General features: G+C 70.7%; 44 protein-coding genes and 1 pseudogene (2 of these 45 cut by a window edge). 22 read left to right on the top strand and 23 right to left on the bottom strand.

Annotation, left to right across the window (positions count from 1 at the left end; genetic code table 11):
* Both ABGB10_RS17790 and ABGB10_RS17785 read left to right on the top strand, forming a co-directional pair.
* On the top strand, positions 1-660 hold the 3' portion of the coding sequence (locus ABGB10_RS17790; RefSeq protein WP_347661944.1) for a sugar ABC transporter permease. 282 nt of this gene lie to the left of the window's left edge; 660 of the gene's 942 nt are visible here — the last part of the coding sequence; its start codon lies off the left edge, out of view; the stop codon is at positions 658-660.
* A gap of 12 nt (positions 661-672) precedes the next feature.
* Complete coding sequence (locus ABGB10_RS17785; protein WP_347661943.1) at positions 673-1629, top strand: carbohydrate ABC transporter permease; 957 nt, start codon at positions 673-675, stop codon at positions 1627-1629.
* Positions 1630-1674: 45 nt separating this feature from the next.
* Here ABGB10_RS17785 and ABGB10_RS17780 read toward each other — a convergent pair whose 3' ends face one another.
* Both ABGB10_RS17780 and ABGB10_RS17775 read right to left on the bottom strand, forming a co-directional pair.
* The gene (locus ABGB10_RS17780) at positions 1675-3372 is read right to left on the bottom strand and encodes an ABC transporter ATP-binding protein (protein ID WP_347661961.1); all 1698 of its coding nucleotides are present in this window, start codon (positions 3370-3372) and stop codon (positions 1675-1677) included.
* Positions 3373-3422: 50 nt separating this feature from the next.
* Positions 3423-5159 carry an ABC transporter ATP-binding protein gene (locus ABGB10_RS17775; RefSeq protein WP_347661960.1) on the bottom strand — a complete coding sequence of 579 codons (1737 nt, stop codon included), beginning with the start codon at positions 5157-5159 and terminating at the stop codon, positions 3423-3425.
* A 120-nt stretch (positions 5160-5279) separates the two neighbouring features.
* Between ABGB10_RS17775 and ABGB10_RS17770 the strand changes: the two genes are divergently transcribed.
* The 3 genes from ABGB10_RS17770 to ABGB10_RS17760 all read left to right on the top strand — a co-directional run bounded on the left by ABGB10_RS17770 (position 5280) and on the right by ABGB10_RS17760 (position 9383).
* Positions 5280-6989 (top strand): bifunctional 3'-5' exonuclease/DNA polymerase, encoded by a 1710-nt coding sequence (locus ABGB10_RS17770; protein WP_347661959.1) that lies wholly within the window; start codon positions 5280-5282, stop codon positions 6987-6989.
* Between the two features lie 170 nt (positions 6990-7159).
* A complete protein-coding gene (locus ABGB10_RS17765) occupies positions 7160-7753 on the top strand; it encodes an NTP transferase domain-containing protein (protein ID WP_347661958.1) in 594 nt (197 codons plus the stop codon).
* Positions 7754-7856: 103 nt separating this feature from the next.
* Positions 7857-9383, top strand: coding sequence for a S1 family peptidase (locus ABGB10_RS17760; RefSeq protein ID WP_347661957.1), 1527 nt, complete (start codon positions 7857-7859; stop codon positions 9381-9383).
* A gap of 84 nt (positions 9384-9467) precedes the next feature.
* On the opposite strand, the gene ABGB10_RS17755 is transcribed toward ABGB10_RS17760, so the two are convergent.
* The 11 genes from ABGB10_RS17755 to ABGB10_RS17705 form a co-directional block, all read right to left on the bottom strand.
* Positions 9468-10871, bottom strand: a complete 1404-nt coding sequence (locus tag ABGB10_RS17755; RefSeq protein WP_347661942.1) for a GH1 family beta-glucosidase — start codon at positions 10869-10871, stop codon at positions 9468-9470.
* Positions 10868-13099, bottom strand: a complete 2232-nt coding sequence (gene yicI / locus ABGB10_RS17750) for an alpha-xylosidase (RefSeq protein WP_347661941.1) — start codon at positions 13097-13099, stop codon at positions 10868-10870. Before yicI ends, ABGB10_RS17755 begins: the two co-directional genes overlap by 4 nt.
* Entirely contained in the window at positions 13096-13908 is an 813-nt protein-coding gene (locus tag ABGB10_RS17745; protein WP_347661940.1) for a carbohydrate ABC transporter permease, read from the bottom strand. The genes yicI and ABGB10_RS17745 overlap by 4 nt, the downstream gene beginning before the upstream one ends.
* Before the next feature lie 76 nt (positions 13909-13984).
* Positions 13985-14953 carry a sugar ABC transporter permease gene (locus ABGB10_RS17740; protein WP_347661939.1) on the bottom strand — a complete coding sequence of 323 codons (969 nt, stop codon included), beginning with the start codon at positions 14951-14953 and terminating at the stop codon, positions 13985-13987.
* 66 nt (positions 14954-15019) lie between these two features.
* The gene (locus ABGB10_RS17735) at positions 15020-16324 is read right to left on the bottom strand and encodes an extracellular solute-binding protein (RefSeq protein ID WP_347661938.1); all 1305 of its coding nucleotides are present in this window, start codon (positions 16322-16324) and stop codon (positions 15020-15022) included.
* A gap of 76 nt (positions 16325-16400) precedes the next feature.
* On the bottom strand, positions 16401-17459 hold the full coding sequence (locus tag ABGB10_RS17730) for a LacI family DNA-binding transcriptional regulator (protein ID WP_347661956.1): 1059 nt from the start codon (positions 17457-17459) through the stop codon (positions 16401-16403).
* Between the two features lie 635 nt (positions 17460-18094).
* Positions 18095-18904: a metal-dependent hydrolase gene (locus ABGB10_RS17725; RefSeq protein ID WP_347661937.1), complete on the bottom strand. Its 810-nt coding sequence runs from the start codon at positions 18902-18904 to the stop codon at positions 18095-18097.
* Between the two features lie 102 nt (positions 18905-19006).
* The gene (locus tag ABGB10_RS17720) at positions 19007-20644 is read right to left on the bottom strand and encodes a serine/threonine-protein kinase (protein WP_347661936.1); all 1638 of its coding nucleotides are present in this window, start codon (positions 20642-20644) and stop codon (positions 19007-19009) included.
* Between the two features lie 119 nt (positions 20645-20763).
* A complete protein-coding gene (locus tag ABGB10_RS17715; RefSeq protein WP_347661935.1) occupies positions 20764-22506 on the bottom strand; it encodes a serine/threonine-protein kinase in 1743 nt (580 codons plus the stop codon).
* Positions 22507-22590: 84 nt separating this feature from the next.
* Positions 22591-23925, bottom strand: coding sequence for a glycosyltransferase family 4 protein (locus ABGB10_RS17710; protein ID WP_347661934.1), 1335 nt, complete (start codon positions 23923-23925; stop codon positions 22591-22593).
* A 137-nt stretch (positions 23926-24062) separates the two neighbouring features.
* On the bottom strand, positions 24063-26006 hold the full coding sequence (locus ABGB10_RS17705; protein WP_347661933.1) for an amylo-alpha-1,6-glucosidase: 1944 nt from the start codon (positions 26004-26006) through the stop codon (positions 24063-24065).
* A 42-nt stretch (positions 26007-26048) separates the two neighbouring features.
* Here ABGB10_RS17705 and ABGB10_RS17700 point away from each other — a divergent pair, with 42 nt between their 5' ends.
* The gene (locus ABGB10_RS17700) at positions 26049-28757 is read left to right on the top strand and encodes a glucosidase (RefSeq protein ID WP_347661932.1); all 2709 of its coding nucleotides are present in this window, start codon (positions 26049-26051) and stop codon (positions 28755-28757) included.
* A 201-nt stretch (positions 28758-28958) separates the two neighbouring features.
* On the opposite strand, the gene ABGB10_RS17695 is transcribed toward ABGB10_RS17700, so the two are convergent.
* Positions 28959-30023 (bottom strand): NAD-dependent epimerase/dehydratase family protein, encoded by a 1065-nt coding sequence (locus ABGB10_RS17695; RefSeq protein WP_347661931.1) that lies wholly within the window; start codon positions 30021-30023, stop codon positions 28959-28961.
* 5 nt (positions 30024-30028) lie between these two features.
* Positions 30029-30490 (bottom strand): MerR family transcriptional regulator, encoded by a 462-nt coding sequence (locus tag ABGB10_RS17690; protein ID WP_347661930.1) that lies wholly within the window; start codon positions 30488-30490, stop codon positions 30029-30031.
* 183 nt (positions 30491-30673) lie between these two features.
* On the opposite strand from ABGB10_RS17690, the gene ABGB10_RS17685 reads away from it, so the two are divergent.
* Positions 30674-33061: an IPT/TIG domain-containing protein gene (locus tag ABGB10_RS17685; protein ID WP_347661929.1), complete on the top strand. Its 2388-nt coding sequence runs from the start codon at positions 30674-30676 to the stop codon at positions 33059-33061.
* A gap of 174 nt (positions 33062-33235) precedes the next feature.
* On the opposite strand, the gene ABGB10_RS17680 is transcribed toward ABGB10_RS17685, so the two are convergent.
* Positions 33236-34438: a low temperature requirement protein A gene (locus ABGB10_RS17680; RefSeq protein WP_347661928.1), complete on the bottom strand. Its 1203-nt coding sequence runs from the start codon at positions 34436-34438 to the stop codon at positions 33236-33238.
* 143 nt (positions 34439-34581) lie between these two features.
* Here ABGB10_RS17680 and ABGB10_RS17675 point away from each other — a divergent pair, with 143 nt between their 5' ends.
* Positions 34582-35160, top strand: a complete 579-nt coding sequence (locus ABGB10_RS17675) for a TetR/AcrR family transcriptional regulator (protein ID WP_347661927.1) — start codon at positions 34582-34584, stop codon at positions 35158-35160.
* 110 nt (positions 35161-35270) lie between these two features.
* Positions 35271-35981, top strand: coding sequence for an HAD family hydrolase (locus ABGB10_RS17670; RefSeq protein WP_347661926.1), 711 nt, complete (start codon positions 35271-35273; stop codon positions 35979-35981).
* A 291-nt stretch (positions 35982-36272) separates the two neighbouring features.
* Here the strand turns inward: ABGB10_RS17670 and ABGB10_RS17665 are convergent, their stop codons facing one another.
* From ABGB10_RS17665 to ABGB10_RS17645, 5 genes and pseudogenes are all read right to left on the bottom strand, one after another.
* Entirely contained in the window at positions 36273-36548 is a 276-nt protein-coding gene (locus ABGB10_RS17665) for a hypothetical protein (protein WP_347661925.1), read from the bottom strand.
* Between the two features lie 47 nt (positions 36549-36595).
* The gene (locus ABGB10_RS17660; protein ID WP_347661924.1) at positions 36596-37027 is read right to left on the bottom strand and encodes a hypothetical protein; all 432 of its coding nucleotides are present in this window, start codon (positions 37025-37027) and stop codon (positions 36596-36598) included.
* Positions 37028-37211: 184 nt separating this feature from the next.
* A complete protein-coding gene (locus ABGB10_RS17655) occupies positions 37212-37916 on the bottom strand; it encodes a VOC family protein (protein WP_347661923.1) in 705 nt (234 codons plus the stop codon).
* A 208-nt stretch (positions 37917-38124) separates the two neighbouring features.
* Positions 38125-38307 carry a DUF397 domain-containing protein gene (locus ABGB10_RS17650; RefSeq protein WP_203121782.1) on the bottom strand — a complete coding sequence of 61 codons (183 nt, stop codon included), beginning with the start codon at positions 38305-38307 and terminating at the stop codon, positions 38125-38127.
* Positions 38301-38408, bottom strand: a pseudogene (locus ABGB10_RS17645) (DNA-binding protein); the annotation flags it as partial. The gene ABGB10_RS17650 and the pseudogene ABGB10_RS17645, both read right to left, overlap by 7 nt.
* A 311-nt stretch (positions 38409-38719) precedes the next feature.
* Here ABGB10_RS17645 and ABGB10_RS17640 point away from each other — a divergent pair.
* The 5 genes from ABGB10_RS17640 to malQ all read left to right on the top strand — a co-directional run bounded on the left by ABGB10_RS17640 (position 38720) and on the right by malQ (position 45150).
* The gene (locus ABGB10_RS17640; protein ID WP_347661922.1) at positions 38720-40009 is read left to right on the top strand and encodes an ABC transporter substrate-binding protein; all 1290 of its coding nucleotides are present in this window, start codon (positions 38720-38722) and stop codon (positions 40007-40009) included.
* Entirely contained in the window at positions 40006-40968 is a 963-nt protein-coding gene (locus ABGB10_RS17635) for a sugar ABC transporter permease (RefSeq protein WP_347661921.1), read from the top strand. The genes ABGB10_RS17640 and ABGB10_RS17635 overlap by 4 nt, the downstream gene beginning before the upstream one ends.
* 1 nt (position 40969) lies before the next feature.
* A complete protein-coding gene (locus tag ABGB10_RS17630) occupies positions 40970-41812 on the top strand; it encodes a carbohydrate ABC transporter permease (RefSeq protein ID WP_347661920.1) in 843 nt (280 codons plus the stop codon).
* A 10-nt stretch (positions 41813-41822) separates the two neighbouring features.
* Complete coding sequence (gene ugpC, locus ABGB10_RS17625; protein ID WP_347661919.1) at positions 41823-43031, top strand: sn-glycerol-3-phosphate ABC transporter ATP-binding protein UgpC; 1209 nt, start codon at positions 41823-41825, stop codon at positions 43029-43031.
* Between the two features lie 115 nt (positions 43032-43146).
* Entirely contained in the window at positions 43147-45150 is a 2004-nt protein-coding gene (gene malQ / locus ABGB10_RS17620; RefSeq protein WP_347661918.1) for a 4-alpha-glucanotransferase, read from the top strand.
* A 9-nt stretch (positions 45151-45159) separates the two neighbouring features.
* On the opposite strand, the gene ABGB10_RS17615 is transcribed toward malQ, so the two are convergent.
* Complete coding sequence (locus ABGB10_RS17615; RefSeq protein ID WP_347661917.1) at positions 45160-46269, bottom strand: winged helix DNA-binding domain-containing protein; 1110 nt, start codon at positions 46267-46269, stop codon at positions 45160-45162.
* Between the two features lie 189 nt (positions 46270-46458).
* Between ABGB10_RS17615 and ABGB10_RS17610 the strand changes: the two genes are divergently transcribed.
* The 7 genes from ABGB10_RS17610 to wrbA all read left to right on the top strand — a co-directional run bounded on the left by ABGB10_RS17610 (position 46459) and on the right by wrbA (position 54441).
* Positions 46459-46983, top strand: coding sequence for a hypothetical protein (locus tag ABGB10_RS17610; protein ID WP_347661916.1), 525 nt, complete (start codon positions 46459-46461; stop codon positions 46981-46983).
* 48 nt (positions 46984-47031) lie between these two features.
* Positions 47032-51234: a polymorphic toxin-type HINT domain-containing protein gene (locus ABGB10_RS17605; RefSeq protein ID WP_347661915.1), complete on the top strand. Its 4203-nt coding sequence runs from the start codon at positions 47032-47034 to the stop codon at positions 51232-51234.
* A gap of 9 nt (positions 51235-51243) precedes the next feature.
* Complete coding sequence (locus ABGB10_RS17600; protein ID WP_347661914.1) at positions 51244-51849, top strand: hypothetical protein; 606 nt, start codon at positions 51244-51246, stop codon at positions 51847-51849.
* Between the two features lie 65 nt (positions 51850-51914).
* Positions 51915-52286 (top strand): DUF4190 domain-containing protein, encoded by a 372-nt coding sequence (locus ABGB10_RS17595; protein ID WP_278140527.1) that lies wholly within the window; start codon positions 51915-51917, stop codon positions 52284-52286.
* A gap of 109 nt (positions 52287-52395) precedes the next feature.
* Positions 52396-53157 (top strand): HipA family kinase, encoded by a 762-nt coding sequence (locus ABGB10_RS17590; RefSeq protein WP_347661913.1) that lies wholly within the window; start codon positions 52396-52398, stop codon positions 53155-53157.
* On the top strand, positions 53154-53522 hold the full coding sequence (locus ABGB10_RS17585) for a DUF3037 domain-containing protein (protein WP_347661912.1): 369 nt from the start codon (positions 53154-53156) through the stop codon (positions 53520-53522). Before ABGB10_RS17590 ends, ABGB10_RS17585 begins: the two co-directional genes overlap by 4 nt.
* 301 nt (positions 53523-53823) lie before the next feature.
* Positions 53824-54441 (top strand): NAD(P)H:quinone oxidoreductase, encoded by a 618-nt coding sequence (wrbA, locus tag ABGB10_RS17580; protein ID WP_347661911.1) that lies wholly within the window; start codon positions 53824-53826, stop codon positions 54439-54441.
* An 85-nt stretch (positions 54442-54526) separates the two neighbouring features.
* On the opposite strand, the gene ABGB10_RS17575 is transcribed toward wrbA, so the two are convergent.
* Complete coding sequence (locus tag ABGB10_RS17575) at positions 54527-56449, bottom strand: chorismate-binding protein (protein WP_347661910.1); 1923 nt, start codon at positions 56447-56449, stop codon at positions 54527-54529.
* 205 nt (positions 56450-56654) lie between these two features.
* Here ABGB10_RS17575 and ABGB10_RS17570 point away from each other — a divergent pair, with 205 nt between their 5' ends.
* Positions 56655-57671, top strand: partial view of an FGGY family carbohydrate kinase gene (locus ABGB10_RS17570; protein WP_347661909.1) — the 5' portion only. The gene runs 396 nt beyond the window's last position; the window shows 1017 of its 1413 coding nt (coding positions 1-1017); it begins with the start codon at positions 56655-56657; its stop codon lies beyond the right edge, outside the window.

Genomic DNA, 57671 nt, shown 5'->3' with positions numbered 1-57671 from the left:
GGCGGACGCGAGGACAGGGCCGGCATCCGAGGGGTGTTCGGCTCCGGGATCTACAAGATCATTTTCTTCTTCCCGCAGGTGCTGTCGCTGGTGGTCATCGCCGTCATGTGGCAGCAGATCTACCGAAGCGACGGCCAGGGCCTGATCAACGGCCTGATGATCAAGATCGGTCTGGTCGACGCGGACAACCCGATCGCCTTCACCGCCGACCCGGAGCCCTTCCTCGGCGTGCCGGCGGTGCTCTGGTGGCTGCTGCTGATCGCGGTCTGGAGCGGCGCCGGCTTCTACATGGTGCTCTTCTCGGCGGCGATGCAGTCCATCCCGAAGGACATCTACGAGGCGGCGCTCCTGGACGGGGCCAGCCGGTTCCACACCTTCTTCCGGATCACGCTGCCCCTGCTGCGTGACACCGTCTCGGTCGCCTGGGTCTACCTGGGCTTCATCGCACTGGACATGTACGCCCTGGTCTTCGTCATGACCCCCAGCCAGGGTGGCCCGAACCACGCCAGTGAGATCTTCGCGTCGGTGCTCAACTTCACCGCGTTCCAGAAGGGCCAGTTCGGTTACGCCTGCGCGATGGGTGTCGCCCTGGCGATCTTCACGATCCTGCTCGCGGCGGCGCAGCTCAGGATCACCCGTCGCGAGCGTATCGAGTACTGAGGAGGCTGGACGATGAGCACGGCGACTCACGATGGTCTGACCCGGCCCGACCAGGGCCCGGACACCCCACCCGAGGGTGGAAAGGGCGGCAGGTCCACCTCGGACGGTATCGGCGGCAAGTTCTTCAACGGCTTCTCCCACATCTTCCTGCTGGTCTGGGCCGTGATGGTGATCTACCCGCTGCTGTGGGTGGTGATGTCGGCCCTGAAGACCGACTCGGAGGTCATCCGCCAGCCACTGTCCCTGATTCCCGCCAAGCTCAACTGGGACAACTTCAGCCGAGCCTGGGGTGCGGGGCACCTCGGATCGTTCTTCCTGAACACCGTGTTGGTGTTGGCCGGCAGCGTCACCCTCACCATGCTGCTGGGCTCGATGGCCGCGTACGCGCTGGCCCGCTACGAGTTCCGGGGCAACCGGCTGATCTACTACGTCTTCCTCTCCGGTCTGACCCTGCCGGTCTACCTGGCCGCGGTGCCGCTGTTCAAGGGCGTCTACAACACGAGCGTCCACCTGCCGTTGCTGGGCCCGAACAAGCACCTCATGCTGATCCTGGTCTACGTGGCCTGGTCGCTGTCGTTCACGGTCTTCTTCATGCACTCGTTCTTCCGGACGCTGCCCAACACCATCGCCGAGGCGGCGATGGTCGACGGCGCGTCGCACAGCCGGCTCTTCTTCAGCGTCATGCTGCCGATGTCCAAGCCCGGCCTGATCAGCATCGGCATCTTCAACGTGCTGGGTCAGTGGAACCAGTGGTACCTGCCGACCCTGCTCATGCAGTCGGTCGCCGGGGAGCCGAAGAACCAGGTGATCGCCCAGGGACTGATCGAACTCTCGGTCAACCAGGGCTACAAGTCCGACTGGTCCGGCCTCTTCGCCGGGGTCACCATGGCGATGCTCCCGGTGCTCGTGGTCTACATCATCTTCCAGCGGCAGGTGCAGTCCGGCCTCACCGCGGGCGTCGGCAAGTAACCACCGGACGGAAGGGGCGCCTCGCTTGCGGGGCGCCCCTTTTCGTCATCTCCGGTGCTCGTCGGCCGGGGTGTGCCAGGAGCGCCACAGGTCGGCGTACGCCCTGCCGGCCGCGACCAGGTCGTCGTGGCTGCCGATCTCGGTGATCCGGCCGTCCGCCAGCACGGCCACCCGGTCGGCGTCGTGCGCGGTGTTGAGCCGGTGCGCGATCGCGATGACCGTCCGCCCGACCAGCACGGCGGCCAGTGCCCGCTCGGTACGACGGGCCGTGGTCGGATCGAGCGCCGCCGTCGCCTCGTCGAGGATCAGCGTGTGCGGGTCGGCGAGCACCAGTCGAGCCAGTGCGAGCTGCTGGGCCTCCGCCGCGCCGAGCTGCCGGGCACCGTCGCCGAGCGTCGCGTCCAGACCCTCCGGCAACTCCGCGAACCAGTCGGCGCCCACGGTGTCGAGCGCGGCCCGCATCTGCTCGTCGGAGGCGTCCGGTGCGGCGAACGAGAGATTGTCGCGTACCGAGCCGATGAAGACGTGGTGCTCCTGGGTGACCAGAGCGATCCGGCGGCGACGCTCGGCCGGGTCGAGGTCGGTGACCGGGCACCCGCCGATGCTGACGACGCCCTGACGAGGCGCGTCGATCCCGGCCAGCAGCCGGGCCAGGGTGGACTTGCCGGCCCCCGACGGACCCACGACGGCCAGCCGCTCACCGGGCTGCACCTCCAGGTCGATGCCGTGCAGCACGTCCGGCCCGCCGGAGTAGGAGAACCGCGCACCACGAACGACGAGCAGCTCACCTCGCGACGTGGCCGTCCGGCCCGGTGGCTCCGCCGGGACCAGGCCGACGCCGAGCACCCGGGCGTACGACGCGAAGCCTCGCTGCGCCTGCTCCGTCCACTGCAGGAGCCGGTCCAACGGATCGATCGCCTGTTGCAGGTAGAGCGCGGCGGCGACCACCGCGCCGAGCGAGACCATGTCCCGGGAGAGCAGGTAGCCGCCGACGAGCAGCACCAGGGCGACCGGCAGCGGGTAGCTGGCCTCGACGACCGAGAAGAACACCGTACGCAGCGCGAGGGTCGCCCGTCGGGCCCGCCACACCCGGACGATCCGCTCGGTGCCGTGCCGGACCCGGTCGTCGGTCAGCCGCAGCGCCTCCACCGTGCGGGCGCCCTCGGCGGTGGTGGTGAGCGTCTCGGTCAGCTCGGCCGCCGCCGCGCCCTCGGTGAGGTACGCGGAGCTGGCCCGCCGCAGGTACCAGCGGGTGACCGCCACGATCGACGGGAGCCCGGCCAGCGCCGTCAGCCCGAGCAGCGGATGCAGCAGGAAGACAGCCCCGAACAGCAACGTCAACTGCACCGAGGCGATGACGATGGTGGGCACCACGTCCCGGACGGTGGTCCCGACCGTCGCCACGTCGACCGAGCTGCGGGTGGCCAGGTCTCCGGAGCCGGCGCGCTCGACGACCGAGACCGGCAGCCCGAGAGTCCGGGAGACGAAATCCTCGCGCAGCTCGGCGACGGCTCGTTCGCCGAAACGGTGACCGGCGTACTGCGCGTAGCGGGAGAGCAGCGCGCTGACCAGGACGCAGCCGGCGATGCCCAGCGCCAGCCGGTCCACAGTGGCCACCCCCGCGCCCGCGGCGACCCGGTCGACGATGGTGCCCAGCAGCCACGGCGGGGCGAGCCCGGCGACCGCGGCGGCGCTGTGCAGCGCCAGCACGACCCCGACCGCGCGACGGTGCCGGCTGATCATGTCGCGCAACGCCCGCCGTACGGTGCCGCGGTCGGCCACCGGCAGTCGGCTCACCGGTACGCCTCCTCGATGTCGGCGGGTTCGGTGTCCGGATCGTCGCTGCCCCGGGCCACCAGGTGCCGGTAGTCGGCGTCCTGGTCGAGCAGGTCGGCGTGGCTGCCGGTGGCGGTGATCCGGCCGCCGCTGAGGTGCGCCACCAGGTCGGCCCGGCCGAGCAGCAGCGGTGACGTGGCGATCAGCACGGTCGTCCGCCCGGCCCGCGCGCCCCGCAACCGTTCGGCGACCCGCGCCTCGGTGTGCGCGTCCACCGCCGACGTCGGGTCGACGAGGATCAGCACCTCCGGCTCGGCGAGGACCGCGCGCGCCAGGCGGACCCGTTGGCGTTGACCGCCGGAGAGGGTCCGGGCCCGGGAGTCGATCGGGGTGTCCAGCCCGGCCGGCAGGGCATCGACCACGTCCTCGGCCGAGGCGGTCCGCAGGGCTTCGTCGACCCGGTCGTCATCGTCGTCGGCCCCGGCGCGCAGGATGTCGCGCAGTGTCCCCGCGAAGAGGTACGAGTCGTGGTCGGCGACCAGGACCCGGGTGCGGACCTCGTCCAGGGCGACCCCGGCCAGTGGTACACCACCCCAGGTGGTGTCGCTGACGACATACCGGCCGAGCCGGTCGGCCAGCGCCACGGCCGCCGCCGGGTCGTCGGCCGCCACCCCGGTCAGCCGGCCGGCGCGTACGGTCAGCCCGGTCACCGGGTCGTGCAGGTCGGCGGGGCCGGCGGGCGCGGCCTGGACACCCGGTTGGCGTGTCTCCGGCACCGAGCCCGACCACCGACGACCCGGGCCGCCGACGTCGTCCGAGGTCACCTTGAGCAGGTCGGTGATCCGCCGGGCGGCGACCCGCCCCCGGATCAGCTGGTGACTGCCCTCCAGCAGGAACCAGACCGGCACGATCAGGGTCGCCACGTAGCCGTAGACGGCGACCAGCTCTCCGATCGTGACGTCACCCGTCACCGCCATCCGGGCCGTCAGCCACACCACCGCCGCCAGGAACAGCCCGGGGATGGCGACCGTCGCCGCGTCGATCCAGCTGATGACGGCGCCCACCCGGTAGCCCTCGACGCGCAGCTCCTGGGACCTGGCCGCGTACCTCTGGGCGAACAGGCCCCGACCGCCCACCCCGGCGAGCACCCGTAGCCCGGCGACGATGTCGCCGGACCGGGCGGTGAGCGCGCCCTGTTGCCGGCGGTAGACCGACTCCGCCCGTTCGAGGCGGCGCAGCAGCGGCCCGACGACCAGCCCGACCGCCGGCACCCCCAGCAACACGCAGAGCGCGAGCATCGGGGAGATCGACCAGAGCACCACGGCGATGACCCCGTACGCGACGACCGCTCCGACGCCCGGCCCGGTCAGCGTCAGCACCTGCGCCGTCCAGTCGATGTCGGAGCCGCCGATGGTGGACACCTCGCCCGAGGCGACCCGGCGGGGGAGCACCGCGCCGATCCGGGACAGGTGGCGCAGCAGGACCTCGGCGGAACGGGCCTTGGCATCCTCCCGGATGAAGGTCATCGTGCGGTGCCGCATCGTGCCCAGGAATGACAGAGCCACTCCCGCGACGACGATCGCCGCGACCCAGAACGCCAGGGCCCCGGTGTCGCGGGCGCGTAGACCGTCGTCGACGGCGCGGGCGATCAGGTAGGGCCGGGCCGCGAGACCGACCATCCAGGCCGTGCCGAGCAGGCTGCCGCGCAGCACCCGCCAGGGTTGACGGCGGGTGAGCCACCACAGGTATCGCATCGGACCGCGGGTGTCCGGAGTGCCTGGATCGGGATGCGGGATCTGTGGAGGCACCAGGTCACGCTACCGAGCGCCCCCGACACCCCACCGTCCCGAAACGGGTGAGGTGCGCCTCCGTTTCTGTCGGAGGGGAGAGGCAGAATCACGTTCGTGCTGGTGGCGGTGGTCTCGGACGAGCGGGGTGGGGGAGTGCTGTGCCCGCTGGACTCCGCCGGCCGGCCGGTCGGCCCGACCGAGGTCGTCACCGATCTGGCCGCCGCCGTCACCGCACGCGAAGTCGCCGAGCACCCGCGCTGGGTCTGGTCCAGCTCCGCGTCGGTCTACCCGGCCCTGCTGCGCGCCGGCATCCGGGTCGACAGGTGTCACGACGTGGAGTTGACCGAGGCGTTGCTGCTGGGGCACGCGGGCCGCTGGGGTGAGCCCCGCTCCCTGGCCGCCGCCTGGGCCCGGCTCACCGGCGCGGCGGTGCCACCCGACCCGCCGCCGCGCGCCGCGGCGCCACCCGGGCACGGGCAGGGCGCGCTCTTCGACACCCTGCCCGGTCCGCCGGGCCCGGGCATCGAGGCACTGACCCGGGTGTACGCCGACCAGCTCGTCCGCGTCGCCGCGACCGAGCACCCCGGCCGGTTCCGGTTGCTGGTGGCTGCCGAGTCGGCCGGCGCGCTGATCGCTGTGGAGATGGGCGTCGCCGGGCTGCCCTGGCGTGCCGACGTGCACGACGAGATCCTGCACAAGCTGCTCGGTGAGGCGTCCCCGGTCGGTGGGCCGCCACGCCGACTCGCCGAGCTGGCCGCCCGGATCGCCGAGGTGCTCGGCGTACGCGGCCTGCACGCCGACTCCCCGGCGGAGCTGCTGAAGGCGTTCGCCCGGGTCGGGGTGGAGCTGCCCAACACCCGGGCCTGGGTGCTGCGCGGGGTGGACCATCCGGCGGTGCCGCTGGTGCTGGAATACAAGGAGCTCTACCGGATCTGGACGGCGCACGGCTGGGCCTGGCTCGATCAGTGGGTGCGGGGCGGCCGGTTCCAACCGGAGTACGTGCCGGGTGGTGTCGTCTCCGGCCGGTGGGCCACCCGGGGTGGTGGCGCGTTGCAGATCCCGAAGGTGATCCGGCGGGCGGTGGTGGCCGATCCGGGCTGGCGGCTGGTGGTCGCCGACGCCGGCCAGTTGGAGCCTCGGGTGCTGGCCGCAGTCTCCGGCGACGCGCGGTTGGCGGCGGCGGGCGGTGCCGGCGACCTCTACGCGGCCCTGGCCCGGGACTCGTTCGGCGGCGACCGGGCCAAGGCCAAGGTGGCGCTGCTCGGTGCGATGTACGGGCAGACCGGTGGGGCCGCGCTGCCCGCGTTGGCGGTGTTGAAGCGCAGCTACCCGACGGCGTTCGGTTACGTCGAGGCGGCGGCCCGCACCGGTGAGACGGGTGGGCTGGTGCGTTCCTGGCTGGGGCGGACGTGCCCGCCCGGCTCGGCCGGGTTCGGTGATCCCGACGACGAGCCCTCCGATCCGGAGGGGGCGGGTGATCCGCACAGTCCGCGGGCCCGCGCCGCGCGTTCCCGGGGGCGCTTCACCCGCAACTTCGTCATCCAGGCCACCGCTGCGGAGTGGGCCTCCACGTTGCTGGCCACGCTGCGGACTGAGTTGTCCGGCACCGACGCCGAGCTGGTCTTCTTCCAGCACGACGAGGTGGTCGTGCACGCGCCGGCCGAGCAGGCGGAGGCGGTCGCGGAGGCCGTCGACCGTTGCGGCGAACGGGCCTCCGCGCTGCTCTTCGGTGCGACGCCGGTCCGGTTCCCACTGGATCTGTCCGTCGTCGACTGCTACGCCGACGCGGCCTGACCGACGGAGTGTCCGTCCCGGGCAATGCCGGGCGTGTAACGGTTGCGCTATTTCTCCTATTCGCCCCGACACCCTCGACTGGCCGTCCTCGTTGCAGTGTCCGTAGGAAGGGACGGATCGGTGACGGTCGTCCCGTGCCAGAGGGGGCGCAGCTGAACCGGATCGCAGGAATGATCATCGCGGCGGGTGGGGGACGACGGATCGGTGGTCCCGAGGCACTGCTGTGTCAGGGGGACAAGCCCCTGGTCAATCAGATGATCGACACGATGACCGAGGCGGGCTGCGAGCAGATCGTGGTCGTGCTGGGTGCCGCCGCGGAGCAGGTCCAGGAGGCCGCCGACCTGGGCAAGGCCACCGTTGTGATCAACAAGGCCTGGGGCACCGGAGTCGGCTCGTCCATCCGGGCCGGCCTGGCCGCCATGGACGACGAGGGGATCGAGGCGGTGGTGGTGGTCCCGGTCGACATGCCGGGTCTGACCGCCACGGCGGTGAGCCGGGTGGCCGCGCTGCCGTACCCGGATGTGCTGGTCTGCGCCACCTACGACGGGTTGCGCGGGTACCCGATGCTCTTCGGCCGCCGGCACTGGCCCGGCATCGCCACGCTGGCCAGCGCCGACGTGGGCGCCCGGCCCTACCTGCTGGCGCACAAGGACCAGATCGTCGACATCGCCTGCGACTCGGTGGCCGACGGCAGCCGCGTCGACACGCCTGAGCTGATGGAGCTCTACGGGCTCACCGTTCCGCCACAGCGCGTGGGCGCCTGAACTCGGCCAACCGTTCCCGTCGACCATCGCAAACTTCGATGTTGTGTGCCGAGATGCCGCCCCACTAGCCTGTGGTTGCGCGGTCTCGCTTCCACGGGGGTTGATGTGGCATCGCCGTTGTCGCTTGCCTGTGCGCGCGTGGCTGTCCACTCGGACAGCCCGATCCTGGCAAGGCAGCAGACGGGGACGATGCATGAAGATTGTCAAGACGGGTTGGCGGGCGGCGTTGACGCTCGTCCTGGTAGCGGCGGGACTGACGTCGTCGGGGCTGCCGGCGCAGTCGGCCGTCGGCGTCGCAGCCGCTGACGGCACGTACCGGTTCGTCGCGAAACTGACGATCGGGGAGCCAGGTCAGGAGGGCAGCACCACCTGTTCCGGGGCGCTTGTCGCGCCGCAATGGGTGATCACCGCCAAGAGTTGTTTCGGATCGTCCAGTGTGGTCTCGGGGCCACCGCCACGTCCCACGACGGCGACCGTCGGCCGCACGAGCCTGAGCACGTCCGCCGGTGCGGTCTCCGCGGTCGACAGACTGGTGCCGCATCCAGGGCGCGACGTGGTCCTTGCCCGGCTGGTGACTCCGGCCAGTGGCATCACGCCGATCCGGCTCGCTTGGGCCGAGCCGCGATACGGGCAGGTGCTCCGCGTCGCGGGTTACGGCCGGACCGCGACCGAGTGGGTGCCCGACCGGATGCACACGGCCCAGTTCACGGTGGGATGGTGGGCCGACCAGACGGCGACGACCTTCGACGTGAAGGGCCGTGTTCCGGCGAACGCGAGCATCTGTAAGGGTGACGCCGGTGGGCCGGCCTTCCGGGAGCTTGAAGTCGGCCCGCAGTTGGTGGCCATCAACGGTTCGTCCTGGCAGGCCGGATGTATCGGTGAGACCCAGACCCGGCAGGGTGCCGTCGAGATCCGTGTCGACGACCTCGCCCACTGGGTCCGGGAAACCATTGTCGACTTCCCTCTCGCCGACGGATCGCTGTACCGCGAACCGGCGGGGGCGATCTCGGTCATCGCTGGCGGCGCACCCATCTGGTTCGACAGCGTCGACGAGATCTCGGCCACGGGCTACCCGCAGTCCTGGGCGGCCGTTCCCGACGGCACGTTCGGGCTACTGCCGGCCGTCCCGCGCAACGGCACCGTGGTGGCGGCGCCGAATCATGGCATCTACGTGGTTGCCGGTGGCGCGAAGATCTGGTTCAACAGTCCGCAGGAGATGGTCGACACCGGATACGGCGGGATAGGGCCGACCATTGTGCCGACCCGATACCTCGACACCTTCCCCGACGTCCCACGCGACGGCACCCTCGTGCAGAATCCGCAGGGCGGCGTCTGGGTGTTTGCCGGTGGCGCGAAGGTCTGGTTCGCCTACCCACAAGAGGTCATCGACACCGGGTACGGCGGGGCGCGTACTGTTCTGCCCACCCGGTACCTCGACAATGTTTCCGACGTTCCGCGCGACGGCACATTGGTGAGGAATCCGCAGGGCGACGTCTATCTCATCGTCGGTGGCGCCAAGAAATACTTCCACTCGTGGGACGAGATCGTCGAAAGTGGGTACGCTGACGCGCCGCTCACGGTTCTGCCGGCCCGCTACCTCGAGGGACTGCCGACGGCGTCCTCTGACTGACGATCGCTGAAGCGGTGACCGTCGACAAACTGGATGCGCTCGGCCACGGCCGAGCGCATCCAGCGCGTCGAGGTCGTCGGTCGGTCAGGCGTCCGGCAGCCGGCCGGTCTCGGCCAGGCGCTGGTACCAGTGGGCGCTGTCCTTCCAGGTGCGGACCTGGGTGTCGTAGTCGACCCGGATGATGCCGAAGCGGCGGTCGTAGCCGTAGCCCCACTCGAAGTTGTCCAACAGCGACCAGACGAAGTAGCCGCGCACGTCCGCGCCCTGCGCCCGGGCGTCACCCATCGCGCCGATGTGCCGACGCAGGTAGTCGATCCGCCGGTCGTCGTGGATCCGGCCGTCGGCCGACACCACGTCGTCGAACGCCGCACCGTTCTCGGTGATCATCATCGGCTGGTTCGGGTACTCGCGGTGCAGACGCAGCAGCAGCTCGGTCAGGGCCGGCGGGTCGATGTTCCACCCCATCGCCGTGTACGGGCCGGGCTGCGGCAGGAAGTCGACGTTGTCCGCGGCGACCCACGGCGTCGAGGTCGAGGCACCGTGACCGTCGGCGTCGGAGCGGGCCGACACCCCGTCCCAGGCGCGGACCAGGGTGCTGGAGTAGTAGTTGACCCCGAGCACGTCCAGCGGCACCGCGATCAGCTTCTCGTCACCGTCGCGGACGAACGACCAGTCGGTGACGGCCGCGGTGTCGGCCAGCAGGTCGGCCGGGTACGCGCCGTCGAGCATCGGGCCGAGGAACGCCCGGTTGGCCAACGCGTCGATCCGGCGTACCGCGTCCTGGTCGGCATCCGACTGGGACGCCCCCCGGACGACGTGCAGGTTCAGCGTCACCGACAGCTCGGCGGCCGGGGCCAGCTCCCGGACCACCCGGCCGGCCAGGCCGTGCGCGAGGTTGAGGTGGTGCACCGCGGCCAGCGCCGCCGCGGGCTCGGTCCGACCGGGCGCGTGCACGCCGGAGGCGTAGCCCAGGTACGCCGAGCACCACGGCTCGTTCAGCGTCGTCCAGGTGTGCACCCGGTCGCCCAGCGCGCCGACGATGCCCGCAGCGTACTCCTGGAAGCGCAGCGCGGTCTCCCGCGCCGCCCAGCCGCCGGCGTCCTCCAACTCCTGGGGCAGGTCCCAGTGGTACATCGTCGCCACCGGGCGGACGCCCCGCTCCAGCAGACCGTCCACGAGCCGCGAGTAGAAGTCGACTCCGGCCTGGTTGAACCGGCCCGAGCCGCCGGGCTGCACCCGCGGCCAGGCGATGGAGAACCGGTACGCGTCAAGCCCGAGGTCGGCGATGTGCCCGAGGTCGTCGGCCCACCGGTGGTAGTGGTCGGCGGCGACGTCGCCGGTGTCGCCGTTCAGCGTCCGACCCGGTGTGTGGCTGTAGGTGTCCCAGATGGACGGCCCGCGCCCGTCCTCGCCGGCCGCGCCCTCGATCTGGTACGCCGCCGTCGCCGATCCCCAGACGAAGCTCTCCGGGAAGTGGTGTTGCGTCATCGTTCAGTCCCCTGGATCTCGCAGATGTAGCCCGTCGAGGTACCGGCGACCAGTGCGGCACTGGCCGTCCCGTCCTCGTAGCGCACGTCGAACTCGGCGCCCGGCCCGTCGCCGGGTGACGGTACCCGTACCCGGGTCCGCTGCCCCTCGCCCGGTGCGTACAGCCGCAGCCGCACGTCGTCGGCCCACTCGTAGTCCGGGCGGTCGTCGCGTGCGCCGAACGGGATGACCGCGCCGGGCCGCGCCAGCACCGGCAGGCTGTCGAACGCGTGCTTCTCGGTGACCCACGCCGGGCCGGTGACCGGCGCCCCGCTGACCAGGTGCGTCCAGGTGCCGGCGGGTACGTAGTAGGTGACGTCGCCGTCGGCGCTGAACACCGGGGCGACCAGCACGTCCGGGCCGAGCATGTACTGCCGGTCCAGGTACGCGGTGGCCGGGTCGTCCGGGAACTCCACGAACATCGGCCGCATCATCGGCGTACCGTCGCGGTGCGCCTCCTGCGCGGCGGCCGCGAGGTACGGCATCAGGCGGAGTTTGAGCTGGGTGAAGTGCCGCAGCACGTCGACGGCCTCGTCGTCGAACGCCCACGGCACCCGGTACGACCCCGAGCCGTGCAGCCGGGAGTGCGAGGAGAGCAGCCCGAAGGCGACCCACCGCTTGAACACCACCGGGTCGGGGGTGCCCTCGAAACCGCCGATGTCGTGACTCCAGTAGCCGAAGCCGGACGACGCCAGGGACAGCCCGCCGCGCAGCGACTCGGCCATCGCGGTAAACGTGGACTCGCAGTCGCCGCCCCAGTGCACCGGGAACTGCTGCCCGCCGGTCGTGGCCGAGCGGGCGAACAGCACCGCCTCGCCCTCGCCGCGCTCCGTCTCCAGCAGTTCGAAGACCGCCTTGTTGTAGAGGTAGGAGTAGTAGTTGTGCATCCGCTGCGGGTCCGAACCGTCGTGCCACACCACCTCGGTCGGGATGCGCTCGCCGAAGTCGGTCTTGAAGCAGTCCACGCCCATGTCGAGCAGCACCTTGAGTTTGCCGGTGAACCAGCGGACCGCGTCCGGGTTGGTGAAGTCGACAAGCGCCATGCCGGCCTGCCACTTGTCCCACTGCCAGACCGAACCGTCGGGCCTGCGGACCAGGTAGCCGGCCTCGCGGCCCTCCTCGAAGAGGTACGAGCGCTGGGCGATGTACGGGTTGATCCAGACGCACACCTTCAGGTCACGCTCGCGCAGCCGGCGCAGCATCCCCTCCGGGTCGGGGAAGGTCGCCGGGTCCCAGACGAAGTCGACCCAGTGGAACTGGCGCATCCAGAAGCAGTCGAAGTGGAACACCGACAACGGCAGCCCGCGTTCGGCCATCCCGTCGACGAACTCGGTAACGGTCTTCTCGTCGTACGAGGTGGTGAACGAGGTGGACAGCCACAACCCGTACGACCAGGCGGGGATGCGGGCCGGGCGGCCGGTGAGCGCCGTGTAACGACGCAGCACGTCCTTCGGGTTGGGCCCGTCGATGACGTAGTAGGTGAGCGACTGGCCCTCGACGCTGAACTGGGTCTGCGTGACGACCTCGGAGCCGACCTCGAACGACACGTGCTCGGGATGGTCCACGAACACGCCGTAGCCGGCGCTGCTGAGGTAGAACGGCACGTTCTTGTACGCCTGCTCGCTGGCGGTGCCGCCGTCGGCGTTCCAGATGTCGACCGTCTGCCCGTTCTTCACGAACGGGCCGAAGCGCTCGCCCAACCCGTACACCGTCTCGCCGACACCCAACGCGAGCCGCTCGTGCACGTGCGGCCGGCCCTCGGCGTCGGTGACGACGCCGATGCTGCGCCCGGTGGACCCGGTGACCAGCCGGTCGCCGTGCAGGAAGTCGACCCGCCACCCGTCGACGAGCGCGACCCGTGCGGTCAGCTCACCGGTGGTCAGCGTCGCGCTGAGCCCGGTGACGTCGACGCTGACCGGGTGCGTGTCGCCGGTGCTCAGCCCGAAGTGCGGCTCCCGGGGCAGCCCGCCCGTGTGGTGCGCGATGGTCACCCCGATGACGCCGGGGGCGGGGGAGAAGAACCGGACGGTGATCAGAGGCCGGTTGAGGGTGTCGCCGCGTCCATTGATCTTGCCGGTCGGTGCGAAGACGGTGAAACCGCGCTCGTCCGGCTCGACCGACTCCACGGTGCCGGGGCGCAGGACACTGACACCGGGGCGCAGTTGCCAGTACCCGTCGGTGAACTTCACTTCTCGGCTCCTGCCGTGATGCCGCGCGCGAGAGTGCGCTGGAAGATGAGGAAGAAGAGGATGGCCGGCACGAGGCTGATCAGCGCGCCGGCGTTGGTGGTCGGAGCGTCCATCAGCCGGTCGCCCTGTAGCGACGCGAGCGCGACCGGAATGGTCTGCGTCTGGTTGTCGATGAGCATGACCAGCGGGATGAGGAACTCGTTCCAGGTCCAGATGAAGAAGAAGATGAGCAGCACCGCGAGGGTGGGCCGCAGGTTGGGGAAGACCACCCGCCACAGCACGGTCCACTTGCCGGCGCCGTCGAGCGCGGCGGCCTCCAGCAGCGAGCGCGGGAACGTCCCCATGACCGAGGCGAGCAGGTAGGTGCCGAACGCGCTCTGGATCACGGTGAAGATGATGATCACCGCGAGTCGGGTGTTGTAGAGCCCGACCTCCTTGGCCACGTAGTACAGCGGGTAGATCAGCGCCTCCTGCGGCAGCATGTTGGCCAGCAGGAAGAGACCGACGATCCAGAGCCGGCCACGGACCCGGCCGATGCCCAGGGCGTACGCGTTGAGCAGCGACACGGCGACGCCGAGGACCGCCACGGAGCCGGCGATGAGCGCCGAGTTCCAGAGCTTGAGCGGGAAGTTGACCTCGGTCCAGTACGTCCGCAGACCCTTGGTGTAGAACTCCGTCGGCCAGCTCAGCGGCCCGCCCGACGAGTAGTCGCCGGGCGACTTGAATGCGTTGAGCAGCATGAACGCGAACGGCACCAGCATGACGAGCGCGCCGAGCGTGACCAGGGCGAGCACCACCCAGCGACTCACGCCGCGATGGTGCCGGTCGGGGACCGGCCGGGCCTGCTTCACCCGCGTGGGGATCGGTGTGAGCGTGACGGCCATGTCAGAACCCCCGGTCCCGGCGCTCGCTGCGCGCCTGCATCCAGATGAAGACCACGGCCACCACGATGATGATCAGCGTCAGCACCGTGGAGATCGCCGAGCCGTAGCCGACCTGGAGCTTCTTGAAGAACGTGTAGTACGCGAAGTAGGACGGAACATTTGTGGCGTTCTCCGGGCCACCCCGGGTCAGGGCGAAGATCGGCCCGAACACCTTCAACGCGGCGATCGTGCAGGTCAGCGCCACCACGAAGGTTTCCGGCCGGATCTGCGGGAGGGTGATCGCCCGGAACCGGTGGACCCAGTTCGCGCCGTCGACCTCGGCCGCCTCGTACAACTCGGGGTCGACCCGTTGCAGCGCCGCCATGAAGACGACCACCGGGTAGCCGATCTGCACCCAGATCATCACCGCCATCACCGCCGGCAGGGCGGTGCCGGGGTCACCCAGCCAGTCGTGGCGTAACGCGCCGAGGCCCACCGCGTCGAGCAGGCTGTTGAACGCGCCGTCCGGACGGAGGATCCAACCCCAGACGATGCCGGCCACCACGACGGGCAGCACCTGCGGGAGGTAGAACGCGGCCCGCAGCGCGGCGGCGGTGCGGGGCTTGAACCGGCGGCCGATGACGTCGAAGAGCACCGCCGCGAGCAACAGCCCGAGCAGGGTGGGCACCACCACCATCGCGACGATCATCCAGACCGTGTTGCGGAACGACGCCCAGAACACGTCGTCCTGCAGCAGTTGCTGGTAGTTGTCCAGGCCGACCCACCGGGGGTCGCCGACGCCGGACCACTTGGTCAGCGACAGATAGAGGGTGCCGACCAGCGGTGCCCCGATGACCAGGAGGAAGAGGACCGCTCCGGGGAGCAGGTAGAGCCAGTACGCCGCGTTGCGGCCGCGTCGTCTGCGGCTGGGCGCGGGCGGGGTGGGCGTCGCGGCCGGTGGTGTGGCGGCGACGGTCTCGGAGACTGCCATGGAAGATCCTTCCCGGCGGGGCGGGCGGACGCACCGGTCGTGCCGGCACGCCCGCCGCCCGCCGTGTCACTTGCCGGTGATCTCCTTGACGCCATCGGCGTACGGCTTGGCGATCGTGTCGAGAACCTGGTCAGGTGACTTCGAGCCATTGATCAGGCCCTGGAAGCCGGAGACCAGCACGTCGTAGTAGCCGGGGACCGGCCAGTCCGGGTAGAAGGCGAGCCCGTCGGACTTGCTGACCGTGTTGAAGTCCTCGATCAGCTTGCGGTCCTTCGGGTCGGTGATCTTCGACGCGTCGGCGGCGACCGGGACACCCCCGTTGTTGCCGATCAGGTCCTGGATCTCCGGACGCAGGGTGATGTCGATGAAGTCGTACGCCAGGCTCTTGGCCTTGCTGTTCTCCGGGACGACCCAGAGGTTGCCGGAGGAGCCGGCCTGCAGGGTGTTGCCGGGGAAGAGGAAGGTGTCCCAGTTGGCCTTCATCTCGGTCTTGAACCGGCCGTACCACCAGCTGCCCGAGACGATCATCGGAACCTTGCCGCCGATGAAGGCGGTGCCCATGTCCTCGGCCTTGAGGCTGGCCGAGTCCTTGGCGACGTAACCCTTCTTCACCCACTCGGCGAAGGTGTCCGCGCCGTACTTGAGCGGGTCGGCCTTGAAGTCGACCGGGTTCTTGTAGAGCTGGTAGTTGTCGACGAACTGCCGGTCACCCTTGGCGAGGGCGAGCTGGTAGAAGAGCTGCCCGGCCGGGTACTCGGCACCGGCCATGCCCAGCGGGGTGACGCCCTTGCCGACGAACGTGTCCATCGCGGCGGTCATCTCGGCCATGGTGGTCGGCACCGCGACGCCGTTGCTCTGGAACAGGTCCTTGTTGTAGTAGACCGTGACGTACTCGCCGTAGTTCGGAACGCCGAACCACTTGCCCGAGCCCATCACGCCCTTGTCGCTGTAGCGGGCGGTGGTCTGCAGGCTGGGGCTGAGCTTGCCGGCCCAGCCACGCTTGTCGGCCTCGGCGCTCAGGTCGCTGAGCAGACCCTGGGAGGAGAGCAGACCAGCCGTCGCGTTGCCCTTGTTGTACTCCATGATGTCCGGGCCCTCGGACGAGTTGATGATCATGCCCGCGTTCTGCTGGATCTGCTCGAACGCCTTGCGCTCGAAGCGCACCTCGACGCCCGGGTGCTCGGACTTGAAAAGCTCGATGGCCCGGTTCCAGCCGATCCCCATCGCGCTGTTCTCGCTCTCGTAGTGCCAGAGCTTGAGGACCTTGGCGTCACTGTCGTCCGCGTTGTCACCACCACCACAGGCGGCGATGGTGGTCGTCGCGGTCGCCGCCAGGGCGATCGCGGCGACGAGCCGATGGAATCGCTGCATTACCATCCTCCTCGTTGAGTATCTAGCCGGTACTTCACGGGGCCCGTCGTCGCGTTGCAGCGCGGCGACGGGCCATTTACTGGTCAGCCCCCACTGGTCGGCGGCTTCGTGGCACGGCGGTCGACCCCCGGACCTCCAACGCGCACGGCAGTAGTTGCTGGTGGCGCTCGGCGGCGGAGCCGTCCGGATGGCGTTCGCCGGCGGCCCCGTCGAGGTGGCGCACCAGCGCCTCGATCGCGATCCGACCGAGCGTCGACCCCGGTGACGTCATCGCGGTCAGCGCCGGGGTGGCCAGTTCGGCGACCTGCGGCGAGGTGACCATCGAGACGACCGAGACGTCGCCGGGCACCGACAACCCACGGTTGGTCAGCTCACCGAGGATGCCGAAGATCGCGGTCTCGTTCATGGCGAGCACGGCGGTCAGTTCCGGTGCCTGCGCGAGGGCGTCGGCCAGGGCGGCCCGCCCGCCCGCCGCGCTGTCCTCGGCCGCGATCATCACCGGGTCCAGGCCGTGCGCGGTCATCGCCGCGACAAAGGCATCCCGGGTACGCAGTGCCGGCCCGTAACCACTGGCCAGCGTGGCAGCCGAGTGGTTGACGTAGACGATCCGCCGGTGCCCCAGGCCGACCAGGTGTGCGACTGCCTGCCGCACGGTCTGGTCGAAGTCGATGTCGACGTAGGAGAGGGTGCTGGTGTCAGCGGTGCGGCCGATCAACACCAGCGGCACACCGGTCTCCTGGAGCACGGTGACCCGCTCGTCGGCCAGCTGGACCTCCATCAGCACGACGCCGTCGAGCATCCGCTGACTGGCCAGCCGCCGCAGGTCGTCGAGGTCGCCGCCGCCGACCGGCGAGAGCACCAGGTGGTAGCCGGCAGAGCTGGCCGCGGCGGCGGCACCGGTGACGAACGCGGTCTCGGTGGCGCCGAGCCCGCGCTCGTCCATCGGCATCAGCAGGCCCAGGATGCGGCTGCGCCGGCTGGCCAGGCCGCGCGCCATCGCGTTGGGCTGGTAGTCGAGCTCGGCCATCGCGGCGAGCACCTTGTTGCGGGTGGCCTGCGAGATCGGCCGGGTGCCGGTGAGCACGTACGAGACGGTGCTGACCGAGACCTGCGCGAGGCGGGCGACGTCGTGCATGGTGGCCACCCGCGCACCTCCTTTGACCAGGCATGGGATCGCTCCCGCAGTCGCGTCGAAGCGTTTCGACTAAGCGGTTCGACAGACGCTAGGCCACCTGTTACGGAGACGTCAATAGCCGATGTCGAAAAGAATTCAACGAGGTGCGCGGGCCCCGCCCCGCGCTCTGCGCGGGCCCCCCTGGCCGTGATCCGCGCAACATCGGGGATGTTGCTGCCTCCCGCCCGCCAGGGGCAGCAACATCCGGGAAGTTGCGCGGATCTTGCTCGCCTAGCGCTGGTCGCGGGGCGCGGGTTGGGGTGGGTTGAAGAGGGTGGCGGGGTTGTCCCAGCAGGCCGCGCGCAGGCAGTCGTCGCTGCTGTACGCATCTCGCCGCGTGCTCTGCGCTCCTCGAAGGGGGCATTTCGCGCATTTCGTGCATTCCGCACTCACCCCGCCGGACTGCACATCCAAGATCGTGCTCGATCCTGGATGTAGTCGCCTCGGGTCCTCGGGGAGGCCACTACATCATGGATCGAGCACGATCTTGACCTCCGGCGGGGGCCAGTGAGGTCGAGGACCCGGTGCGGCAGCTCCAGCGCCGGATCGGGGCCCGTGTTTCGGGACCTGGAGCGGTCTGTAGCGCTCTGGCGCGGTCAGATCTCGATGTCGAACCGGCGCAGCACCGAGGGCGCGATCAGGCCGAGGGTCGCGAGCACCGAGACGACGGTCAGGGCGATGCGCATCCCGACCACCTCGGCCTTGCTGCCGACGCGCAGGGCGATCTTGTTCGGCAGACCGATCATCATCCACATACGTCGCTTGATCGGGATCGGCCAGAGGATCGGCACGCCGGCTCGGGTGATCATGTCGCCGAGGATGTGCACGAAGCAGCCCACCCCCAGGGCGGTGCCGATCAGCGGATAACCGCGACCGCCCGGAAGGTTGGCGAAGGTGAACCAGGCCGCCCCGGCCGAGGCGAGGGTGATGATGACCCAGCCGGCGCGCTCCGCCCAATCGTCGAACAGCCCGCGCAGCGCCAGGCCGAACATGAAGAACAGGATGGTGATGACCGCCCACTTGCCGTACGCGGCGCAGAGCGCGGTGGTGCCCCAGCCGACCAGCACGGTGAACGGCAGCGTGTGGGTAAGCGTCCGGTGCCCGTTGTTGCGGCGTGGATCCTTGCTGAGCTTCGTGGCGTAGTAGACCCCGAGCGAGATCTTCTCCATCACCTCGGCGGCGAAGAGCGAGAAGACACCGAACGTGCGGGCCACGGTGGCCCCACCCTGGTTCTTGGTCACCTTGCCCGACATGTCGAGGTCGGGAAAGAGCGCACCACCGGCGCACACTGCGGTGCCCACCGCCAACGCGAGCGGCGACTGGTGGTAGTCGGCGAACTGCTCCAGTGCCCAGGACCCGGCCAACCACACCGCCGCGCCGGACAGCGCGTGCTGCGGACCCATCATCTCGGCTCACCCTCCCCAGGGATCTTGAGCGCCCAAACTACGCCACTGTAGTCAGCGTCGGCGTCGCAGGGGCATCATCCGACAGGTCCACATTGGACGTTGTCAGAGGGCGGGGGTGAAGCTCTGCCGGATCATCGGCAAGTATGCCGCGTTGACCTGCCAGTCGAACTCTTTTGTCAACCACGAGACGGTGTAGGAACGTTCGGCCGAGGTGTTGGCCAGCAACCGGAAGCTGTGCACCTGCTCGCCGGCGGCGTTCTCCCAGCCGCATTCCCACACGGCGCCGCCCTCGAAGATGTCCATCGCGGAGATGTCCACCTTGCGGTAGGCCGGCAGCAGCCCGTCGCCGGTGGTGAGTCGCGCCTCCTCGGCCTTCCAGTGCGCCACCGGGTCGGCCCGCGCCGGCCCGGACTCGACACTGAGCACCCGAGCCCCGCCGGGTTCCCGGAAGCAGGTCACCGACCCCTCGGTCCAGCGCGCCCAGCCGACCGGCGCGGCAATCCGGAACCCGGTCGGGTCGTCGTGCCAGGTCCAGCCTTCGCGCAGCCGGTACCGGGCCGAGGCGGGTGGCGCGACCGACGCCACCGGAGTCGAGGTGGGCGGTGGTGGCGGTGGGGTGGCGCAGGCGAAGGCGGCGGGTCGAGGGGTCGACACGCCTCCACCGGAGCCAGACGGTGGCGTCCGTTCGTCGTGGCGGTTGACCAGGGCCACCGCGACACCTCCGGCGACGAGTAGCGCGGTGGCCGCGCCGCCCAGGGCGAGCAGGCGCCGCCGCGATCGGCGGGGGCGGCTCGTCGGCCGGGTCGTCGACGTCATCGGAGGGTCGAGGTAGCCGGCCACGTCCACCGGGGCGGGTGCCCCGGCACGACCCGCGCTGCGTACCGCCGCCACCGCCGATGAACTCGGCGGCCCCGACGGCTCGTCGGGCTGCGCCGCCGCGTGCCGCAGCAGGGATTCCGCTTCCGCGGCGGTCGGTCGCCGCCACGGGTCGCGCTGCAACAGGCCGATGAGGACGGGACGCAGCGGCCCGGCCCGCCGCATCGGGTCCGGCGGCTCGGTGGCCAGCGCGCTGAGCGTGGCCATCGCGCTCGACCGGGCGTACGGTGACTGCCCCTCGACCGTCGCGTAGAGCGTCGCGCCCAGCGACCACAGGTCGGTGCGTTGGTCTGACACCCCTTCGCGGGCCCGCTCGGGGGCGACGAACTGCGGTGAGCCGAGCACCGTGCCCGGCCCGGTCATCGCCCCCTCGCCGCCGTCGAAGGTGGCCAGCCCGAAGTCGGTGAGCACCACGCGACCGTCGTCGGCCACGAGCACGTTGTGTGGTTTCACGTCGCGGTGCAGGACCCCGGCGGTGTGTGCGGCCCGCAACGCGGCGAGCACCGCCAGCCCGATCCGGGCGGTGCGCTGCGGGCTCAGTGGGCCCTCGGCGCTGATGATCTGCTGCACCGACCGGGAGGACACGTACTCCATCACGATCCAGGGGCTCTCCCGGTCGTGCACGACGTCGTAGATGCGGACCACGTTGGGGTGGTTGAGCCGAGCGGCGGTACGGGCCTCGCGCAGGGTCCGTAGCCGTAGCTCCTCGCGTTCGGACTCGGCCAGCCAGGACGGTGGCACGACCTCCTTCACCGCCACGTCGCGATGCAGCATCTCGTCGCGAGCAAGCCACACCCGGCCCATTCCGCCGGCGCCGACCAGGTCGAGCAGCCGGTACCGACCCGCGATCAGCAACTGCTGCACGGTCGCTCCCCCTCGGTCACCCCGAGTTACACGATAGCCACCGTGGCGGTATTTCTCATCCGCTGAGCGGCCTCGATCCACGCCGGACGGTAGTCCGGATCATGACCATACGGTGCAGGTCAGGAGGGTGGTCGGAAACTATTTCGGACCTGTTCCCAGTCGGCTGCGGCCCCGGCCCAGTCCTCGTCGTGGGTGATCCAGCCGAGGGTCCAGCGGCTACCCCCGACGACCTGTTGCCGAGCGTGCAGCCACAGACTGCCGTAGGGGGCCTTCCAGCGGCACTCCCACTCCGCCCCGTCGTCCTTCGCGACGAGCCGGATCTCGTCGTACTGCGGCAGTGCCCCGGCCGAGGCCGCCGCGTCGCGGGCAGCGCGGAGCCGGACCAGCGGGTCGGCGCTGTCGGCCCCGGCGACGCTGAAGGCCCGACCGGTCGCCGGGTCCTGAAAGCAGGTCGCCCCGCCGTCGCGGGAGTAGTACCAGGTGGCCGGCACGGAGACTCGGAAGCCGCTGGTGTCGGCGTGCCAGACCCAGCCGGGCGGCGGCCGGAACCGTTCGCCCGAGGTCGGCGTGCCGTCCTGCACCGGCGCACCGACGACATGCGGACGGACACACGCGAACGGGGGCGGGGGGACGTTGCGGCCACCGGGCGGTGGACCGGGCCGATCGGGGCCGGGGCCGCCGAGGCCGCCACCGTCGGGAGGAGCGTTCTGCGGCGGCTGGGAGGACCAGCCGCCGGTGTCGCCGGGCTTGTCGTCGGTCAGGGCCAGCGCGGTGCCGACGCCGGCCGCGGCGGCCACCAGCAGCGCAACGGCGACCAACGCCAGCCGACGGGTGGTACGCCCTCCACCCGCCCGCTCCGGCGTGGGCGCAGTGGTGGTCGGGCCGGCCGCTGCCAGGTCACCGGAGCGGCGGCTCGGATCGGCGGACGGGTCGGGCAGCGGAATGGTGGGGTCCTGGTCGCCGCCCTGAGCGACGGTGGGCAGCCCCACCAGGCCCGGTGTGGAGGCCGGCCGGTCCGGCGCGGATGGTGGGTCGGACACCGGCGGCGGTTCGGGGCGGCCGGTCGCCGCGGCGGTGAGCAGCCGGCGGGCCGCGTCGTGGTCGAGGCGGCCGCGCGGGTCACGGCGCAGCAACCCGTCGAGCACCGGCGCGAGCTGCCCGGCATGCGGAGCCGGGTCGGGTGGCCCGGCGGCCAGTGCGCTCAGGGTCGCCATCGCCGTGCTGCGGGCGTACGGGGAACGGCCCTCCACCGCGGCGTGCAGGGTCGCGCCGAGCGACCACAGGTCGGCGGCGACCGTGGACACCCCCTCGGCGGCTCGCTCGGGGGCGACGTACTGCGGGGACCCGAAGACCATGCCGGGGCGGGTCAGCACACCTTCGCCGCCGTCGAAGGTGGCCAGCCCGAAGTCGGTGAGCATCACCCGCCCGTCGTGCGCCACGAGCACGTTCTGCGGCTTGATGTCGCGGTGCAGCACCCCGGCGGTGTGCGCGGCGTGCAGCGCGTCGAGCACCGCCAGGCCGATCCGTGCCGCCCGGGCCGGCTCCAACGGCCCCTCGGCGTCCAGCACGTCCTGCAACGTGCGGGAAGGGACGTACTCCATCACGATCCACGGGCTGCCCTCGACCGGGATGACGTCGTAGAGCCGGACCACGGCGGGGTGGTTGAGCCGGGCGGCGGCCCGTGCCTCCCGCAGGGTGCGCGAGCTCAGTTCGGCCCGTTCGTGGTCGGCCAGCCAACTCGGGGGGACGATCTCCTTGACCGCGACCTCACGGTGCAGCATCTCGTCGTGGGCGCGCCACACCCGACCCATGCCCCCGCGACCGACCAGGTCGAGCAGCCGGTACCGACCAGCGATCAGCACCTGCGCACGCTCCTCCTCAGCCGCTGTCCGGGGCTACACCCTAACCAGCGGATCGGAAGCTACCTATAGCTCATTCGACGTATCTCAGCACGCGGCGGGGTCGACGCGGGCGAGCAGATTGCCCTCCGGGATGGCGATCCGGGGCTTCCCGCCCGCCAGTCGGGCGGCGGCCCGGCGGGCCTGTAGCGGGCCGTGTTCGCGTCGGGCGGCGCTGTAGCTCGCGGCCGTACGGGCGGCTATGCTCGCCCAGCCGTACCGCTGGCCGACCATGGTGCGGGCCCTGCGGGCCACGCGTCGGGCGAAGATCTCGTCACCGAGCAGTTGACCGACCGCGCCGGCGAGCGCGTCCGGGTCGCTGTGCGGGAACGTCACCCCGGTGACGCCGGACTCGACGATCTCGGCGAGCCCGCCGGTGCGGGCCACCGCGAGCGGCGCCCCGGCGGCCGCCGCCTCCAGCGCCACCATGCCGAACGGCTCGTAGAGGCTGGGCACCACTGTCGCGTCGGTGGCCCCGAGCATCGCCGGCAGTTGGGTGGAGTCGAGGAAGCCGGTGAACCGTACCGTCGAGTTGAGGGCCAGTCGCCGCGCCTGGGCCTCCAACTCGGCGCGGTACGGGCCGTCCCCGGCGATCACCACACGCAGCCCGGGGTGTCGCTCGCGGAGCCGGGGCACCGCGTGCACCAGGTGCTGGACGCCCTTCTCGTAGACCAGTCGCCCGGCGTACCCGACCAGGGGGCCGTCTCCGGCGAACCGTGCGCGAGCCGACGCGACGGCCCGGGGCCGGGCCCGCCAGGCCCGGTCGTCGACCCCGTTGGGCACCACGTCGACCTGCGTCGCCGGTACGTCGAAGAGCGCGGTCACCTGGTCCCGCATGTATCCCGAGCAGGTGATGACCCGGATGGAGGAGCCGCTGAGCCAGTGTTCGACGCCGTGGATGGTGCGGTTCATCTCCTCCGGCAGCCAACCCTGGTGCCGGCCGGCCTCGGTGGCGTGGATGGTGGTGACCAGGGGCAGGCCGAGGTGCTCGGCCAGGGTGACGGCGGTGTGGGCGACGAGCCAGTCGTGGGCGTGGATGACGTCGTACGAACCGGCTTCGGTGGCGCGCAGGGCGGTGCGGGTGAGGGTGTGGTTGAAGGCCATGGTCCAGGCCAGCAGGCTGCTGGTGGCGAGGGGGAAGGTGACGGGGTCTTCGGGGGCGCGCAGGATGCGGACGCCGTCGGCGTACTCCTCGAGGGGTGCGCCGTCGCTGTGGCGGGTGACGACGGTGACCTCGTGGCCGGCGGCGGCGAGGGCCACCGACAGGGCGTGCACGTGTCGGCCGAGGCCGCCGACGAGCACCGGCGGGTACTCCCAGGAGAGCATCAGCACCCGCAGTTGCCGGGCGGGGTGGATGTCGATCACGTGGGCGTCGGGTGACATGCGGCCCCCTTTGAATTGTCCCCGGGCGCGCGCCGACCGACACCGAAACCGGTGTCGCCGTCGCGTCTGGATCGGGGCCAATCCTGCCGGGATCGAGATAACCAGCGGAGACACCACCGTTGCGGTCGTGTAAAGCGCTACTGGCTCTTTCGGCGCACCCGCAGCAGCTCGGCCACCGACCACGCCTGGAACGGGCAGCCGGTCGCGGCGTGCGGCGCGAGGCCGTCGGCCGTCTCGCTCACCGAGCCTAGCCCATATTCGGTCAGATGGGCCTCGATACCAACGAACACGTCATCGACCGACATCTTGCCCCGGCGGCAGGCGTCCACGTACGGCCCGAGCAGCCACGGCCAGACCGTGCCCTGGTGGTAGCCGCCGTCGCGCTCGGCGGGGCCACCCCGGTGGCGGCCCACGAACTCCGCCGAATCCGGGGCGAGGCTGCGTGGCCCGAGCGGGGTGAACAACCCGTCGCCGATGCGCCGCAGCGTGGTTTCGTCCGGGTCCATCGGCGCGTACGGCAGCGACCAGGCCAGCAACTGGTTGGGACGCAGCGCGTCGTCGTCGTGCAGGGCGGCCCCGCCCAGCGGGTACGCCGGCGCGGGCGCGTCCAGCACGTCGTGCAGCCAGCCGGTCGGCGACGGAAAGCGCTCCCGGAACGAGGCGGTGGCCTGCCCGTGCCGTCGCCACAGCTCGTCCGCGTCCCGCCCAGCCAGCTCGGTCAGCTCCGCGAGCCCGGCCAACCCGTTGATCCACAACGCGTTGACCTCGACCGGCTTGCCGGTACGCGGGGTCACCGGCACCCCGTACACGCGGGCGTCCATCCAGGTCAGCGCGGTGCCGGCGGCGCCCTGGGTGAGCAGGCCGTCGGCCGGGTCGACGCGGATCCCGTACCGGGTGCCGGTCACGTGGGCGTCGATCACCGCACTCAAGGCGGGCAGCAACTCGTCACCCAGGTCGGTGTCACCGGTGACGGTGACGTGCCGGCTCACCGCGTGCAGGAACCACAGCGTGCCGTCGACGGTGTTGTACTCCACCCGACCGGTGTCGGCGGTGTTGGCGAGCATCCCCTCGGACAACGTCGCCGCGTACGACCGCAGTAGCGCCCTTCCCAGGTCGGCCCGATTGGTGCAGAGGAACAACCCCTCGTACGAGATCATCGTGTCCCGTGACCAGGCCCCGAACCACGGGTACCCGGCCACCACGTCCACCGCCGCGTCGTTGGTGCGCACCACGAACGCGTCGGCGGCCAGCGCCAGGGTGGCCTCCACGTCGTCGGCTGGCTTCGCCGTCGCCACCACCTGCCGGTTGCGCCGTCGCGCCGTCGCCACGATCTCCTCCGCCGGCATCGGCTCCAGGTCGAGCGGCGCGGCCCAGGCCCGCACCGACACCGTGTCGCCGGGGCGTTCCAGTTCGCCGACGAACCGCCCCGCGTACCACAGGTCCTCGTCCGGGTTCAGGCCCCGGTTGGCCTCCTCGCGGTGGTGTACGCCCAGCCACCACTGCCCCTCGGGCGCCCAGCCCGGCCCGGACAGCCGGTACGCGCCCTCCACCACCGCGCCGTCGGCGACCGCCTCGACCTGCGGGGTCGGGCCGTCGGCTCGCCGTTCGCCGTGCGCGTCACGCCAGGTGCAGGCGGCCGACAGCTCCAGCCGGACGGGCCCGCCGGCGACCAGCCGGTGCACCACCGCCACGCAGGAGCGGCCGGGCAGCATGGCCAACTCCCGTTCGATCACCACCGCGCCGATCCGCCACCGCCACCGGGGCAGCCCGTCGACCAGCTCGAAGCGCTCCAACAACTCGAAGCCGCGCGGGTCCACGTCACCGGAGGACCATTCGTGCGCGCCGAGCCGCACCCGTGCCCCGGACGGCAGGGTGACCGCCGGGTCGAGGCTGACCAGTCCCACCTGACGGGACGCCGGAGTTTCGCCGGGAACGACCAGCAGGCCGTGGTAGCGGCGCGTCCGGAGCCCGCCGACGGTGCCCATCGCGTATCCGCCGAGGCCGTCGGGGACCAGCCACTCCCGGCTCGCGGCGCTGGTCAGATCGCCGCAGACCTGGGGGCCGAAGCGCATGTCGATCAACTTTCCTCCACCTGCGACGGGGTGTAACACGCCACGACGACAATGGCTGCTGTGGTCAAGTACCCCGGCGACGTCAAAGATGTGCACGTGATCACCGACCGATCGTCCTCCGACGCCTCGCCACCCGACGCTGAGCGGCTCCGGCTCGCCCAGGCCGACTCGGGGGAGCAGGACTGGCGTGCATGGGGTCCCTATCTGTCCGAACGGGCGTGGGGGACGGTACGGGAGGACTACAGCGAGCACGGTACGGCCTGGGACTACTTCCCGCATGACCACGCGCGGTCCAGAGCCTACCGGTGGAATGAAGACGGAATGGCCGGCGTCTGTGACGAACGACAGACCTTCGCCTTCGCCCTCGCGCTCTGGAACGGCAAGGACCCGATCCTCAAGGAGCGGATGTTCGGCCTCGGCGGCGACGGCGGCAACCACGGCGAGGACGTCAAGGAGTACTGGTGGTACGAGGACTCCACGCCCACCCACTCCTGGATGCGTTGGCGCTACCACTACCCCCAGGCCGCCTTCCCGTACGACGAACTCGTCGCGGTGAACGCGTTGCGCGGCCGCGACGACACCGAGTACGAGCTGGTCGACACCGGGATCTTCGACCACGACCGGTACTGGGCGGTGACCGTCGACTACGCCAAGGCGTCCCCCACCGACCTCTGCATGGTGGTGACCGTCGCCAACCGGGGCGACCAGGCGGCGACCCTGCACGTCCTGCCCACCCTGTGGTTCCGTAACACCTGGTCCTGGGGCCTGCCCGGCGGCGACCGGATCCCCCGGCTGACCGGCCACGGCACCCGGCTCGTCGGCGAACACCGGGTGCTCGGCCAACTGCTGCTGGAGGGCGACGGCGGTCCGGTGCCGCTGCTCTGCGACAACGACACCAACGCCGAACGGCTCTGGGGCCTGCCCGGCCGCTCCCCGTACCCGAAGGACGGCATCAACGACCACGTCGTCAACGGCGCCGCCACGGTCAACCCCGACCGGGAGGGCACCAAGGGAGCGCTGCACTACGTGCTCGACGTACCGGCCGGCGGGCAGCGTCAGATCCGGTTGCGGCTGACCCGCACCGCGTCGCCCCCGGCCGCCGCTCCGCCGCCCCCGGCCGACCTCAGCGCCGGCTTCGAGGCCGTGGTGTGGGCGCGGCGGGCCGAGGCGAACCGGTTCTTCGCCGGGGTGATCCCGCCGGCCGCCACCCCCGACGAGGCGCTGGTGGCACGGCAGGCCATCGCCGGGCTGATGTGGGGCAAGCAGTTCTACCACTTCGACGTCAAACGTTGGCTCGAAGGCGACCCCGGCTCGACACCGCCGCCGGCCGGGCGTCGACACGGGCGCAACAGCGCCTGGTGGCACATGACCAGCTTCGATGTCATCTCCATGCCCGACCCCTGGGAATACCCCTGGTACGCGGCCTGGGACCTGGCCTTCCACTGCGTGAGCATCGCCCGGGTCGACCCGACCTTCGCCAAGGAGCAGATCCTGCTCCTGCTCCGTGAGTGGTACCTGCACCCCAACGGGCAGATCCCGGCGTACGAGTGGGCGTTCGGTGACGTGAACCCGCCGGTGCACGCATGGGCGGCGCTGAAGGTGTTCGAGATCGACGGCGGGCGGGACTACGAGTTCCTGGCCCGGGTGATGCACAAGCTGCTGCTCAACTTCACCTGGTGGGTCAACCGCAAGGACACCGGCGGCAACAACGTCTTCGAGGGCGGCTTCCTCGGGCTGGACAACGTCGGGCCGTTCGACCGTTCGGCGGCGCTGCCGGTGGCCGGGGTGCTGGAGCAGTCCGACGGCACCGGCTGGATGGCCATGTACGCGCTCAACCTGCTGGACATGGCGATCGTGCTCGCCGAGCACGACCGGACCTGGGTGGACACCGCAACCAAGTTCTTCGAGCACTTCGCCTACATCGCCGCCGCCGCGTACGAGCAGGGTCTGTGGGACGACGAGGACGCCTTCTTCTACGACGTGCTGCGCCTCGCCGACGGCACGAAGGTGCCGCTGAAGGTCCGCTCCGTCGTCGGGCTGCTGCCGTTGGCCGCCACCACCCGGCTCACCGCGAAGACCCTGCACCGCCTACCGGAGTTGGGCGCCCGGCTGCGCTGGTTCCTCACCAACCGACCGGAGTACGCCCAGGTGATCGGCACCCGCAGGCTGGGGCCGGACGGCCGGCAGCAGCGGCTGCTGTCCATGGTCGGCCCGGAGCAGGTGGTCCGGCTGCTCGCCCGGATGCTCGACCCCGACGAGTTCCTCTCCGACTTCGGTCTGCGTACGCTGTCCCGCGCGCACCTGGACAAGCCGTTCTCGGTCAGCCTCGGCGGGCAGGAGTTCTCCGTCGGCTACGAGCCGGCCGAATCGACCAGCGGCCTGTTCGGCGGCAATTCCAACTGGCGCGGTCCGATCTGGATGCCGACGAACTTCCTGCTGATCAGCGCGCTGCGCGACTACGCGGCGTTCTTCGGCGACGACCTCCAGGTGGAGTACCCGACCCGCTCCGGCGTGAAGCGCACCCTGGACGAGATCGCCGACGACCTCTCCGCCCGGCTGATCTCGCTGTTCACGCAGGACGACTGGGGTCGCCGGCCGATCTACGGGGCGTGCCAGCTCTTCCAGACCCACCCGGACTGGCGGGACCTGGTCGCCTTCCCGGAGTACTTCCACGGCGACAACGGCGCCGGCCTGGGCGCCTGGCATCAGACCGGCTGGACCGCCCTGGTGGCCGACCTGATCCTCACCCTCCGCCGCTGACCCGCCTCGCCCGAACCCCCGCCACTCCTCCCGCACCCCGCCCCGCCCCGCCCCGCGGGCAAGATCCGCGCAACTTCGGCGATGTTGCTGTCTCCCGCCGCCGGGACGCAGCAACATCACCGAAAGTGCGCGGATCTTGCGCGGCGCGGCGCGGCGCGGGGCGGGGGCGGGATGCGGCGCGGGGCGGGGCGCGGGGGGTGGTCAGGCGGTGATCAGGCCGAGCTTGACGAGGCTGTCTGCGGTCTCGGTGATGGTCGTCTCCACCGGGCGGGGCCGCCAGCCGAGGATGGTGCGGGCCTTGTCGTTGCTGATCACCGGGATCTGACCCCGCAGGGCGGCCGCCTCGCGCAGCGCCGGCTCGGTCTTTGCGGCTTCGCGGACCTCCTCGTCGCTGAGTTCCCGCGCCGGCACCCGGTCGGCCAGGCTCGGCAGGTGCCGCGCCAGCATCTTCGCCATGTCGAGGAAGCTGATCGACGGGCCGCCGACGCCGATGAAGCGTTCGCCGGCGGCGTCCGGGTGCAGCATCGCGCGCAGGTGCAGGTCGACCACGTCCCGCACGTCGACGACTCCGAAGTACATCCGGGGTACGACCGGCATCGTCCCCTGGAGGAACGCCTGCACCAGTCCGGTCGACGCGGACACCCGCGCGCCCAGCAGCGGACCGAAGATGCCGGTCGGGTTGACGACGCTCAGCTCGACCCCACCGTTGTCCCGGACGTGGTCCCAGGCCGCGCGTTCGGCGAGGGTCTTCGACCGGTGGTACGCCGGGATGTCGTCGTCCACGTTGGTCCAGTCCGCTTCGCTGTACCGCCCGTCGGGCTTCACGGTGTAACCCACCGCCGCGTACGACGAGGTCAGGACCACCCGTCGTACCCCGGTCTCGCGGGCGGCCCGCAGGACGCGCAGCGCTCCGTCGCGGGCCGGCCGGATCACCTCGTCATCGTCCTTCGGCGGGGTGAACGGGAACGGCGACGCGTGGTGCAGCACGTACCGTGCCCCGTCGACCGCCTCGGCCCAGCCCTCGTCTGCGGACAGGGCTGCGGTCCGGAACTCGATCCGGCCGTCCGGGTTGGTGCCGGCCTGCCGGACCCGGTCGAGCACCTCGTCGCGCTGGCCCGCCTCGCGGACGCTGACCCGCACCCGGTAGCCCTCGTCGAGCAGCCGAGAGACGGAGTACCCGCCGAGGTGTCCGGTGGCGCCGGTCACCAGCACGAGGGCATCGTCGGTGCTGCGAAGCTGCATGTCTTTCTGCACGGTGTGTCCCATCCTGTTCAGAATTCCTGGAGTGTTCGTTCGACCTGCTCGATCGCGCGTTCCTCGGCGGCCGCGTCGCCCCGGTACCGCGCGTCCCACATGTCGGCCTTGCCGCGCATGTACGCCTGGCGTACCCGTAGGCGCTCGATCTCCGCGGACAGTCGGTCGGCATGCCGGGCGAAGAGGTCACGCTGTTCGGCAGCCGCCGCCCGGTCGCTGTCGTCGAGCAGCGCCAGGTAGCGGCGCATCTCCGCGACGCTCATGCCGGACGACCGAAGGCAGGCCAGGGCGTCGACGCGTTCGGCGAGCGCGGCGTGGTAGCGGCGGTGACCGCTGCTGTCGTCGCGCGCTACCGGGCCGAGCAGGCCGACCTTCTCGTAGTACCGCAACGTCGGCTCACTGAAGCCCGACCGTTGGGCCATCTCCTGGATGGTCAGGGGCGGCTCTGTCCGCTTGCGGTCTGCCGTCGTCGCTGCCATGACTGAAGCGTCCCCAACTTCAAGCGCTTCAAGTCAAACGATGTGACGCGGAGAACGTCGGGCGAACCTATTTCGGGTGAAATGTCGGTTATGGCATTGCTTGTTACTTTCTGTCTCGTTCGGTCGGTGACGGGTGCCAACACGCCGAGCAGAACCCGTCACTCGAACGGAACGGGGGAATCGGTGAGTTCTGTCCTGCGAAGAATCACGACCGCATCCACGGCGATGCTGGTCGCCGGCCTGTCCACCCTGGGACTGGGGACGCCAGCTCGGGCGGCACCGGGTGACGCGAATGCCCGGGGCGTCGTCGTCGACCTGTCCGCGGAGGTGCTCGGCACGGCCGTGATAACCGCCGACGCGACGATCGGCACGGCTACCGCACCGGCCGGCGGCGGCACCGACACTGAGACGTTGCTGGCCATCTCGATACCCGGGGCGCTCGGCGTGACCGCCGACGGCACCGTCGAGGAGGTCACCGCCACCCGGGCGGCGGCCTCGTCGTCGGCGTCCGCCAGCGTCAACGGCCTCAACCTGACCGTGCTCGGCGTCGACGTGCTGGCCGCTACCGAGGTCACCGCTACCGCGACCTGCCCGCAGGTCGGCGCGACAGACGCCGACACCACGCTCGTCGGTCTGGAGCTCTTCGGCTCGGCGGTGGCGCTGACGGCGAACACCCCCGCCGTCGTGGGCAGCGCCGCCGTGGTCGTACCGGACCTGGTGGGCGCGAGCCTGAACGCCTCGTTGACCCGAACCGAAACGACTACCGCCACCGGTGCCACAGCGGTCACCGTGCGGGCCGTCCTCACCCTGTCGGGCACAGTCCTCGGCGTGCCGACGACCATTCCGGTCGGGACCGTGATCGTGGCCGAGGCCAACTGTGAGCGTCCACCCGCGGCACCCACCGCTGCGACGATCAACCCGGATGAGGGCCCGCAGTCGGGCGGCCAGACGGTGACCATCACCGGTACCGGCTTTGTTCCGGGCGGCACCACTGTCACCTTCGACGGCGTGCCGGCAACCGGGGTCACGGTGGCGCCCGGAGGCACCTCGTTGACGGCGGTCACCCCGGCCGGCGCGATCGGCCCCGCGTCGGTCGTGGTCAGCACGGTGAACGGCACGGCACCGCCGCTGGGCTACACCTACCTGCCCGACGGCAGCGCCGCCGTGATCACCGGCCTCGCGCCCCCTTCTGGGCCGACCGTCGGCGGTACGACGGTGACGATCACCGGGACCGGCTTCACCGGCGTGCTGGCAGTGGACTTCAACGGGCTGCCCAGCACCGGGTTCACCGTCGATCCGGCCGGCACCACGATCAGCGTGGTGACCCCGCCGAACCCGGCCGGGCCAGCGCTGGTCGAACTCGTCTTCCCGGCGGGCAGGGTGACCGCGCCACCGTTCACGTACATCCCGCCGACGATCACATCCATCGTGCCGAACTCAGGCCCGAACACCGGTGGTACGACGGTGACGATCACCGGTACCGGGTTCACCGGGGCGACCGGCGTGACCTTCGGTGACACGCCGGGCACCGACGTCGTCGTGGACCCGAGCGGTACCTCGCTGACCGTGGTCACACCGCCGGGACCGGTCGGCCCGGTGGACGTGGCCGTGCTCCTCCCGGGGGCGAACGCGGACGCACCGGGTGGGTTCACGTACCTGGCGGCTGCTCCGACCGCCAGCGCGATCACGCCGAACGAGGGCCCGCAGTCGGGTGGTCAGACGGTGACGATCACCGGCGCCGGCTTCATCCCCGACGGCACGACGGTCACCTTCGACGGGGCGTCCGCCACTGACGTCACGGTCAACGCGGGCGGCACCTCGTTGACGGCGGTCACCCCGCCCGGCGCGATCGGCCCGGCAGTGGTGCTGGTGACCACTGGCGGTGGTTCGGCCGCGCCACTGGACTACACGTACCTGGCCGACGGCGGTGACGCCGCCGTGACCGGGCTGACCCCGACGACCGGGCCGACCTCGGGTGGCACCACGGTGACCATCACCGGGACCGGCTTCACCGGGGCGACCGGGGTGACCTTCGACGGGGCGCCGGGCACCGGGTTCACCGTCAATCCGGCCGGCACCACGATCACCGTGGTGACCCCGCCGAACGCGGCAGGACCGGCAGTCGTGCGACTGGTGTTCCCCGCGGGCTCGGCCGCCGCGCCAACGTTCACGTACGTCATCGCGGCACCGGTCATCGAGACGCTGACTCCGGCTCAGGGTTCGACCGGTGGCGGCACGACCGTGACGGTCAGAGGTTCCGGGTTCGTTCCGGGCGGGACCGTGGTCACCATCTGCGGCCGGACCATCCCGGCGGGCGAGGTCACCGTGGCAGCGGACGGGCGTTCGTTGACCTTCCGTACGCCGCGCTGCGCGGCCGGGAACACCACGGTCGTCGTGAGCACCGGAGGGGGAACGTCCAACGCGCTCACCTTCCGCTACGTACCGCACACCCTGCCGGTGACCGGTGACATCATCGCCGCGCCGCTGAGCGTCGGCGCGGTGCTGGCTCTCCTCGGCTTCGTCCTGGTGCTGCTGACCCGACGTCGGCGGAGTGCCGGCCGCATCGGCTGACCAACCCCGTCCCGGCCAGGGCCCAGCCTGGGCTCTGGCCGGGACGTTCACAGATCCTCGCGGCGATCGTTGGCAGTTCAGCAGGGCAGCGCTCGGCGTGTCGCCCTGCTGACCTGCCAACGATCAAGGAAACCCACAACTCCATGATCGACAGCCTGGTGCTGGGGGCGTGAATTAGACGGGGGGTGTGGGTGTTTCCGGTGGGTGGCTGCGGGACCGTTGTGCGTCCGCGCAGGCGACGCCGAGTAGCACCACGGCGGCGGCCCCGCCGGCGACGAGCGGCCTGAGGTGAAGTGCTCCCGGCGCCAGCAGGCCCAGGGCCAACAGGCCCGCTATCCGAGATCGGGAAACCCTGGCGTAGACCTGGTATTCGAGGGCTGATCGTCCGGCGAGGAAGAGCGCCGGGCCGCCGAGGATGGCGATGAGCCAGGCCGCTGGGAGGTGCTCGAACGGCTCGACGATGAACAGTTCGAAGCCGACGCCGGTCAGCACGATTCCCGCGATCATGACCATGTGGGCGAAGGCCATGCCGGTCGCGAGCCGGGCGGGGTCGGCGGAGCGGTCGATGGCCGCATCCAGCATCCCTCCCGCCACGTGGAAGTAGATCCGCCAGAGCAGGACGGTGGTCGCAAGGGCCAGGACGAAGCCGGCCGTCTGGTCGGCGTGGAACTCGCTGCCGCTGAACGCGAGCCCGATGACGAAGATCGCCTCGCCGAGCGCGATGAGGAGGAACTGTTGGTAGCGCTCGGCCAGGTGCTCGGCCGCGATCGTATGAACACCGAGCCGTTGCGCGCCGAGCCGGGGGGTGGGCCATCCGAAGAGCAGTCCGACATAGTCGATCAGTACGGCGATGGTCCAGAGCCATCCGCGGACCGTGCCGTCATCGACCAGCCCACCGACGACCCAGAGCGGCGCGCCCAAGCCGAGCCAGAACATGACCCGGATGAACTGTTGCGGATCGGGCCGGCCGTGGCCGGCGATGTGGAAGTACACCGACCGGCCGATCTGGAGGGTCACATAGGTGATGCCGAAGAGGGAGGCCCGCGCGCCGAAACCGTCGGGCACCGCGACGGCCATTGTCATGGCACCTACCAGCGTCATGACGATGACGGTCTGGACGATCGGTGCCTCCGGGTCCAGCAGACTGGTCGACCAGACCGTCAACGACCAGACCGCCCACAGGGCCAGGAACAGCAGCAGGGCCTGACCGAGACCCGCGAGCACACCCCGCTGGCCATCGGCGAAGTCGGCGATCAGCCGAGCTGAGATGCGCGTGAGGGCGAAGACGAACACCAGGTCGAGAAAGAGCTCCAGGAAGGTTGCCCGCTGGCGAGTGGCCTCGCCTCGCAACAACGGCACGTCGCGCTGCTCTCTCATCGGCCCGCCACGGGCCGGTGCGGCCAAGCGATCACGTGCCCTCCCGTCGCGCTGATCTCCTCGCCTAACGCGCCAGCGTCAGCCAGAGTCACCAATCCGTCATACGGCGACTACGTCCAGTGTTCAGCCTTACGCTCGTGGGCGTGCCCGGACCTGCCGAGAAGGCCACTGAACAGGACCGGCGTGACCTCATCGTCACGGTCGCGCGAGAGTTGGCCGAGACGGAGGGCTGGGCGGGTGTGACCACCCGACGGCTCGCCGAACGGACCGAGATCGATATGGGTGACATCTACCGGCACTTCGCCGATCTGGAGGCGCTGATCGCCGCCGTCGCGGTGTGCGCCTTCGCCGATCTGGCCGCCGATCTCGCCGAGGCGCACGCGGAGACCGTGGGCGGTCCCGAGGGGGTCTGGCCGGCGGTCGCGTCCGCGTACCTCGACTTCGCGTACACGAATCCGGAGGTCTACGACGCGATGCTCGCGCTGACCCCCGACCTGGCCCTCGGCGTGGATGGTGTGCCGGCCGCGCCGCGGGCGGTGTTCGCGGAGCTGCGGGCGGCGCTGACCCCGCTGGCCGAGGGCCGGGACCCGGACACTCTCGCCGAGGTGGGTTGGAGCCTGCTGCACGGCGTGGTGATGCTCACCCGCGGTGGCCGGCTCCGTCCCGAGGGGCAGGAGGAGCGCGAAGCGTTGATCGCGCAACGGTTGCTGCGGTGGCCGTGACCACGACGGCCATGCCGGAGCGGTTCACGGAAATCCAGAAGATCTGAAACTCGTCTCCCGCCTATCCTGTCCGTCGGCCTTTCGGGCGGTGGTACGGGGAAGGGGATGGTATGGCGGTCGGCATAGCGGCGCGGCGGCAGGCGCAGGTGTTGATCTTCGATGCGGACGACACGTTGTGGGAGAACAACGTGGTCTTCGAGCGGGTGATCGACGACTTCCTGGGCTGGCTGGACCATCCCACCCTGGACCGCGCCGAGCTGCGGGCCGTCCTCGACGACATCGAGCGGGCCAACGCGGTGGCGCACGGGTACGGCAGCAAGGTCTTCCTGCGCAGCCTGGCGGAGTGCCTGGAGCGGCTGCGCGAGCGGCCGGCCACCGACTCCGAACGCCAGGAGATCGACCGGCTGGCGGTCGCCCTCGTCGAGCACAAGGTGGAACTGATGCCCGGGGTGGCCGACGCGCTCGACGAGCTGGCCGGCCGGCACGAGTTGCTGCTACTCACCAAGGGCGACCAGGAGGAACAGCAGCGCAAGCTGGACGCCTGCGGCCTGCTGCACCACTTCGGGGCCGCACACATCGTCGCCGAGAAGAACGTCGACACGTACCGGTGGCTCACTCGGGAGCACGGCTTCGCGCCGGCCGGCGCGTGGATGATCGGCAACTCCCCGAAGTCCGACATCCTGCCGGCGCGGGCGGCCGGGCTGAACGCGGTGTTCATCCCGAACGCGAACACCTGGGTGCTGGAGGACGACGAGCTGGACCCGACCGACGGCGGGGTGCTGCGGCTCGCCGCGTTCCGTGACCTGCTGCGGCACTTCTGACGACCCCACCCGGCGCGGCGACCCGAACAGCGTCGACGATCAAGATCCCGTTACGGCGACATGCCGCTTTTTCAGCGTGGGATCAGTCATGCCGGTGGTGGCCCGCTCCGGCTTGTCCGGCCCGTCGAGGCCCCCTAGCCTGGGCCGGCGTCCCTCGGCTCTGGGGTTTTGCCGGGACGCGCCAGGCGTCCGGAGGGTGGGCACCGCGGAGCTGAGTGACCGCAGTCGGATGCCACGGTCAGGGCCGGGTAGTTGCGGACCCGGCCCTGACCACCACGATCTGTCGCCGGCTCAGGACACCTCACGTCGGACGATCGCCACCGCCACCCGACAGAACTCGTCCATGTCCGGGTTGAACCCGGCCGCGATGTCGGGATGCAACCCGGAGCGGGTCTCCTCCAACAAGCGTTGGCACACCTGCTCGACCGGCTCGCCGGCGTAGTCGGCACGGACCCGGTCGGTAGCGGCCTGAAGCGCCGAGGTCAGCTGGTCCTCCAGCGGACCGCGCAGCTTCTGCTGCACCGGGTCGAGCCCGCGTGGGTCGAGCGTGACATGTGGCTCCGACATCGGTGCTCCCTTCGTCGGCGTCCGCGGTACCCCACCCCGGACGTCGGTCAAACCCCGTTCGGTACGGCGGCGACCCGTACCTGGTATGAGAATTCCTCCGCCGGCTCCTCGTGGTACGACAGTCGCCGGATCTGCCGGTCGTCGTCGTAGAGGGCGACGTCCACCAGGACGCCGAGGTGGCTGAGGCCGATGGACGAGACCCGCTTCTTGTCCTGCAACACCGCGCAGACGCCGCCGAGCAGGGTGCTGGCGTCGGCCGTACGGTGCCCGGGCGGGCAGCGCAGGACCAGGTCGACCTGGACCGGCCCGGGCAACGGCGTCCAGCCGGTGCGCTGGGCCGCCGTGAGAGCGGCCTGGAGCAGGGTTCGGACCCTCGTCGCCTGGCGATGCCCGGCGGCGAAGATGGACAACGCTTCGGTCTTGACCGGTGGCAGGCCGCTCACCTCGAATGTCAGGGCGAGAGCGCGGGTGTCCTGCACGACGGCACCTCCTCGTTGGGACGATCCTGCCGAACCGGGGGAGTGGCGGTGGGACGTTCCCGCGATTACCAACCGATCGGGCAGGCTGGGGTCGGCCGAGGCGTGTCGACGGCGGCGGCGAACGCGCTGGCTGCGGCGCTAGGAAAACGCTAGTCGACGCTGGCCGCGCTGGGTAGTCGGTCGTTCACCCGGTTGGACGCGGTGCGAAGGCACAGAACTCGTTGCCCTCGGGGTCGGCCAGCACCCACCACCAGTGCGCCTCGTCGAGCGGCTCCCGCAGCAGGGTCGCGCCCGCCGCGATCAGCGCCATCGGTTCCGGGTCGGCCAACTCGACGTCCCAGTGCAGGCGGTTCTTGACCGTCTTGGGCTCGGGCACCCCGTCGAACACCCAGTAGTCCCAGGGGAATCCGGCCGCACCGGCCACCGACGAGGTGGTCGAGTCGTGCTCCACGGTGCCGCCGAGCACGCCGGCCCACCAGGCCGCCTGGGCCGCCGGGTCGGCCGAATCCACGACCAGTTCGAACGGGCCCGGTCGGGTGCCTTCGCGGGCCGGGAACGCGCAGAACTCGTTGCCCTCCGGGTCGCTCAACACCCACCAGGTCGCCTCGCCGGCCGGCTCGCGAACCAGCCGGGCGCCGGCCGCGAGCAGTGCCGCCGGGTCCGCGTCGGTCAACCGCAGATCCAGGTGTACGCGGGTCTTGCCGACCCGAGGCTCGGGCACCTTGTTCACCCAGATCGACTCGGCGTCGGACCGGGCCGAGCGGGGGTCCACCCGGGTGTCGCCGTCACCGGCGTCGGCGACGTCACCGTCGAGCAGCCGGCCCCAGAAGCCGCCGAGCGCGAGCGGGTCGTTGGCGTCCAGACAGAGGTCCTTGAAGCGCGCGATCATGCTCCCAGCATGCCTGGTCCGGGCGGGCCGCCCGTGGAACGAGCGCCGCGTGGCGAGGTCAGTGCCGCTCGGCGCCTCGTCGATCATGGAGTTGTGGTGGGTGACAAAGCCTGCCTATAACCCCAAACCAGGCACCATAACTCCATGATCGACCGGACCCGGCTCCTCCGGAGAAGCCCCTGCGTACAGGCTTCTCCGAGTTTCGCGTTCAGTGCTGCTTGGCGTACTCGACGAACGCCTTCCAGGCCGTCGGGTCGACGTGCAGGGTGCCGCCGTCGCGGTCCTTGGTGTCGCGCACCAGCACCACGCTCGGCAGGTTGTCGGCGACCTCGACGCAGGAGCCGCCGTTGCCGCCGGACCGGGTCGACTTTCGCCACTGTGGGGTCAGCATGCCCATGACTTCGCCACTTCCTTGATCAGCTCGGTTGACTGCCGGCGGGGGAGCGCCTCGTTCCGGACGATCTCCCACGTCTTCGCCAGCTTAGCGACGTCGGGCTGCTCGTACCGTCAGGCGGGTTTGACCCTGATGGCGTCCGGGCGTGAGGTGTCGGAGTCGGTCCGGCCCTCGCGGAGTGGCAAGCGACGCGCCAGCACCGTGCCGCCCGCGAGCGCGGCCAGGCGTAGCTGATGGCGCCAAAGCCGGCCGTCTCCATCCAGGTTTCGCGACTTCACGGGTGGGGCAGAGTAGCCGCTACAGAGCATCCGGGCCGGTGTTTCCGCAGCTTGCCGACTCGGAGTCGGCTCGCCGTGCGCCGGGGCACGGATGCCCTCCCCGGTCTTTCGCCGAAGAGAGGGGGAGGGCGATGACGGACCCCGAAACGGCTCGACACCGACGTCGGCCGACCGTGCGGCTCGGGGCGGCGGCTGCCGCGCTGGCGCTCGTCGCACCGCTGGCCGCGTGCGGCAGCGGCGACGGTGGCGGCGGTACGCCGACCATCAACCTGTACTACCCGCCCGAGCAGAACCTGCAGAAGGTCGTCGACGACTGCAACGCGCAGGCCCAGGGGCGGTACAAGATCGTTTACCGGGTGCTGCCCCGGCAGGCCGACGACCAGCGGGTGCAGATGGTGCGCCGGCTGGCCGCCGAGGACACCGGCATGGACGTGCTCGGCCTGGACGTGACCTGGACCCAGGAGTTCGCCAGCGCCAAGTGGATCCGTGAGTGGACCGGCCAGGACAAGGCCGAGGCCGAGGAGGGCACCCTCGCCGGGCCGCTGGAGACCGCCCGCTACGAGGACAAGCTGTACGCGGCCCCGAAGAACACCAACGTCCAACTGCTCTGGTACCGGAAAGACCTGGTGTCACAGCCGCCGACCACCTGGGACCAGATGATCAGCGTGGCCCAGCAGCTCAAGGAGCAGGGCAAGCCGTACCAGGTGCTCACGATGGGTGCCCAGTACGAGGGTCTGGTCGTCCTCTACAACACCCTCGCCGAGAGCGCCGGCGGGAAGATCCTCAACGACGACGGCACCCGGGCCGCGATGGACGAGGGTGCGGTCCGGGCGTTGGAGCAGTTGAAGCGCTTCGCCACGTCGGGCGTGACCTCGCCGTCGTTCAGCAACGCCACCGAGGACCCCGTCCGGCTGGAGTTCCAGTCCGGCGCGGGCGCGTTCCAGGTGAACTGGCCGTTCGTCTACCCGGCCCTGCAGGAGGCGGACCCGGAGCTGGCCAAGCAGGTCGGCTGGGCGCGGATCCCCGGCGTCGACGAGGGCACCCCGAGCAAGGTCACCATCGGCGGGGTCAACCTCGCCGTCAGCTCCTACTCCAGGCATCCGGAGATGTCCTTCGAAGCGGCCCGGTGCATCCGCAGCGCCGAGCACCAGAAGTTCTCCGCCATCAACGACGGCGTGCCGCCCACCATCGAGGCCGTCTACGACGACCCGGAGATGACCGAGGCGTACCCGATGAAGGACACCATCCTGGAGGAGCTGAAGGACCCGGCGACGCGTCCCCTGACCCCCGCCTACCAGAGCATCTCCACCGTGATGTCGGCGATCCTGTCGCCGCCGTCCAAGATCCGTCCGCAGCAGACCGGCGACGAACTGCGCAAGGCCATCGCCGACGCCCTCCAGTCGAAGGGGGTGCTCCCGTGAGCACGGAAACCGTCGCCGAGGAGACCCGTACCGCCGCCACCGTGCCCACCCAACGGGGCAGCCGCCGCAAGCCGCCACTGAGCGAGAACAAGAAGGCCGAACGGCGGCTCGGCTGGTTGCTCTGCGCGCCCGCCGCGCTGGTCATGGTCCTGGTGACCGCGTACCCGATCCTCTACTCGGTCTGGCTGTCGTTGCAGCGCTTCGACCTGCGCTTCCCCGAGCAACGCGAGTTCATCGGGTTGGAGAACTACGTCACCGTGCTCAGCAACGAGTTCTGGTGGACCGCGTTCGGGGTGACCACGCTGATCACGGTGGTCACCGTGTCCATCGAACTGGTGCTCGGCATGGGCCTGGCGATCATCATGCACCGCACCCTGGTCGGGCGCGGCCTGGTCCGGACCTCGGCGCTGATCCCGTACGGGATCGTCACCGTGGTCGCGGCCTTCTCCTGGCGCTACGCCTGGACGCCCGGCACGGGCTATCTCGCCGACCTGTTCAGCGACGGCGCACCCCTCACCGAGCGGGCCAGTTCCCTGGCGATCATCATGCTGGCGGAGATCTGGAAGACCACCCCGTTCATGGCGCTGCTGCTGATGGCCGGGCTGGCGCTGGTGCCGGAGGACCTGCTCAAGGCCGCCTCCACCGACGGCGCGACCGCCTGGCAGAAGTTCACGAAGGTGATGCTGCCGGTGATGAAGCCGGCGATCCTGGTCGCGTTGCTCTTCCGCACCCTGGACGCGTTCCGGGTCTTCGACAACATCTACGTGCTCACCGCCGGAGGCAACGAGACGTCGTCGGTGTCGATGCTCGCCTACAACAACCTGCTCCGGGGTCTCAACCTCGGTATCGGCTCGACGATGTCGGTGCTGATCTTCATCACCGTGGCGATCATCGCGTTCGTCTTCGTGAAGCTGTTCGGCACCGCTGCCCCCGGCAGCGACGACGGGGAGAGGCGCTGACATGGCCACCGGTACCGAATCCACCACCCGCGTGAAGCTGCGCTGGGGTCTGCTCGACGTCCTCGTGGTCGTCTTCGCGCTCATCCCGGTGCTGTGGATCGCGTCGCTGTCGTTCAAGACGCCGGCCACCCTCACCGACGGGAACTTCATCCCCCGGGAGTGGACGCTGGACAACTACCGGACGATCTTCGGCACGGACGAGTTCGTCCGCGCGCTGGTCAACTCCATCGGCATCGCGCTGATCGCCACGCTGATCGCGGTGGTGCTCGGTGCGATGGCCGCGTACGCCATCAGCCGGCTGGACTTCCCGGGCAAGAAACTGCTGGTCGGGATCTCCCTGCTGATCGCGATGTTTCCGCAGGTGTCACTGGTGTCGCCGCTGTTCGAGATCGAACGACAGCTCAAGATCTTCGACACCTGGCCCGGGCTGATCCTGCCGTACATCACCTTCGCGCTGCCGCTGGCGATCTACACGCTGTCGGCGTTCTTCAAGCAGATCCCGTGGGACCTGGAGAAGGCCGCGAAGATGGACGGTGCGACCCAGGCCCAGGCGTTCCGGCGGGTGATCGCGCCACTGGCCGCGCCCGGGCTGTTCACCACGGCGATCCTGGTCTTCATCTTCTGCTGGAACGACTTCCTGTTCGCCATCTCGCTGACCTCCACCGAGCGGTCCCGAACGGTGCCGGCCGCGCTGTCGTTCTTCACCGGCGCGTCGCAGTTCGAGGACCCCACCGGGGCGATCTGCGCCGCCGCCGTGGTGATCACCGTACCGATCATCCTTTTCGTCCTCTTCTTCCAGCGCCGCATCGTGTCCGGTCTGACCTCCGGCGCAGTCAAGGGATAGGTGAGTAGTCATGGCTGACATCGTGCTGGACAAGGTGAGCAAGAGTTTCCCGGACGGGACCGTCGCCGTGCGGGACGTCGACCTGGAGATCGCCGACGGTGAGTTCGTGATCCTGGTCGGCCCCTCGGGCTGCGGCAAGTCCACCACCCTCAACATGATCGCCGGGTTGGAGGACATCAGCTCCGGTGAGCTGCGCATCGCCGGGCAGCGGGTCAACGACAAGGCTCCCCGGGACCGGGACATCGCCATGGTGTTCCAGTCGTACGCGCTGTACCCGAACATGACCGTGCGGGAGAACATGGCGTTCCCGCTGCGGCTGGCCAAGCTCGACAAGGAGACCATCGACCAGAAGGTCGACGAGGCGGCCAAGGTGCTGGAGCTGACCACACTGCTGGACCGCAAGCCGGCGAACCTCTCCGGTGGTCAACGCCAGCGGGTCGCCATGGGCCGAGCGATCGTCCGCCAGCCCAAGGCGTTCCTCATGGACGAGCCGCTGTCCAACCTCGACGCCAAGCTGCGGGTGCAGATGCGCACGGTGGTGTCCCGGTTGCAGAAGCAGCTCGGCACCACCACCGTCTACGTCACCCACGACCAGACCGAGGCGATGACCCTCGGCGACCGTGTAGTGATCATGCGCGGTGGCGCGGTGCAGCAGGTCGGGCCGCCACAGGAGCTGTACGACCACCCGCGCAACCTCTTCGTGGCCGGCTTCATCGGCTCGCCGTCGATGAACTTCCTGCACGCCGCCGTGCAGGACGGCAGCCTGCACACCGCCCTGGGTGACGTGCCGCTCGGCGACCGGGTCCGCCGGGAGTTGGAGGCCGCGGACGCCCCCCGCGAGTTGATCCTCGGCATCCGCCCCGAGCACTTCGAGGACGCCGACCTGGTCGACGAGGACACCCGGCGTCGGGGCATGGAGTTCGAGGCGCCGGTGGACATCGTCGAGTCGATGGGCTCGGACAAGTACGTCTACTTCACCGTCGAGGGTGAGAAGGCCAGCGCCGCCGAGTTGGAGGAACTCGCCGCCGACGCCGGTGCCGCCGACTTCGCCGGTGCCGGTGGCAACCTGGTGACCCGGCTGTCCGCGGAGTCCGCGGTCGCCGAGGGGCAGTCGCGGCGGGTCTGGTTCAACCTGGAGAAGATCCACCTGTTCGACCCGGCCACCGGGCGGAACCTGACCCTGCACGAGGGCCGGGCGGCCGGCGCGCTCGGCGACTGACCACGTCCAGGCTGGTGGGCCGGCGGGTTCGCCCGCCGGCCCTCGCCGTGTCCTGCGCCGCAGGCCCGGTCGTGGCAAGGTGGGCGGAGGTCGCGTCGTGAGGCGGGGGGGCGGGATGAACCGACGACTGGCCGCGCTGGCCACCGCGCACGGCGTGTCCACCTGGTACGAGGACTGGCAGCACCGCCGTGTCGAGGTCGCACCGGAGACCGTGGTGGGTGTGCTCGGCCTGCTCGGCGTGGACGCCACCAGCCCGGCGGCCATCGCGGACGCGCTCGCCGCCGCCCGCGCGGTGGACCGGGCCGCGCTGCCCCCGACGGTGGTGCTCACCCACGGCACGACCCGGGCGCTGCCCGGCGCAGGAGTCGTGGTCCTGGAGGACGGCGGCCGTCGCGCGGTCGACAGCGAGCTGCCGGGAGACCTACCGCTGGGCTGGCACCGGTTGGCCTGCGCCGACCGGGAGGCGACGCTGGTGGTGGTGCCCCGTCGGTTGCCGGTGCCGCCGCGCACCTGGGGCTGGATGCTCCAGCTCTACGCGCTCACCTCGGACCGCTCCTGGGGCATGGGTGACCTCGGTGACCTCGCCGACTTCACTGGCTGGGCCGGTGACACCGGGGCGGGGCTGGTGCTGCTCAACCCGCTGCACGCCGTCGGGCCCGCGCACCCGGTCGCCGCCTCGCCCTATTCGCCAGCCAGTCGACGCTTCGTCAACCCGCTCTATCTGCGGGTCGGCGACACCGCCGCGTACCGTGCGGCCGACCCGGCGACCCGTGCGGTCGTCGACGCCCTGCGCCCCGACCGCGGAGAGCTGATCGACTACGACCAGGTGTGGGCGGCCAAGCGGCACGCCCTGGAGTTGCTGCACCCGTACGCCCAGCCGGTGGACCTCGGCGTCGACCCGGCGCTGGCCAGCTTCGCCACCTGGTGCGCGCTCGCCGAGCGGCACGGCAACGACTGGCGTGCCTGGCCGGAGGAACTGCACCACCCGGACTCGCCGGCGGTCGCCGAGCAGCGTCGGCAGCTCGCCGACCGGGTCGCCTTCCACGCCTGGTTGCAGCACCTGTGCGACGAGCAGCTCGACGCCGTGACGGCGGCGGCCCGGGCCGCCGGAATGCCGGTCGGGGTGGTGCACGACCTGGCCGTCGGCATCGACCCCGGCGGTGCCGACGGTTGGCAGCTCGCCGACGTGCTGGCCCAGGGTGTGCGGGTCGGCGCGCCGCCGGACGACTTCAATCAGCTCGGCCAGGACTGGGGGCTCGCGGCGTGGCGCCCGGACCGGCTCGCCGCCACCGGTTACGCCGCCTACCGGGACATGCTGCGCCGGACCCTGCGGCACGCGGGTGGCCTGCGGGTCGACCACGTCGCCGGCCTGTGGCGGTTGTGGTGGGTGCCGCCGGGTGCCGGAGCAGCGGAGGGCACCTACGTGCGCTACGACGCCGAGGCGATGCTCGGCATCCTCGCGCTGGAGGCGCACCGGGCCGGAGCGGTGGTGGTGGGTGAGGACCTCGGCACCGTTCAACCGGCGGTGACCCGAGGGCTGCGCGGGCGCAACATGCTCGGCTCGACCGTGCTGTGGTTCGCCCGCGACGACGACGGCGCGTTCGTCCCGCCGGCCCGTTGGCCGCGCAACGCGCTGGCCACGATCTCGACGCACGACCTGCCGACCGCGCCGGGCTTCCTGACCGGTGAGCACGTTCGGGTGCGCGACGAGTTGAAGCTGCTCGGCACGGACGTGGCGGTGGAGCAGGCCCGGGCCGCCACGGACCGCAAGCGGCTGTTGGACATGCTGCGCGCGGAGAGTCTGCTGCCCGAGCCGACCCGGCCCGATGCGGCGCTGCCCGGCCCGGCGCCGACACCCGACCACAGTGACGTGGTGGTGGCGATGCACGCCGCCCTCGCGGCCAGCCCCACCCGGCTACTCGGCGTCTCCCTCTATGACGTGCTGGGCGAGGTGCGCCAACCCAACATGCCCGGCACTGTGGACGAGTACCCGAACTGGCGGCTGCCGCTGCCGGCGACCGTCGCGGAGATCCGCTCGGACCCCCGGGTGGCCCGAATCGTCGACCTGCTCAGCGCTGCCCGGCCACGTCGGGCCAACCCCGCGCCGACCGAGGATTGACGACGTCGGTCAGGCCAGCCAGTCGAAGCGGGGCGGAAGCCCGAGGAAGTCCGCGTACCGTGCCAGCGACTGCTCCACCCGGGCCCGCGCCGCGGTGTCGAGTGTCGTGAGCGGTTGGATCGTCACGGTGACCGCAGCGCGGCCGACCTTGCGCTTCCACACCCCGACGACCCGACCGGCGCGGACCACTGTGGCCTGGAAGATGCCGTTGTTGCCCGGCACGACGGCCTGCTGGTGAGCGGGGTCGAGCATCAGCCGGCGATCCCGGTAGCCGAGCAGGTACTCGTCGAAGCCGGGCAACGCGAGGACGTCGTCCAGCGGAACGCGCGGCAGCTCGGCCAGCGCCGCGTCGACGTGCATCGGCTCGCCGTCCACCCGTACCGTGCTCAGCAGACCCTCGGCTGCGGCCAGGCCGCGCCGCGCGTCGGTCAGCGTGAGGCCGCTCCAGCCGGCGAACTCACGGGCGGTGACCGGCCCGTGCCCACGTACGTAGCGGTGGGCGAGCAGGGCCAGCGCCTCGTCCCGTTCCAGATCGCGTGACTCGGGCGCCCACTCGTCGAGCAGGGCGAAGGTCTGTTCGGTGCCGACGTTCGGCGCCACGCAGGTCACCCCGCGCACGCTCGCGTACCACAGCAGGTGGTAGCCGCGTTGCCCGTCGGTGCCGATGCCGGCCTCGCGCAGGGTGGCGAGGCACTGGGCGCGGGTGAGCCGGCCGCCGCCAGCCAGCGCCTCGCCGAGAACGTCCAACGCGCGGCCCTCGTCGGCCTCGGTGAGACCGAGCTGCGCCCGTCGGGTCGCCGAGCCGGAGAGCGAGCGTACGCCGGTCAACTCCAGCATCCAGCGGGCGTCGGCGGGCGGGACGAGATGCACGGTGCCCCGCATCGGCCAGGTGCGCAGTGCCTCGCGCCGTTCCAGTGCCGCCTGCACATCGGCGACGGTCTGCCCGGGCAGCCGGGCACCCAGCGACCACAGACCGCTCGCCAGATCCTGCGCCTGCATCGCGCCGAACCACTGCACCACGTCGGCGACACCGCCGGGTCGGATGCTCAGGTGCGGGCGCAGCAGCAGGCTCGTCATCCGCAGATCGAGCGCTTCGGATTCCGTGATTTCCCTGCTCATCGGGCTCCTTCCCCGGGTCGTCGCGCCAGGGTAGGACACCCGGCCGACATCGGTGCCCCCACGGCGAGACGTAGATGTGGCACTATCTCGGCTGTCACCATCTGGTGCCGCAGCGGCACCGCCGCGTCGACCCGCACACCACCGTGCGGACGGCCGGTTTCGGGTGACTTCACACGGGGTGAATGATCAGTGCAGACTTCTTCCTGGAAAAGGGCCATCGCCGGTGGCGCCGCTGTCGTGCTGGCCAGCGCCGCGGCCGTGATCGTCAGCCAACTCCCGTCGGTAGCAGAGGACACGCCGCCCTCCCTCGTGGAGGACTACTCCTACCCGGGTGCCGCGCAGGTGCTGGCGCAGCGGGGAGTCAAGCTGATCAAGGGTGACGGGCACATCATCCTGGTCGACTGCGGATCCAGCCCGAACAATCCGCCGGCGGATCTGATCCTGGTGCAGAGCAACGACTTCACCCTGCCGGGTGGCACCAACTTCTGCTTCAAGGCCACCGGGGCCTCGGGTCTGCTCACCATGGAGATCCCCAAGGTCTACTTCGTCCGCGGTGACGACACGCGCACGGTCGCGGCAAAGGTCGAGGTCAAGGACGACCCCACCGTGGTCGAGGTCGAAGAGGTCACCCCGAAGGAGTGGCAGCCGGTCGGCGTCGGGCAGGCCCGCGGTGACGCCACGATCCTCGAACTCCGGTATCCCTTCACCTCCTGAGGGTCTGACGTACGGCTAGAGGGCGGGCTTTGGCCGGCCCTCTCGTCCGTGTATCCGCCGAACCTGTCGGCCGATGGCGGTTCGGTCACCAGCGCCATCTTCGAAGTGTTGATCAAGGGGTGGATCGTGTCCAAAATCCCGCGAGGCTTAGCCTCGCAACTGCTGTCTCGGGGGCGGTTGCTGCTCGCGGCAGTCCTGGTTGCGACAGTGACGACCAGCGTGGTGGCGGTTCCGGCGTCGGCTGACGAGGAGATCGAGGTCTCCGATAATCGATACCAGGCGCTCTTGTTGCTGCGCAGCGGTGGCCCGAGCGTAGCTAGGGCTGCGGAGCAGGCACTCGTCGGCAGCGACGAGGACGTCAGCACGTTCCTGGCGGATGACTACTTCGCCGCGCGCCAGCAGGACGACCTGACCCGCGTCGAGGAGTACGCCGGCCTCGGCGGGACCACGATGAAGCAGGCGGCCGAGAACGCGTTGCACGGCAGCATCGAAGCTCGCCGGGCCTTCCTCAATGGAGGGTGGGAGGCCGCCTTCGCCGTCGACGAGCGCATCCGAGCCGCGCAGGTCATCAGCGCCGGTGGTGACGAAGTCAAGCGTGCTGGTCAGGTCGCGCTGAACACTAGCGACGAAGCCGTGACCGAGTTCCTCTCCCGGGGTCAGCACGACGCCCAGCAACTCGATGACCGAATCCGCACCGCTCAACTGATCACCGCAGGTGGCGCGTACGTCAGGGCCGCGGCGATGGCGGCCCTGAATGGGTCTCCCGAGGACATTCGCGAGTTCCTGCTGTACGGCCAGCATGTCGCGCGGGCACGCGACCAGGAGATGCTGACGGTCACCCAACTCGCCGATGTGGCTCGGGAAGCGGGGCTGCTGGCCGCTCAGGAGACGTTGAAGGCGGAACATGCCGCCGACCGGGCGGTGGAGTCGGCTCGGCTGGCCAAGGAGGCAGCGCAGCGGGCAGCCGCGGAGACCATTGCGGCCAAGGACTCCGCAGACGACGCGGCGGCTGCGGCGGCGCGGGCAGCGGCCGCCGCCGGTCGGGCCGCCAACGCGGCACAGCGTGCCATCGGCGCGGCCAACGCTGCCAGCTCTGCTGCGCGGGTGGCTTCCGCATCAGCGGCTCGCGCCGCCCAGGCTGCGGCGCTGGCGGGCAACGCGGCCTCGCGGGCGTACACCGCGGCGTCGAATGCGGCGGGCGACGCGACGAAGGCTCAGCAGGCGAGGGACGCGGCGAAGGTCGCTCGGGACGCGGCGAAGCAGGCTCGGCGCGCCGCAGACGCTTCCGAGGCATCCAAGCGTGCTTCCTCGGCTGCCGACAGTGCGGGGCTCGCGGCAGCGAGCGCGGCCGGCAACTCGATTGCCGCCGCGGAAGCTGCTGAGCAGGCGGCCAACCAGTCGAACGTGTCCTCGGCCGAGGCTGCCAAGGCCCGGCAGGCGGCGGCGCGTGCCCGCGCCAAGGCCCAGGAATCGCAGCGTGCTGCCAACGCTGCCGCTGCGGAGGCGCGTCGTGCTGCCGTTGCTGCTGGACAGGCCACCACCGCTGCCCGCGCCTCCGCGACCCACGCCGACAACGCGGCGCTGGCTGCGGAGGAGGCTGCCGCACGAGCAGGAGACGCGGCCTACGCGGCGCAGATGGCGACCCAACACGCGAGGAACGCCATGACCGCCGCGGAAGACGCGGACAAGGCCGTTGAGCAGGCGCGGTTGGTCGAGTCGGACGCCCGGCAGGCGGACGCCGAACGGCTGGCGGCGATGACCGCCGAGGCCGTGATGGCGGCCGAGGTCGAGCGGGCGGAGGAGACCGAGCGGCTGGCTCAGGCCGCCTGGGACGAGGCACAGGAAAAGCAGCGCGACGGGGAAACCCAGGCGCTGCTCACTGCGGCCACCGCACCCGGTGCCGCACCGGAGGTGGTGCTCGCCAACGGTCGCCGGGTGGCTGCGCGACTGATGCAGACCGGCGGGACGTGGACGCGGATAGCAGCCGAAGAGGCTCTCATCGGTTCCGAACTCGACGTGCGGGCCTTCGTCACCACCGGGTTGACCCTGGCGGCCGCGCAGGACGACCGGGCGGTGGTCGCCCACCTGGCCGACAGCACCGACAAGCCGGCGTTCAAGGCCGCCGCCGAGACGGCGCTGACCAGGTCCGATGCCGACGTGCGAGAGTTCCTGCGGACCCGCAGCTATGTCGGAAAGACCGAGGACGACCGAATCCTGATCGGTCAACTCATCACGACCGGCGGGACCACCACGAAGACGGCCGCGCAGGCCGCCTTGAACGGCACCGACCAGGATCGGCACGAGTTCCTGAGGGTCGGTCGGTACGCTGCGGCCGAGCAGGACGACCGCATCCGGGTCGCCCAGGTGATGAACGCCGGCGGTCCCGAGATCAAGGCGGCAGCCACGATCGCGCTCGCAGGCCCCCGATCGGCCCTGCGGCACTTCCTGGACGCCGGGCAGCACCAGGCCCGACAACGGGATCAGGAGACGACGGCGCACGTCGCCAAGATCAACGCGATGATCGCCGATGCCGGGCGCAGCGCCGCGCTCGCCCGAGTCGACGCCGCCCGCGCGGCGGAGGCGGCGGCGCGGGCGCGATCCGCCGCAGCGGAGGCTGAGGGGTACGCCCAGCAGGCGGCTATCTCGGCCGAACGGGCCGCGACCTACGCGGCCCAGGCTCAGCAGTCAGCGGTGGCGGCCCAGCAGTCCGCGGTGGACGCGGCAGCATCGGCGCAGACGGCGAAGAACGCCGCAGCGCGGGCGCGAGCCGACGCCCAGGCAGCGGAGAGGTCCGCGCAGGCGGCAACGACCTCAGCATCCAGAGCGGCGAACTACGCGGCGCAGGCCAAGGAGTCGGCGGCGCGGGCGAAGGCGTCGGCCGAGGAGGCCGGCAAGAGCGCCGCAGAGGCGCGGCAGTACGCCACCGAGGCACTCCAGGCGGCCATCACCCTCCAGCGGCAGGAAGCCGAGGCACGACGTGCCGCTGGCACACCAGACCCGGGCAGCGTCGAGTGCAACCTGTACATGCATCTGGAAAGGATCTGCTCGAACCCGCTCCTGGGTGCGATCGAACGGGGCGACAACTGGTGTACCCAGGCATGGGGGCACGGCCCGCTCTGTGACGGCGTCGTCGAGTACTACGACCGCAAGAACGCCGCAGAGGGCAAGCTGGTCGGGCAGATCATGCTCACCATCTGCGGCTTCATCCCGGTGGTGGGCGAGCCGTGCGACGCCGTCGACGCCCTTATCGCCTATCTCGAGGGTGACACCGAGGGGGCGCTCCTGTCGCTGGCCGCGATGATCCCGGTCGCGGGTTGGCTGGCTGGCGGCAAGCGAGGCACCGACCTCCTAAGAGAGCTGTACAAGTTCGGGAGCAAGGGCTGCAAGAAGGCGAGCAGTTTCCTGCCGGGGACGCCGGTCTTGATGGCCGATGGATCCACCCGTGCGATCGACCAGCTGAGAATTGGGGACGAGGTGCTGGCCACCGACCCGGTCAACGCCGTCACCGATGCCCGGCAGGTAACCCGCACGATCCACAGCACGGGCGAGAAGAACCTCGTCGAGGTCACCATCGATGCCGACGGCCCGGCCGGCTCGGCCGAGACGACGGTGACGGCCACGGACAACCACCCGTTCTGGGTGCCGGAGCTGAACGAGTGGGTGCAGGCTGCGGCTCTGCTGCCCGGTCAGTGGTTGCGGACCTCGGCGGGCACGGCCGTCCAGATCGCCAAGGTCAGCCGCCACACGGAGGTGACGCAGGTCCACAACCTGACGGTGGACGGGCTGCACACCTACTACGTCGCGCCGGCGGACGTCTCGGTGCTGGTGCACAACACCAGCGCGTGCAAGGTAACCAACACCGAGCACATGAACGACACCGAGATCGCGCAGTCCCACGAAATCGGTGATCACCTCGGTGGAAAAGAGTTCGTCGGCCAGCCGCAAAAAAACACTCCGGGCATCGACGGCTGGCTGGACGGGGTTCCCGTCAGCCTCAAGGCGACCACCAGCATTAGCCCCGTCGCTGCCCAGAAGTACGTTTCAGAAGCTGAAGAACAACTCCAAAACGCGAATATCCCGAATGCGATCGTCTATGTCCGTGCTGAGAACCTGGAGGAGTCACGGATGCGCGACTTCATTGCCGAGGGCGCCTGGGCGCTGAAGGCGATCACTACACAGGGCTGGGTGAAAGAGGTACACATCAAGACCAAGCAGGGTTGGATCCGCTGCTTCGCAGGTGCTTGCAGCTAGGGTCGAGCGATGGCGATCGAGTGGAACAGCCGGGTGAACCGTGCGTTCATCCTTCGCGACGCGCTCGATCTGACGGGTGTCCGGTTGGCCGATTTGATCGGCTGGCCGGACGCCCGTCGGCGTATCGAGGCGCGCGAGGCGAGCACTACCCGGCGCCGGGGCGGTACAAGCAGCCTCGTGGCGCCGTCGGTGCTCGAGCAGCGCGTCGATCCATACTTCGAAGAGCCCGCCGACGTCGACGTGTATCTGGAGATTTCGAACTGGGAGGCTGCTGCACTCATAAGCATCAGTCAGTTCGACCAGCGGTCGGAGGATCTGGAAACGGGCATGTTCGCGTGGGTCACGGCCGAACGGACAACTATGTCACAGGTGCTGGCCATCGCTGCGACGATCGCTCTGGCCGAGTGCGGTGACGGGGAGGTCATCGACGAGTACGGGTATCTTTCCGACGTGCGGTTGAATCCGCCAGCCGAGCTGTTCGAGCGGCTGCGCGTGACGGCACCGCAGGAATCTCTCGACGCCGCCGTCGATGCCGTACTGGCCAAGACCCGGCTCAAACGGCGATTTCCCCGCTCCGACACCCCGCCGGCAGCACCCCCCAGGGGTGTGGCATAACGGCCCAGGCAGTGGGAAGGCGGTCACCCGGAAGTGCGCGCGCCGCGCGTACGGAAGGGAGTCCCATGACTGCCGCAAGCGAATCGGCCGGGTCGAGGACCCATCGGGCGTCCACCAATGCCAAGACCAGCGCGGCCGCCACCTTTGCCCTGGTCTTCGGAGTGGCCGGCCTGCTCAGCGTGCTGACCGCCATCCTCGCCTGGATCGGCCTGGTGCTCGGCATCATCGGCGTCATCCTCGGCATCGTCGGGCTGAAGATGGCTCGCCGGCCAGGGGTGACCGGCCGGGGCGTGGCCATCGGCGGCCTGGTGTTGAGCATCCTGGCCGTGCTGATCGGCCTGGGCCTCGCCGCGGGCATCACCACCTTCGTCAACAACGACAGTGCGGTGAACCGCCTCCAACAGCAGGTCGACGACCTACGCGACAAGCTCGACTGACCATCGCGCCCCGCGTCGTCGGCGTGCGCCCCCGTGAGCGTGATGACTCCGCTCACGGGTATGGGCACGCCCGCCAGCCGTCACACCTGGTCACAGTAGGGTGGGCGGCGTGCTCCGCCAGGTCACCGCGATCCGCTACGTCACCCCGCTACGCGAGGGTGGCTCGCTGCCTGGCGTGGTGGAGGCCGACGACCTGGGCACGTACGTGGCGAAGTTCCGGGGTGCCGGGCAGGGGCCCAAGGCGCTGATCGCCGAGGTCATCTGCGGTGAGCTGGCCCGTCGTCTGGAGCTGCGGGTGCCGCCGCTGGTGGTGCTCGACATCGACCCGGTGATCGGGCGGGCCGAGCCCGACCAGGAGGTGCAGGAGCTGCTTCGTAACAGCGGCGGCGCCAATCTGGGGATGGACTTCCTGCCCGGGGCGCTCGGCTTCGACCCGGTGGCGCACCCGGTCGACGCGGCGCTGGCCTCCCGGGTGCTCTGGTTCGACGCGTACGTGGAGAACGTCGACCGGAGTTGGCGTAACCCGAACCTGCTCGTGTGGCACCGGGAGCTGTGGCTCATCGACCACGGCGCCTCGCTGTACTTCCACCACAACTGGCCGCGCGCCGAGGCCGCCGTGCACCGCGCCTACCGGGGAGTCGAGGACCACGTGCTCGCCCCGTACGCGAACGGGCTCGCCGAGGCCGACGCCGACCTGGCACCACGGGTCACCCCGGACCTGCTCAGCGAGGTACTGGCCCTGGTGCCCGACGAGTGGCTGACGGCTGCCGACTTCGAAACGGCCGACGAGGCCCGGGCCGCTTACCGCAGCCACCTGTCCGCCCGGGTCGCGCGCACGGCTGACTGGCTGCCGCAGGGAGGCGCGGCATGAGGCACCCCTTCGAGTACGCGCTGATCCGGCTGGTGCCCCGCATCGAGCGTGGCGAGCAGATCAACGTCGGGGTGCTGCTCTACTGCCAGCAGCGCGACTTCCTGGGGGCCCGCACGCACCTGGACGCCGACCGGGTCGGCGCACTGGCACCCGACGTCGACCTTCCGGCGGTCGCCGCCGCGCTCGGCTCCTGGGACCGGACCTGCTCCGGTGACGGGCCGGCGACCCGGATGCGACTCGGAGAGCGGTTCCACTGGCTGGTGGCCCCGCGCAGCACGATGATCCAGGCGGGTCCGGTGCACACCGGGCTCACCGCCGACCCGGCGGCCGAGCTGGAGCGGCTGATGGCGGCCCTGGTCCACTGAGCGCCGTACGCCACCCGGCGAGCACGCGGCAGGGCCCCTGATCGCGCTACGCCAGCCTCGTTGGTGGCGGAGCGCGATCCCCCGTTCAGGTGCTCGGTGCGGGGCGGCGGCTCGTACCCGCCGGCACCGATGGCATCAGGATCGCCGCCCGGGTGGGGCGCAGGGCCGTAACCGCCCGGAAGTTGCGGAAAAATTGAGCCCGGCGGACCGATAGGTGAGATCCCGGGCGCGGTGTCGTTAGAGACCGCGCGCCACGGGTAGTCGCGGGAGCTGACCCGAGACGAGTTAGGGGAAACATCTGATGGCTGCCCAGACGAAGGTAGCGGTGATCTACTACAGCGCCACCGGTACGACGTACCAGATGGCGCAGGCCATGTGCGAGGCCGCCGGAGATGCCGGTGCCGACGTGCGGCTGCGCAAGGTGCGCGAGCTCGCGCCGGACGAGGCGATCCGCTCCAACTCCGGCTGGCAGGCGCACCGCCTGGAGACCCAGGACGTGCCCGAGGCGATGCTCGACGACCTGTCCTGGGCCGACGTCGTGATCTTCGGCGCGCCGACCCGGTACGGCATCATCGCCGCTCAGCTGAAGCAGTTCATCGACACCTCCGGCCCGCTCTGGGCGCAGGGCGCGTTGGCCAACAAGGTCTACTCGGGCTTCACCTCGACCGGAACCCTGCACGGGGGCCAGGAAACTACGCTGACGTCGCTCTTCAACGTCTTCTACCACTGGGGCGGCATCGTGGTGACCCCCGGATACACCGACACCAGCCAGTTCATCGCCGGCAACCCCTACGGCGCCTCGCACACGAGCAACAACGGGGAGATCGCCCCGGACTCGGTGGCACTCGAGGCCTGCGCGCTCACCGCCCGGCGGGCGGTGCAGATCGGCACCGCGCTCAAGGCGGGCCTGGGCGGCTGACGGCGGAAACGACCGGTGGCGCGGGCGGGGGCTCTCGGCCCGTCCACGCCACCGGTCGATCCAGCCCTACCCCGAGGCGGAACGACTATGCGCGTCCGCCCGTCGCGGACAGCTCGTCCGCCCGCGGCGCCGGCAGCAGGTCACTCAACAGCTCGGTCAACACAGCGAGCCCGTCCGGGCTGAGCACCGACTCGGGGTGGAACTGCACGCCGGCGAAGCCACGCCCCCGAAGGGCGTGCACGGCGCCGTCACCCGAGTCCCGGGCCAACTCCACCGGCCCGTACGCGGTGTCCAGCCGGTCGGCCTCGGAACGGGCGGTGAACGTCGAGTAGAACCCGACACGCCGGGTCCTGCCGAACAGCGGCACCTCCCGCTGCAACCCCTGGTAAGGCGCGTCCCTGCGGTGCGGCGGCAGCCCGAGCAGCCCGGCCAGCACCTGGTGGCCGAGGCACACCGCGAGGGTGGGGCGGCCGGTCGCCAACAGCCCGCCCAGCAGCTCCCGCATCGCCACCATCTTCGGCTCGTCCGGGCTACCCGGGTCACCCGGCCCGGGGCCGGCCACCACCAGGTCGTACCCGTCGACAGAGCCACTGGCGTGCCACGGCCGGGTGGTCACCTCAAGACCCAACGCGCCCAACTGGTGGGCCAGCATTCCGGTGAAGGTGTCCTCGGCGTCCACGATCAACGCTCGACGACCGACCAACCCGGGCAGCTTGGGCGCGTCCGGTGACCGTTGGTCCAGCCAGAACCGGGCCAGCGGCGCGTTGCGCCTGGCCAGCGCGTCGCGTACCGCCGGGTCGTCGGCCAGCCGCCCGACCGGCTCGCGCCCCCGGTCGGGCGCCGCCGGGCCGAGGCCGAGCGCGGCCAGCACACCGGCCGCCTTGGCGTGCGTCTCGGCCACCTCACCGGCCGCCGTCGAATGCCGGACCAGGGTGGCGCCCACCGGCACCCGCAGCCGACCGGCGGGGGAGATCTCGGCGGTACGGATCAGGATCGGGGCGTCGAGCGTCTGCCGGCCGGCCTCGTCGTGGCCGACCAGGGCCAGCACGCCGGAGTAGTAGCCCCGGCCGCGGCGCTCGTGGCGGGCGATCACCCGGCAGGCGTTCTCCATCGGGCTGCCCGTCACGGTCGGCGCGAACATCGTCTCGCGTAGCACCTCCCGCACGTCACGGGTGCTCTGCCCGGCGAGCAGGTACTCGGTGTGCGCCAGGTGCGACATCTCCTTGAGGTACGGGCCGATCACCTGGCCGCCGTGCTCGGCGACCGTGGACATCATCTTCAGCTCTTCGTCGAGCACCATGTACAGTTCCTCGACCTCCTTCGGGTCGGCGAGGAAACGCAGTAGCGCCTCCCGGTCCGGAGTGTCACCGGCGCGTCGGAAGGTGCCGCTGATCGGGTTCATCATCACCAGCCCGTCGTCGACGCTGACGTGCCGCTCCGGACTCGCGCCGACCAACGTCCGGGTGCCGGTGTGCACCACGAACGTCCAGTACGCGCCGCGCTCGGCGACCAGCAGCCGGCGCAGCGCGGCCAGCGCCGCCACCAGCGGTGGACCCTGCACGGTGGCGTGCATGGTGCGGTGGATGACGAAGTTCGCGCCCTCACCGCGGCCGATCTCCTCGGCGAGCACCCGGTGCACGGTCCGCGAGTAGTCCTCGTCGGTGATGTCGAACGCGGCGTCGGTGGTGCGGACCTGCTCGTCGGGCAGCATGGCCAGGGCGTCGGCCAGGGCGATCCGTCGATGGTCGCGGATCCGCAGGCACTCCAGTGGGGCACCGTCGTCGACGCAGGCGAAGCCACGCTCGGAGATCTGCCGGTAGGGCACCAGTGCCAGTGTCTGCGCCCCGGACACGCCCGGCGTCAGCGGGATGTCCGCGAGCCGTTCGACCGTCTCGACCGTGCCGGTGAACAGCTCCAGCTCGTCCGCGCCGTCACGGCGTAGCAGGGCGAAGGGACCAGGATCGACACCGCGGACGATGGCGGTGAGCAGATCGGTCAGGTGGGTCATCGGGGTCTCCGTCGGGCTCGGCGCCGCCGTTGTGGCGGTCATCCGGCCGGGAGATCCGGCAGCCGCCTGGAGGGCGGCCGCGTGGATGAAGCTACGCGCGGGAGGTGGCCGCCGGGTCGGCGGGCCACCAACTAGTCAGATGCGCGAGCATGTGATCCACCTTACGCGCCCGTCGCCCGGTTCGCACCGGGTAACTTGACCGGCGATGAACATTCTCGCGCTCGATCTGGGCACCTCCTCGGTACGAGGGCTGGTGCTGGACGGAGACACCCGTCCGCTGCCCGGCGCCCTGGCCCGGCGCAAGGTCGAACTCGCCATCGGCGACGACGGGACCGGTACGCTCTCCGCTGCCGACTATCTCGCCTCGCTGGTCGAGTGCCTGGACGAGTTGGCCGACGCGGGGCACCTGCACGACGTCGACCTGGTGGCGGTCTCCGCGCAGTGGCACTCGGTGCTCCCGCTGGACCGCGCCGGCGCGCCGATAGGCCCGGTGATCACCTGGCTGGACACCCGACCCGCGCCGGTCGGCGGTACGCCCGGGCCGGCCGACCCGGACGGCTTCCACCAGCGCACCGGCTGCTGGTGGCACCGCTCCTACTGGTCGATGCGGCTGCCCTGGTTGCGCGAGCAGTCCGGCAGCCCGATCGCCCGGTTCGTCGGTCTGCCCGAGTACCTGCTGGGTGAGCTGCTCGAAACGGCGCCCATGTCGATCTCCCAGGCCTCCGGGACCGGTCTGCTGGATCTGCGCACCCTGCGCTGGGACGAGGAGGCACTGACGCTGGCCGGGGCGCGACCGCAGGAGCTGCCGTCCCTCGGAGCGCTGGACTGGCACGGCCAGCTCCGGGCCGACCTGGCCGCCCGGTGGCCGCAGCTGGCCCAGGCCCGCTGGTCACCCCCGGTCGGCGACGGCGGTGCGTCGAACGTCGGTTCGGGCTGCGTCGACCCGAGCCGGGCCGCCGTCACCGTGGGCACCTCCGCGGCCGTACGGCTGATGCAGCGGATCCCGGCCGGCGAACCGATGCCCCGGCTCCCCGAACGGCTCTGGCGTTACCGGGTCGACCATGACCACGTGGTGACCGGGGCGGCGTACGCCTGCGGCGGGAACCTGTTCGCCTGGGCGGACCGGGAGCTGCGGTTGCCCCGGGGCGCGGAGCTGGACGCGGCGCTGGCGCTGGTGCCGACCGGCGGTGGTCGACCGGCCGACCCCCGCTTCGGCGGCGAC

This window comes from Micromonospora sp. B9E7 (assembly GCF_039871815.1).
In the GTDB taxonomy this organism is placed as follows: Bacteria; Actinomycetota; Actinomycetes; order Mycobacteriales; family Micromonosporaceae; genus Micromonospora.
The sequence above is the reverse complement of the archived record's forward strand: the minus strand, read 5'-3'. Positions and strand labels throughout refer to the sequence as shown.

What these genes read in the sequence shown, in the direction of transcription:
- ABGB10_RS17785 (WP_347661943.1), top strand. Translation starts at nt 673, where the DNA reads ATGAGCACGGCGACTCACGATGGTCTGACCCGGCCCGACCAGGGCCCG.
- ABGB10_RS17780 (WP_347661961.1), bottom strand. Translation starts at nt 3,372, where the DNA reads ATGATCAGCCGGCACCGTCGCGCGGTCGGGGTCGTGCTGGCGCTGCAC.
- ABGB10_RS17775 (WP_347661960.1), bottom strand. Translation starts at nt 5,159, where the DNA reads ATGCGATACCTGTGGTGGCTCACCCGCCGTCAACCCTGGCGGGTGCTG.
- ABGB10_RS17765 (WP_347661958.1), top strand. Translation starts at nt 7,160, where the DNA reads ATGATCATCGCGGCGGGTGGGGGACGACGGATCGGTGGTCCCGAGGCA.
- ABGB10_RS17760 (WP_347661957.1), top strand. Translation starts at nt 7,857, where the DNA reads ATGTGGCATCGCCGTTGTCGCTTGCCTGTGCGCGCGTGGCTGTCCACT.
- ABGB10_RS17755 (WP_347661942.1), bottom strand. Translation starts at nt 10,871, where the DNA reads ATGACGCAACACCACTTCCCGGAGAGCTTCGTCTGGGGATCGGCGACG.
- ABGB10_RS17740 (WP_347661939.1), bottom strand. Translation starts at nt 14,953, where the DNA reads ATGGCAGTCTCCGAGACCGTCGCCGCCACACCACCGGCCGCGACGCCC.
- ABGB10_RS17735 (WP_347661938.1), bottom strand. Translation starts at nt 16,324, where the DNA reads ATGCAGCGATTCCATCGGCTCGTCGCCGCGATCGCCCTGGCGGCGACC.
- ABGB10_RS17730 (WP_347661956.1), bottom strand. Translation starts at nt 17,459, where the DNA reads ATGCACGACGTCGCCCGCCTCGCGCAGGTCTCGGTCAGCACCGTCTCG.
- ABGB10_RS17725 (WP_347661937.1), bottom strand. Translation starts at nt 18,904, where the DNA reads ATGATGGGTCCGCAGCACGCGCTGTCCGGCGCGGCGGTGTGGTTGGCC.
- ABGB10_RS17710 (WP_347661934.1), bottom strand. Translation starts at nt 23,925, where the DNA reads ATGTCACCCGACGCCCACGTGATCGACATCCACCCCGCCCGGCAACTG.
- ABGB10_RS17700 (WP_347661932.1), top strand. Translation starts at nt 26,049, where the DNA reads ATGGCTGCTGTGGTCAAGTACCCCGGCGACGTCAAAGATGTGCACGTG.
- ABGB10_RS17695 (WP_347661931.1), bottom strand. Translation starts at nt 30,023, where the DNA reads ATGGGACACACCGTGCAGAAAGACATGCAGCTTCGCAGCACCGACGAT.
- ABGB10_RS17690 (WP_347661930.1), bottom strand. Translation starts at nt 30,490, where the DNA reads ATGGCAGCGACGACGGCAGACCGCAAGCGGACAGAGCCGCCCCTGACC.
- ABGB10_RS17680 (WP_347661928.1), bottom strand. Translation starts at nt 34,438, where the DNA reads ATGAGAGAGCAGCGCGACGTGCCGTTGTTGCGAGGCGAGGCCACTCGC.
- ABGB10_RS17670 (WP_347661926.1), top strand. Translation starts at nt 35,271, where the DNA reads ATGGCGGTCGGCATAGCGGCGCGGCGGCAGGCGCAGGTGTTGATCTTC.
- ABGB10_RS17665 (WP_347661925.1), bottom strand. Translation starts at nt 36,548, where the DNA reads ATGTCGGAGCCACATGTCACGCTCGACCCACGCGGGCTCGACCCGGTG.
- ABGB10_RS17655 (WP_347661923.1), bottom strand. Translation starts at nt 37,916, where the DNA reads ATGATCGCGCGCTTCAAGGACCTCTGTCTGGACGCCAACGACCCGCTC.
- ABGB10_RS17650 (WP_203121782.1), bottom strand. Translation starts at nt 38,307, where the DNA reads ATGCTGACCCCACAGTGGCGAAAGTCGACCCGGTCCGGCGGCAACGGC.
- ABGB10_RS17640 (WP_347661922.1), top strand. Translation starts at nt 38,720, where the DNA reads ATGACGGACCCCGAAACGGCTCGACACCGACGTCGGCCGACCGTGCGG.
- ABGB10_RS17630 (WP_347661920.1), top strand. Translation starts at nt 40,970, where the DNA reads ATGGCCACCGGTACCGAATCCACCACCCGCGTGAAGCTGCGCTGGGGT.
- ugpC (WP_347661919.1), top strand. Translation starts at nt 41,823, where the DNA reads ATGGCTGACATCGTGCTGGACAAGGTGAGCAAGAGTTTCCCGGACGGG.
- malQ (WP_347661918.1), top strand. Translation starts at nt 43,147, where the DNA reads ATGAACCGACGACTGGCCGCGCTGGCCACCGCGCACGGCGTGTCCACC.
- ABGB10_RS17615 (WP_347661917.1), bottom strand. Translation starts at nt 46,269, where the DNA reads ATGAGCAGGGAAATCACGGAATCCGAAGCGCTCGATCTGCGGATGACG.
- ABGB10_RS17600 (WP_347661914.1), top strand. Translation starts at nt 51,244, where the DNA reads ATGGCGATCGAGTGGAACAGCCGGGTGAACCGTGCGTTCATCCTTCGC.
- ABGB10_RS17595 (WP_278140527.1), top strand. Translation starts at nt 51,915, where the DNA reads ATGACTGCCGCAAGCGAATCGGCCGGGTCGAGGACCCATCGGGCGTCC.
- ABGB10_RS17585 (WP_347661912.1), top strand. Translation starts at nt 53,154, where the DNA reads ATGAGGCACCCCTTCGAGTACGCGCTGATCCGGCTGGTGCCCCGCATC.
- wrbA (WP_347661911.1), top strand. Translation starts at nt 53,824, where the DNA reads ATGGCTGCCCAGACGAAGGTAGCGGTGATCTACTACAGCGCCACCGGT.
- ABGB10_RS17575 (WP_347661910.1), bottom strand. Translation starts at nt 56,449, where the DNA reads ATGACCCACCTGACCGATCTGCTCACCGCCATCGTCCGCGGTGTCGAT.